The 41,985-nt window shown below is 40.7% G+C and carries 43 protein-coding genes (1 of these 43 only partly in view); 41 read left to right on the top strand and 2 right to left on the bottom strand.

The genetic code is table 11. The features are described 5' to 3' along the window. From DSY56_RS05290 to DSY56_RS05225, 13 genes are all read left to right on the top strand, one after another. On the top strand, window positions 1-1,148 hold a 1,148-nt coding region (locus tag DSY56_RS05290; RefSeq protein WP_160109912.1), incomplete at its 5' end, for an LPXTG cell wall anchor domain-containing protein. Window positions 1,149-1,311: 163 nt separating this feature from the next. Next, on the top strand, window positions 1,312-1,602 hold the full coding sequence (gene rpsF / locus DSY56_RS05285) for a 30S ribosomal protein S6 (RefSeq protein ID WP_001151778.1): 291 nt from the start codon (window positions 1,312-1,314) through the stop codon (window positions 1,600-1,602). Between the two features lie 11 nt (window positions 1,603-1,613). Then, window positions 1,614-2,084 carry a single-stranded DNA-binding protein SsbA gene (gene ssbA / locus DSY56_RS05280; protein ID WP_112444282.1) on the top strand — a complete coding sequence of 157 codons (471 nt, stop codon included), beginning with the start codon at window positions 1,614-1,616 and terminating at the stop codon, window positions 2,082-2,084. Window positions 2,085-2,115: 31 nt separating this feature from the next. Then, window positions 2,116-2,355, top strand: coding sequence for a 30S ribosomal protein S18 (gene rpsR / locus DSY56_RS05275; RefSeq protein WP_000068664.1), 240 nt, complete (start codon window positions 2,116-2,118; stop codon window positions 2,353-2,355). A 239-nt stretch (window positions 2,356-2,594) separates the two neighbouring features. After that, the gene (locus DSY56_RS05270) at window positions 2,595-3,995 is read left to right on the top strand and encodes a bifunctional Cof-type HAD-IIB family hydrolase/peptidylprolyl isomerase (protein ID WP_112444280.1); all 1,401 of its coding nucleotides are present in this window, start codon (window positions 2,595-2,597) and stop codon (window positions 3,993-3,995) included. A 1-nt stretch (window position 3,996) separates the two neighbouring features. Beyond that, on the top strand, window positions 3,997-4,356 hold the full coding sequence (locus DSY56_RS05265) for a S1 RNA-binding domain-containing protein (RefSeq protein WP_049525037.1): 360 nt from the start codon (window positions 3,997-3,999) through the stop codon (window positions 4,354-4,356). Between the two features lie 53 nt (window positions 4,357-4,409). Then, window positions 4,410-5,159, top strand: a complete 750-nt coding sequence (locus DSY56_RS05260; protein ID WP_112444278.1) for a tRNA1(Val) (adenine(37)-N6)-methyltransferase — start codon at window positions 4,410-4,412, stop codon at window positions 5,157-5,159. Then, window positions 5,149-5,433 carry a GIY-YIG nuclease family protein gene (locus DSY56_RS05255; protein ID WP_112444276.1) on the top strand — a complete coding sequence of 95 codons (285 nt, stop codon included), beginning with the start codon at window positions 5,149-5,151 and terminating at the stop codon, window positions 5,431-5,433. Before DSY56_RS05260 ends, DSY56_RS05255 begins: the two co-directional genes overlap by 11 nt. Continuing rightward, window positions 5,423-5,623, top strand: a complete 201-nt coding sequence (locus DSY56_RS12330; RefSeq protein WP_004257115.1) for a hypothetical protein — start codon at window positions 5,423-5,425, stop codon at window positions 5,621-5,623. The genes DSY56_RS05255 and DSY56_RS12330 overlap by 11 nt, the downstream gene beginning before the upstream one ends. A gap of 92 nt (window positions 5,624-5,715) precedes the next feature. Next, window positions 5,716-6,651 (top strand): manganese-dependent inorganic pyrophosphatase, encoded by a 936-nt coding sequence (locus DSY56_RS05240; RefSeq protein WP_101501341.1) that lies wholly within the window; start codon window positions 5,716-5,718, stop codon window positions 6,649-6,651. A gap of 86 nt (window positions 6,652-6,737) precedes the next feature. Further along, on the top strand, window positions 6,738-7,250 hold the full coding sequence (locus tag DSY56_RS05235) for a YiiX/YebB-like N1pC/P60 family cysteine hydrolase (protein WP_112444275.1): 513 nt from the start codon (window positions 6,738-6,740) through the stop codon (window positions 7,248-7,250). Next, a complete protein-coding gene (locus DSY56_RS05230; protein WP_112444274.1) occupies window positions 7,234-7,884 on the top strand; it encodes a DUF1803 domain-containing protein in 651 nt (216 codons plus the stop codon). Before DSY56_RS05235 ends, DSY56_RS05230 begins: the two co-directional genes overlap by 17 nt. Before the next feature lie 99 nt (window positions 7,885-7,983). Then, the gene (locus DSY56_RS05225) at window positions 7,984-8,175 is read left to right on the top strand and encodes a CsbD family protein (protein WP_000051193.1); all 192 of its coding nucleotides are present in this window, start codon (window positions 7,984-7,986) and stop codon (window positions 8,173-8,175) included. 48 nt (window positions 8,176-8,223) lie between these two features. On the opposite strand, the gene DSY56_RS05220 is transcribed toward DSY56_RS05225, so the two are convergent. Continuing rightward, window positions 8,224-9,669 carry a UDP-N-acetylmuramoyl-L-alanyl-D-glutamate--L-lysine ligase gene (locus tag DSY56_RS05220; protein ID WP_112444272.1) on the bottom strand — a complete coding sequence of 482 codons (1,446 nt, stop codon included), beginning with the start codon at window positions 9,667-9,669 and terminating at the stop codon, window positions 8,224-8,226. Between the two features lie 105 nt (window positions 9,670-9,774). Here DSY56_RS05220 and DSY56_RS05215 point away from each other — a divergent pair, with 105 nt between their 5' ends. The 22 genes from DSY56_RS05215 to DSY56_RS05105 all read left to right on the top strand — a co-directional run bounded on the left by DSY56_RS05215 (window position 9,775) and on the right by DSY56_RS05105 (window position 33,951). Continuing rightward, entirely contained in the window at window positions 9,775-11,400 is a 1,626-nt protein-coding gene (locus tag DSY56_RS05215; RefSeq protein ID WP_112444271.1) for a putative polysaccharide biosynthesis protein, read from the top strand. A 191-nt stretch (window positions 11,401-11,591) separates the two neighbouring features. Then, window positions 11,592-13,550 carry a peptide ABC transporter substrate-binding protein gene (locus DSY56_RS05210; RefSeq protein ID WP_112444270.1) on the top strand — a complete coding sequence of 653 codons (1,959 nt, stop codon included), beginning with the start codon at window positions 11,592-11,594 and terminating at the stop codon, window positions 13,548-13,550. A 301-nt stretch (window positions 13,551-13,851) separates the two neighbouring features. Next, window positions 13,852-14,307: a hypothetical protein gene (locus DSY56_RS05205; RefSeq protein ID WP_112444269.1), complete on the top strand. Its 456-nt coding sequence runs from the start codon at window positions 13,852-13,854 to the stop codon at window positions 14,305-14,307. A 164-nt stretch (window positions 14,308-14,471) separates the two neighbouring features. Then, a complete protein-coding gene (locus tag DSY56_RS05200; protein WP_112444267.1) occupies window positions 14,472-15,566 on the top strand; it encodes a cystathionine gamma-synthase in 1,095 nt (364 codons plus the stop codon). A gap of 7 nt (window positions 15,567-15,573) precedes the next feature. Further along, window positions 15,574-16,740 (top strand): PatB family C-S lyase, encoded by a 1,167-nt coding sequence (locus DSY56_RS05195; RefSeq protein WP_112444294.1) that lies wholly within the window; start codon window positions 15,574-15,576, stop codon window positions 16,738-16,740. A gap of 92 nt (window positions 16,741-16,832) precedes the next feature. After that, window positions 16,833-19,931: an SNF2 helicase associated domain-containing protein gene (locus DSY56_RS05190; protein WP_112444264.1), complete on the top strand. Its 3,099-nt coding sequence runs from the start codon at window positions 16,833-16,835 to the stop codon at window positions 19,929-19,931. 47 nt (window positions 19,932-19,978) lie between these two features. Next, complete coding sequence (locus DSY56_RS05185) at window positions 19,979-20,596, top strand: cystathionine gamma-synthase (RefSeq protein WP_112444262.1); 618 nt, start codon at window positions 19,979-19,981, stop codon at window positions 20,594-20,596. Window positions 20,597-20,606: 10 nt separating this feature from the next. Further along, a complete protein-coding gene (gene murC / locus DSY56_RS05180; protein ID WP_112444260.1) occupies window positions 20,607-21,941 on the top strand; it encodes a UDP-N-acetylmuramate--L-alanine ligase in 1,335 nt (444 codons plus the stop codon). Between the two features lie 9 nt (window positions 21,942-21,950). Further along, window positions 21,951-22,412: a GNAT family N-acetyltransferase gene (locus DSY56_RS05175; protein ID WP_112444258.1), complete on the top strand. Its 462-nt coding sequence runs from the start codon at window positions 21,951-21,953 to the stop codon at window positions 22,410-22,412. Next, entirely contained in the window at window positions 22,409-22,966 is a 558-nt protein-coding gene (locus DSY56_RS05170) for a GNAT family N-acetyltransferase (protein WP_112444257.1), read from the top strand. The genes DSY56_RS05175 and DSY56_RS05170 overlap by 4 nt, the downstream gene beginning before the upstream one ends. Before the next feature lie 123 nt (window positions 22,967-23,089). Continuing rightward, on the top strand, window positions 23,090-24,685 hold the full coding sequence (mltG, locus tag DSY56_RS05165) for an endolytic transglycosylase MltG (RefSeq protein ID WP_112444255.1): 1,596 nt from the start codon (window positions 23,090-23,092) through the stop codon (window positions 24,683-24,685). Window positions 24,686-24,746: 61 nt separating this feature from the next. Further along, window positions 24,747-25,229: a transcription elongation factor GreA gene (gene greA / locus DSY56_RS05160; protein ID WP_112444253.1), complete on the top strand. Its 483-nt coding sequence runs from the start codon at window positions 24,747-24,749 to the stop codon at window positions 25,227-25,229. A gap of 75 nt (window positions 25,230-25,304) precedes the next feature. Next, complete coding sequence (locus tag DSY56_RS05155) at window positions 25,305-26,669, top strand: amino acid permease (RefSeq protein ID WP_200832371.1); 1,365 nt, start codon at window positions 25,305-25,307, stop codon at window positions 26,667-26,669. Between the two features lie 101 nt (window positions 26,670-26,770). Next, the gene (locus tag DSY56_RS05150; protein ID WP_112444251.1) at window positions 26,771-27,181 is read left to right on the top strand and encodes a GNAT family N-acetyltransferase; all 411 of its coding nucleotides are present in this window, start codon (window positions 26,771-26,773) and stop codon (window positions 27,179-27,181) included. A 438-nt stretch (window positions 27,182-27,619) separates the two neighbouring features. Then, the gene (locus tag DSY56_RS05140) at window positions 27,620-27,820 is read left to right on the top strand and encodes a F0F1 ATP synthase subunit C (RefSeq protein ID WP_001054562.1); all 201 of its coding nucleotides are present in this window, start codon (window positions 27,620-27,622) and stop codon (window positions 27,818-27,820) included. Window positions 27,821-27,854: 34 nt separating this feature from the next. Further along, on the top strand, window positions 27,855-28,571 hold the full coding sequence (gene atpB / locus DSY56_RS05135) for a F0F1 ATP synthase subunit A (RefSeq protein WP_112444249.1): 717 nt from the start codon (window positions 27,855-27,857) through the stop codon (window positions 28,569-28,571). Window positions 28,572-28,584: 13 nt separating this feature from the next. Next, on the top strand, window positions 28,585-29,079 hold the full coding sequence (gene atpF / locus DSY56_RS05130) for a F0F1 ATP synthase subunit B (protein ID WP_112444247.1): 495 nt from the start codon (window positions 28,585-28,587) through the stop codon (window positions 29,077-29,079). Continuing rightward, window positions 29,079-29,615: a F0F1 ATP synthase subunit delta gene (locus DSY56_RS05125; RefSeq protein ID WP_112444245.1), complete on the top strand. Its 537-nt coding sequence runs from the start codon at window positions 29,079-29,081 to the stop codon at window positions 29,613-29,615. The genes atpF and DSY56_RS05125 overlap by 1 nt, the downstream gene beginning before the upstream one ends. A gap of 14 nt (window positions 29,616-29,629) precedes the next feature. Next, window positions 29,630-31,135 carry a F0F1 ATP synthase subunit alpha gene (gene atpA / locus DSY56_RS05120; protein WP_023942963.1) on the top strand — a complete coding sequence of 502 codons (1,506 nt, stop codon included), beginning with the start codon at window positions 29,630-29,632 and terminating at the stop codon, window positions 31,133-31,135. A gap of 15 nt (window positions 31,136-31,150) precedes the next feature. Beyond that, window positions 31,151-32,029: a F0F1 ATP synthase subunit gamma gene (locus DSY56_RS05115; protein WP_112444243.1), complete on the top strand. Its 879-nt coding sequence runs from the start codon at window positions 31,151-31,153 to the stop codon at window positions 32,027-32,029. An 85-nt stretch (window positions 32,030-32,114) separates the two neighbouring features. Continuing rightward, a complete protein-coding gene (atpD, locus tag DSY56_RS05110) occupies window positions 32,115-33,521 on the top strand; it encodes a F0F1 ATP synthase subunit beta (RefSeq protein WP_000094357.1) in 1,407 nt (468 codons plus the stop codon). A gap of 10 nt (window positions 33,522-33,531) precedes the next feature. Continuing rightward, window positions 33,532-33,951: a F0F1 ATP synthase subunit epsilon gene (locus DSY56_RS05105; protein ID WP_000068041.1), complete on the top strand. Its 420-nt coding sequence runs from the start codon at window positions 33,532-33,534 to the stop codon at window positions 33,949-33,951. Window positions 33,952-33,997: 46 nt separating this feature from the next. Here the strand turns inward: DSY56_RS05105 and DSY56_RS05100 are convergent, their stop codons facing one another. Further along, window positions 33,998-35,011: a lactonase family protein gene (locus DSY56_RS05100; protein WP_112444241.1), complete on the bottom strand. Its 1,014-nt coding sequence runs from the start codon at window positions 35,009-35,011 to the stop codon at window positions 33,998-34,000. Between the two features lie 196 nt (window positions 35,012-35,207). On the opposite strand from DSY56_RS05100, the gene DSY56_RS05095 reads away from it, so the two are divergent. The 6 genes from DSY56_RS05095 to DSY56_RS05065 form a co-directional block, all read left to right on the top strand. Further along, window positions 35,208-37,184, top strand: coding sequence for a peptide ABC transporter substrate-binding protein (locus tag DSY56_RS05095; RefSeq protein ID WP_112444239.1), 1,977 nt, complete (start codon window positions 35,208-35,210; stop codon window positions 37,182-37,184). A 222-nt stretch (window positions 37,185-37,406) separates the two neighbouring features. Further along, window positions 37,407-38,573: an AI-2E family transporter gene (locus tag DSY56_RS05085; protein ID WP_112444237.1), complete on the top strand. Its 1,167-nt coding sequence runs from the start codon at window positions 37,407-37,409 to the stop codon at window positions 38,571-38,573. After that, complete coding sequence (locus DSY56_RS05080; RefSeq protein ID WP_200832369.1) at window positions 38,563-39,792, top strand: tetratricopeptide repeat protein; 1,230 nt, start codon at window positions 38,563-38,565, stop codon at window positions 39,790-39,792. Before DSY56_RS05085 ends, DSY56_RS05080 begins: the two co-directional genes overlap by 11 nt. 145 nt (window positions 39,793-39,937) lie before the next feature. Continuing rightward, on the top strand, window positions 39,938-40,579 hold the full coding sequence (locus DSY56_RS05075; protein ID WP_112444235.1) for an amino acid ABC transporter permease: 642 nt from the start codon (window positions 39,938-39,940) through the stop codon (window positions 40,577-40,579). Window positions 40,580-40,588: 9 nt separating this feature from the next. After that, complete coding sequence (locus DSY56_RS05070) at window positions 40,589-41,218, top strand: amino acid ABC transporter ATP-binding protein (RefSeq protein ID WP_112444233.1); 630 nt, start codon at window positions 40,589-40,591, stop codon at window positions 41,216-41,218. A gap of 9 nt (window positions 41,219-41,227) precedes the next feature. Continuing rightward, window positions 41,228-41,985, top strand: partial view of an amino acid ABC transporter substrate-binding protein gene (locus tag DSY56_RS05065; RefSeq protein ID WP_112444231.1) — the 5' portion only. 82 nt of this gene lie beyond the right edge of the window; 758 of the gene's 840 nt are visible here — the first part of the coding sequence; it begins with the start codon at window positions 41,228-41,230; the stop codon falls past the right edge of the window.

Raw genomic sequence — 41,985 nt, 5'->3', positions numbered from 1 at the left:
ATACAACAGTAAACTTTAATAAAGGCGATGAAGAAGTTGAGCTTGATAAATCTACTCTGACATTAGTTGATAAAACTGGTAAAGAAGTGAAAGAAGTTGTAGTTCCAGGAGAAGGAACATATGTACTGAAGGATGGAGTCGTTGAATTTACACCAGAAAAAGATTTCGTAGGGAAAACTTCTGGAGTAACAGTTCAAGTGAAAGACGTCAATGGCAAAGTAGTTTCTGAAACTTATACTCCAACTGTTCGCCCAGATACTAGATATGTAGTTATTGAAAAAGATGGCAAAGAAACAGATTTACTTCCACCTAAAGATGGAACTAAACCTTCGGAACAAATTCCAGGATACAATGTTGTTAGAACTGAAATTGATGAAAAAGGAAATACAAAACACATCTACGAAAAAGTTACAACATCATTTGTAGATGAAAGTGGTAAACCAGTTTCACCAAGCGAAGAGGGTAACCAACCTAAGAAAGCTATCTCAGGATACGAGTTTGTTAAGACAACAACTGATAAAGATGGTAATGTAACTCACGTTTACCGTAAAGTAGTTAAGACAACAACATCATTTGTAGATGAAAGTGGTAAGCCAGTTTCACCAAGCGAAGAGGGTAGCCAACCTAAGAAAGACATTCCAGGTTACCGCTTCGTAGAAACTAAGAAACTTCCAAATGGAGATACTGTTCATGTTTATGAAAAAGTAACACCACCAGCTCCAACACCTTCACCTGTTCCTCAACCAAATCCAGGTAAGCAAAATACAACTACTTGGACTGATGAGAATGGAAATCCATTGAAACCAACTGAGCCAGGTTCTAAAGAACCGGGAACAATTCCAGGTTACGAATATGTGAAGACTGTGACAGATTCAAATGGAAATATCAGACATATCTTCCGCAAAGTTGAGATGCCAACTCCAACACCGGTTGAACCGACTCAACCAGCACAACCGGTAGAGCCAGCAACTCCAGCAATACCTGAACAGCCAGCTAAACCTCAAATGCCAGCAACACCTAAATACGTTGATGGTAAAAAAGAATTGCCTAACACAGGTACAGAAGCTAACGCTAGCCTCGCAGCGCTTGGACTTCTTGGAGCCCTAAGTGGATTTGGACTTCTTGCTCGCAAGAAAAAAGAGGACTAAAAACTCATAGTTTTTGAGAAGATGATTCGTCATCTTCTTTTTTTATTTCGGTGTTTTTACTTGCGTAAAAAAATTTTTTCTAGTATAATAGTTTATTGTGAGCGAACCTCACTTACCCCTTGCAAAGTCTTGGGGTCATTAGACCAAAAGGAGGAACATATCAATGGCTAAATACGAAATTCTTTATATCATTCGTCCAAACATTGAAGAAGAAGCTAAAAACGCTTTGGTAGCACGTTTTGACTCTATTTTGACTGACAACGGTGCAACTGTTGTTGAATCAAAATCTTGGGAAAAACGTCGTCTTGCATACGAAATCAAAGATTTCCGTGAAGGACTTTACCACATCGTTAACGTTGAAGCAAACGACGACGCAGCTCTTAAAGAGTTTGACCGTCTTTCAAAAATCAACGCTGACATTCTTCGTCACATGATCGTCAAAACTGACGCGTAAGAAGGTAAACTATGATTAACAATGTTGTACTTGTAGGGCGTATGACACGTGACGCTGAGTTGCGTTATACCCCATCAAATGTAGCAGTTGCGACTTTTACTCTTGCAGTAAACCGTACATTTAAGAGTCAAAATGGCGAACGTGAGGCTGATTTTATCAATGTCGTTATGTGGCGCCAACAGGCTGAAAACCTTGCTAACTGGGCTAAAAAAGGCTCACTTATCGGGGTGACAGGTCGTATCCAGACTCGTAGTTACGATAACCAGCAAGGACAACGTGTCTACGTGACAGAGGTCGTGGCTGAGAATTTCCAAATGTTGGAAAGCCGTAGTGTGCGTGAGGGTCACACAGGTGGAGCTTATTCTGCACCAACTGCAAACTATTCAGTGCCTACAAATTCAGTACCAGACTTTTCACGTGATGAAAATCCATTTGGAGCAACAAATCCATTGGATATTTCAGATGATGATTTACCATTCTAATGGACAACTAAAATTATAAAGGAGAAAAAACATGGCTCAACAACGTCGTGGCGGATTCAAACGCCGTAAAAAAGTTGATTACATCGCAGCAAACAAAATTGAATATGTTGATTACAAAGATACTGAGCTTCTTAGCCGTTTCGTTTCAGAACGTGGGAAAATCCTTCCTCGTCGTGTAACAGGAACTTCAGCTAAAAACCAACGTAAAGTAACAACAGCTATCAAACGCGCTCGCGTAATGGCTTTGATGCCTTTCGTAAACGAAGATTAAAGAAAAGACCCGGTTGGGTCTTTTTTTCAGGTCCGGGTGGACCTCTTTTTCAGATTCCAACGGGTCTTTTTTACGAGTTCTGGAATGAGAAGTCGAGTTGAATTTGGATGGATTTTTTTCATAAATATTGATTTTTTTCTCATCCAAGAACCTACAATAAAACTGAAAACTTTTTGAAAATAGGGGATTTCTCTACTTTATGGTATAATGGAAAGAGTTAGATTGAAAGAGGTAGTGAGATGGATGCCAAATTAAGATACAAGGCAAAAAAGATTAAGATTGTCTTTTTTGATATCGATGATACATTGCGGAATTCAAAGACAGGTTTTATTCCGGCTTCAATCCCAACGGTTTTTAAGCAATTACGTGAGAAAGGAATTTTGACAGGTATTGCTTCTGGACGGGGGATTTTTGGTGTCGTTCCAGAGATTCGTGAGCTCAAGCCTGACTTTTTTGTAACCTTAAATGGGGCCTACATTGAAGATAAAAAAGGTCAGGTCATTTATCAACATCAGATTGAGAAGTCAGATGTTGAGGAGTACATTTCTTGGACGAAGGAAGAGGGAATTGAGTATGGTTTAGTTGGAAGTCATGATGCCAAGTTGTCGACTCGCACCGATATGATTAGTGAAGCTATCAATCCAATTTATCCCGATTTAGATGTAGATCCTGATTTCCATGAAAAAGAAAATATCTATCAGATGTGGACTTTTGAAGATAAAGGAGATGACTTGCGTTTGCCTGATAGTCTCTCAGACAAACTTCGCATGGTTCGTTGGCATGAGCATTCGTCTGATATTGTGCCGATTTCAGGCTCCAAAGCGATGGGTGTGGAAAAGGTTGTGGAACACCTAGGCTTGAAACCAGAGAACGTCATGGTTTTTGGAGATGGGCTCAACGACTTGGAACTCTTTGATTATGCTGGAATCAGCGTTGCAATGGGAATTTCTCATGATAAGATCAAAGAAAAAGCAGATTATATTACAAAAACACTAGAAGAAGATGGCATTTTTGATGCCTTAGAAGGATTTGGTATGGTAGAAAAAGAATTGCATTTCCCACAAGTAGACATTGAAACAGTAGAAGGTCCTCTCGCGACTATTAAGACCAATCACGGGGACTTACGTATCAAGCTCTTCCCAGAGCATGCTCATAAAACAGTGGCTAACTTTGTTGCGCTTTCAAAAGATGGCTACTATGATGGGGTCATTTTCCACCGTATTATCAAGGACTTTATGATCCAAGGTGGAGACCCAACTGGAACTGGTATGGGTGGCGAGTCAATCTACGGCGAATCATTTGAGGATGAATTCTCAGAAGAACTTTACAATATCCGTGGTGCTCTTTCCATGGCCAATGCTGGTCCAAATACCAACGGTAGCCAGTTCTTTATCGTGCAAAACCAACACCTACCTTATTCTAAGAAAGAAATTGCTCGTGGTGGTTGGCCAGAACCGATTGCGGAAATCTATGCCAACCAAGGAGGAACTCCTCACCTAGACCGCCGTCACACGGTTTTTGGACAGTTAGCTGATGAAGCTTCTTACGTTGTCTTGGATGCCATTGCTGCTGTTGAGACGGGGGCGATGGACAAGCCAGTTGAAGATGTTGTGATTGAAACAATTGAAATCGAGGACTAAGATGAAAATCGGTGATAAGCTAAAGGGTCGTATTACAGGGATTCAGCCCTATGGTGCCTTTGTTGAGCTAGAGACGGGTGATACGGGGCTGATTCACATTTCAGAGATTCGGACAGGCTTTATTGAAAATATTCATGAAGCCTTGAAAGTCGATGAAGAGGTTCAGGTTCAGGTAGTGGATTTAGATGAATTTACAGGGAAAGCCAGTCTTTCTATCCGCACTTTGGAGGAAGAAAAGCACCAGTTTCCGAGACGGAGACGCTTTTCAAGCGACCGCTTTAACTACGGCTTTGCGCCCTTTCGACGAATGCTACCAATCTGGACTAGAGAAGCCCTGCACCATTTAAAAAAGAAGAAGTAGTTTAGAGTTTTATATTTTTTGTAATGTTAATATAAATCTGCTATAATAGAACCATGAAAGAAGAACAATTATTAAAATCAGGGGAGCGCATTAACCAGCTCTTCTCAACAGATATTAAAATCATTCAAAATAGAGAGGTTTTTAGCTATTCGGTGGATAGTGTTCTCTTGTCACGTTTTCCACGTTTTCCTAAAAAGGGCTTGATTGTGGATTTCTGCGCTGGGAATGGAGCAGTGGGGCTATTTGCTAGCACTCGTACTCAGGCACAGATTTTGGCTGTTGAGATTCAGGAGCGTTTGGCGGATATGGCTGAACGCTCTGTCCGTTTGAATGGTTTGGAAGAGCAGATGGAAGTCATCTGTGATGATTTGAAAAATATGCCTGCTTACATTCAGGGAAGTAAGGTGGATATGATTTTGTGTAATCCACCCTATTTCAAGGTGGATCCTCATTCCAACTTAAATGAGAGTGAACATTATCTCTTGGCGCGACATGAAATCACGACCAATTTGCAGGAAATCTGTCGTAGTGCCCAGAGTATTCTCAAATCTAATGGGCGTTTGGCCATGGTTCATCGTCCTGATCGACTTCTGGATATTTTGGATACGTTACAACGGCATAATCTAGCCCCTAAGCGCCTGCAGTTTGTTTATCCAAAGCGGGAAAAAGAAGCCAATATGCTCTTGATTGAGGCTATCAAGGATGGCTCGACAAGTGGCTTTAAGGTCTTGCCACCTCTCATTGTCCACAATGATGATGGCTCTTATACGCCGGAACTCGAAGAGATTTATTATGGATCATAAGGCTTTCATGTATGTAGTAGAATGTAGAGATGGCTCCTACTATACAGGCTATACGACTGATGTGAGAAGACGCCTCGCTGTGCACAATAGTGGTAAGGGAGCTAAGTATACTAGGGCTCGCTTACCAGTCAAACTTATCTATGCTCAAGGATTTGCCAGTAAGGAAGAAGCCATGTCGGCAGAAGCCCTTCTCAAGCGTAAGAAGAGGCCACAGAAGGAAAGATTTTTATCTGAAAATCAAGATAGAAATTTACTTATACTCAATGAAAATTAAAGAGCAAACTAGGAAGCTAGCCGTAGGTTGCTCAAAGCACTGCTTTGAGGTTGTAGATAAGACTGACGAAGTCAGCTCAAAACACTGTTTTGAGGTTGTGGATAGAACTGACGAGGTCAGTACCCATACCTACGGCAAGGCGAAGCTGACGTGGTTTGAAGAGATTTTCGAAGAGTATCAGTTATTTTGAAGAATCGTGAGGAGTCCTTTGACTCCTCTTACTTTTGTCAAAAAGCGAAAAAAATGCTACAATAAAGAGAATAAACAAAATGAGGTATTATCATGTCTAAGATTCTAGTATTTGGTCACCAAAATCCAGACTCAGATGCCATCGGGTCATCTGTAGCCTTTGCCTACCTTGCAAAAGAAGCTTACGGTTTGGATACGGAAGCTGTTGCCCTTGGAACTCCAAATGAAGAAACAGCCTTTGTCTTGAACTATTTTGGTGTAGAAGCACCGCGTGTTATCACTTCTGCTAAAGCAGAAGGAGCAGAGCAAGTTATCCTGACTGACCACAATGAATTCCAACAATCTGTATCAGATATCGCTGAAGTAGAAGTTTATGGTGTTGTGGACCACCACCGCGTGGCTAACTTTGAAACTGCAAGCCCACTCTACATGCGTTTGGAGCCAGTTGGTTCAGCGTCTTCAATCGTTTACCGTATGTTCAAAGAACATGGTGTAGCTGTTCCTAAAGAGATTGCTGGTTTGATGCTTTCAGGTTTGATTTCAGATACCCTTCTTTTGAAATCACCAACAACACACCCAACAGATACAGTCATTGCTCCTGAATTGGCTGAATTAGCTGGTGTCAACTTGGAAGAGTATGGTTTGGCTATGTTGAAAGCTGGTACAAACTTGGCCAGCAAATCTGCTGAAGAATTGATTGACATCGATGCTAAAACTTTTGAATTGAACGGAAATAATGTCCGTGTTGCCCAAGTAAACACAGTTGACATCGCTGAAGTTTTGGAACGTCAAGCAGAAATCGAAGCTGCAATGCAAGCCGCTAACGAAGCAAACGGTTATTCTGACTTTGTCTTGATGATTACAGATATCGTCAACTCAAACTCAGAAATCCTAGCACTTGGTGCCAATATGGGCAAGGTCGAAGCGGCTTTCAACTTCAAACTTGAAAATAACCATGCTTTCCTTGCTGGTGCTGTTTCACGTAAGAAACAAGTGGTACCTCAATTAACTGAAAGCTTTAATGCTTAAAATTTTGAGTATAAATTCAAATTAGGAAAGGCTAGTTTGCCTTATATCGAAAGGAGTTTCGGCTCCTTTTTTTCTAGGAGTGAAGCATGTTAGAAAATGGTGATTTGATTTTTGTGAGAGATGAGTCGGACATGGGAAAGGCCATCCAGACTTCTACGGGCAACTATAGTCATGTTGCCATTTATTTGGATGGGATGATTTACCATGCTAGTGGACAGGCGGGTGTTGTCTGTCAGAAACCATCAGACTTCTTTGAGCCAAATCACTTGTATGATATCTATGTCTACTCAGAAATGGATGTCCAGTCTGTGAAGGAAAGAGCTTGTAAACATCTTGGGGCTCCCTACAATGCTTCTTTCTATCCAGATGGAGCTGGTTTTTACTGTTCCCAGTATATAGCAGAAATCCTACCGATTTTTGAAACTATTCCTATGAAATTTGGGGATGGGGAGCAGGAGATTAGTGATTTTTGGAGGGAGTATTACAGAGAACTAGGTCTGCCTGTTCCTCTGAACCAAGCTGGGACCAATCCCAGTCAGTTGCCAACATCACCTCTGTTAGAATGTAAAGAAAGGAATCTTCATGATTCAGATTTTTAATCCATCTCGTTTGACGAGACAGCCATTTTTTGGAGAATTGATTCGTTATCTGGACCAGCATGATGATGTGATTTTACGGGAAATTAAGGCTCAATTTCCAGATGTAGCAGTTGACAAACTCATGGAAGAGTATATAAAGGCTGGCTTTATTCTACGGGAAAATAAGCGTTATTACCTTAATCTTCCTATGCTTGAATCACTCGATAGTCTCGAACTGGATCAAGAGATTTTTGTTAAAGAAGATAGTCCGACCTATCAAGCTTTGTTGCAGAAGAGTTTTGAGACGGAATTGCGCAATCAGACCAATGCAGCTATTTTAGTTGAAAAGACGGACTTTGCGAGATCAAAAATGACCCTGTCCAATTATTTCTACAAGGTCAAACATCAGTATCCTTTGACAGAAAAACAGCAGGAACTCTATGCCATTTTGGGGGATGTTAATCCTGAGTATGCTCTCAAATACATGACAACTTTTTTGCTAAAATTTCTCAAAAAAGATCAGCTTATGCAGAAACGCCGTGACATCTTTGTGGACAGTTTAGTTGTCCTAGGTTATATTGTCCAAAATGAAGATGGAAAGTATGAGTTGGCTATCGATTTTGATAAGGAAAAATTAACTTTCTATTTAGTGTGATTGCTTTTTCTGAGCACATTGTTTGACTTTATCTATCGATAAGTTTATACTAATGTAACCGATAACACATATCGGAATAAAACTAAAGGAGACAATCATATGTCACTTGAAAACAAATTGGAACAGGCAACAGGCGCTGTCAAAGAAGGTTTTGGTAAAGTTACTGGAGACAGCAAGACAGAACTTGAAGGAGCTGTTGAAAAAACAGTTGCTAAGGCAAAAGACGTTGTAGAAGATGCTAAAGGTGCTGTAGAAGGTGCCGTTGAAGGTTTGAAAAACGCTTTTAAATAAAGATAGAAAAAATCAAGGGTTTCGTTTCCCTTGATTTTTTTACGATCCTTATAAATAATTTTCTGCGACAGCTGCATCTCCTGGATAGGCTTCTTTTTTGCCTTGAACGATTTGGTAGCAATCGGCTCCCTTACCAGCAATAATAACTGCATCTAATTCGTGATTTGTGATAGCCATAGCTGCCTTGATGGCTTCTTGGCGATCCGCAATTTTTTCAACAGGATGATTGATGTAGCTACTAATTTCATCCGCAATGGTCATTGGGTCTTCATAGTTAGGGTCATCAGCAGTCAGAAAGACTTGAATCTCAGGATGTTGATTGAGGAGAAGTCCAAAGTCCTTGCGACGACTTTCTCCCTTATTTCCTGTCGAACCGAGAACCAGAGCAATCTTTCCAGTTTGATGAGTTTCAACCACATTGATGAGTTTTGTCAGACTATCCCCATTGTGGGCGTAGTCGATGAAGACCTTGGCTCCATTTTTCTGAGTGAGGACTTCCATACGACCAGGAACGCGGGTTGCAGCGATTCCTTTTTTGATGTCCTCAAGACTAGCTCCGAGACGGAGGCAAGCAAGTCCAGCAGCAACGGCATTTTCTTGGTTGAAGTGACCAATCAGTTGGATATCATAATCACCAGCCAGTTTACCCGTAGCTGAAAAGCTAAAGGCTTTGGAATTCTCGATTTGGTTATCAGACTGGCTACCATAGAAATCATGGTCTTGCTCTGCCACTTGTTCTTTCAAGACTGAGAAGTGGTCCATGTCGCTGTTAATGATGACTGCTCGGCTATTTTCCATCAAGAGACGCTTGTGGTAGAAGTAGTCTTCAAAGCTAGGGTGTTCAATAGGGCCGATATGATCTGGGCTGATATTGAGGAAAACTCCCACATCAAATGTTAGACCATAGACACGTTTGACCAGATAGGCCTGACTGGAGACCTCCATGATGAGGTGGGTGCGGTCATTTTGCACAGCTTGATTCATCATGTCAAATAGGTCAATGCTCTCAGGAGTTGTCAATGAAGACTTAAAGAAAGTCTTGCCATCTAAAGTTGTATTCATGGTCGAGAGCATAGCAGGGCGATGCCCTTGAGATAAGATGTTATAAGCGAAATAGGCTGCTGTTGTCTTACCCTTAGTACCAGTAAAGGCAAGGAGTTTGAGTTTGTCCTGTGGATTGCCATAAAATTCCATGGCAATCAAACTCATGGCTTTCTTGATATCGCTGACGATAATAGCAGGAATACCAACCTCATAGTCTTCTTCAGCCACATACCAACCGAGTCCTTGAGAGATTGCTGAAAGCAGAAATTCCTTCTTAAAGGCAGCACCCTTGACGAAAAAGAGACTCTTCTCCTTGGCCTTGCGACTGTCATAGCAGATGCTGTCAAATACGACATGGCTGTAGTTGTAGTGGTAGTATCCTTGGTCGATAATCTCGCGGAAGAGACCATCTTTCTTTAATATATCTAATACGGTTTCAATCTTAATCATACTTTCTATTGTAAACCGAAAGTCGTAAATTTACAAGTAACAAGGAAAAGTTTATAATGGAAGATAAGGAGTTTTTCCTAGTTATCAAAATTGAATGAGGAATCTATGTCGCACGAAAACAATCACCAGCAGGCCCAGATGTTACGGGGGACTGCTTGGTTAACGGCTAGTAACTTTATCAGTCGCCTGCTTGGGGCCATCTATATTATCCCTTGGTACATCTGGATGGGATCTTATGCGGCTACGGCCAATGGTCTCTTCACTATGGGCTATAATATCTATGCTTGGTTCTTGCTGGTTTCAACAGCAGGTATTCCGGTTGCAGTGGCCAAGCAAGTTGCCAAGTACAATACTATGCGAGAAGAAGAACATAGCTTTGCCCTGATTCGGAGCTTTTTAGGCTTTATGACAGGACTAGGCCTGGTTTTTGCTTTAGTCTTGTATGTCTTTGCTCCTTGGCTAGCAGACTTGTCTGGCGTGGGCAAAGACTTGATCCCAATCATGCAAAGCTTGGCTTGGGGAGTCTTGATTTTCCCATCTATGAGTGTTATCCGAGGATTTTTCCAAGGGATGAATAACCTCAAACCTTATGCCATGAGTCAAATTGCTGAGCAGGTCATTCGTGTTATCTGGATGCTTCTAGCAACCTTTATCATTATGAAACTTGGTTCAGGAGATTACCTAGTAGCGGTTACCCAATCAACCTTTGCGGCCTTTGTCGGCATGGTCGCCAGTTTTGCAGTTTTGATTTATTTCCTTGCCCAAGAAGGTTCACTCAAAAGAGTCTTTGAAACAGGAGATAAGATTAACAGCAAGCGTCTCTTGGTCGATACCATTAAGGAAGCTATTCCTTTTATCCTGACAGGGTCTGCCATCCAGCTCTTCCAGATTTTGGATCAGCTGACCTTTATCAATAGTATGAGTTGGTTTACCAACTATAGTAATGAAGACTTAATTGTCATGTTTTCTTATTTCTCTGCCAATCCAAATAAAATTACTATGATTTTGATTTCTGTAGGGGTTTCAATTGGGGGTGTCGGTTTACCACTTTTGACTGAAAACTATGTCAAGGGGGACTTGAAGGCAGCTTCTCGTCTCGTTCAGGACAGCATTACCATGCTTTTTATATTCCTACTGCCAGCAACGGTTGGAGTGGTCATGGTAGGAGAACCTCTGTATACGGTCTTCTATGGTAAGCCAGATAGTTTGGCTATGGGCTTATTTGTCTTTGCAGTTTTGCAGTCTATTATTTTAGGCTTGTACATGGTCTTGTCTCCAATGCTTCAGGCCATGTTCCGCAACCGCAAGGCCGTTCTCTATTTTATCTATGGTTCCATTGCCAAGCTAGTCTTGCAACTACCTACCATCGCTCTCTTCCACAGTTATGGTCCTTTGATTTCCACAACCATCGGTCTTATTATTCCTAACGTCTTGATGTATCGGGATATTTGTAAGGTAACTGGTGTTAAGCGCAAGGTGATTTTGAAACGAACCATTTTAACCAGTTTGTTGACCCTTGTTATGTTCATCGGTGTCGGTGCCATCCAGTGGATTTTAGGATTTGTATTCCAACCAAGTGGACGTTTGTGGAGCTTCCTTTATGTAGCTCTTGTCGGTGCCATGGGTGGAGGAGTATACGGAGTCATGAGTCTCCGTACTCGTTTATTGGATAAGGTGATTGGAAAAGCCCAAGCAGATCGCCTGCGAGTAAAATTTAGAATTTCTCAATAATTTTTTATAAATAAAAGGGATAATTTGAATATTTCTATCATGAAATGCTTGAATTATTCTCTTTTTTATTATTTTGTAGAATAATTTCTATAGTTTGTAGATGTAATGATTAATTTTTTTAAAAAACCCATTGACTAAATAAAATACGAGTTGTATAATAAAACAAATATTTAAATCAGGAGGTTCTGGAGATGAAAAAGTCTAAGGCCAAGTATGCAGCACTTGCAGGTGTCATGTTAAGTGCAGGTATTTTGTTAAGCGCCTGTGGAAATTCTAGCACTGCATCAAAAACCTATAATTATGTTTATTCAAGTGATCCATCTAGTTTGAACTATCTAGCAGAAAACCGTGCAACGACAAATGATATTGTGACCAATCTGGTAGATGGGCTCATGGAAAATGACCAATATGGAAATTATGTCCCATCCTTGGCAGAGGATTGGAGTGTTTCTAAGGACGGTTTGACCTATACCTACAAACTTCGTAAGGATGCTAAATGGTATACTGCAGATGGAGAGGAATATGCTCCTGTAACTGCCCAAGATTTTGTAACTGGTTTGAAATATGCGACTGATAAAAAATCAGAAGCCTTGTATCTAGTGCAGGACTCTGTTGCAGGTTTAGATGACTATATCACTGGGAAAACAAGCGACTTTTCAACTGTCGGAGTCAAGGCTCTTGATGACCAAACTGTTCAATATACCTTGACACGACCAGAATCTTATTGGAACTCAAAAACAACTTCAACCATTCTCTTCCCAGTCAATGCAGATTTCTTGAAATCAAAAGGGGATGATTTTGGGAAGGTAGACCCATCTAGTATTTTGTACAATGGACCTTTCTTGATGAAATCCTTTGTTTCAAAATCAGTTATCGAATTCAAGAAAAATCCTAACTACTGGGATGCTAAAAATGTCTTTGTAGATGATGTCAAATTGGCCTATTATGATGGTAGTGACCAAGATGCACTAGCTCGTAACTTTGTCGAGGGAGCCTATAGCTATGCCCGTCTCTATCCAAATAGTTCAAGTTTTGAAGGGATTAAAGAAAAATACAAAGATGATATCATCTACAGTATGCAAGATACCACTTCTTATTTCTTAAACTTTAACCTGGATAGAAAATCTTATAAATTCACTTCAAAAACAAGTGATGCTGAAAAGAAATCGACTCAGGAAGCAGTTCTAAATAAAAACTTCCGTCAAGCCATTAACTTTGCCTATGACCGTACGGCCTATGGAGCCCAATCTCAAGGAGAAGATGGTGCAACTAAGATTTTGCGTAACTTGGTTGTTCCTCCAAACTTCGTAAGTATCAAGGGAAAAGACTTTGGTGAAGTAGTAGCCTCTAAGATGGTGAATTATGGCAAGGAATGGCAAGGAATCAACTTTGCGGATGCCCAAGATCCATACTACAATCCAGAAAAAGCTAAGGCTAAATTTGCGGAAGCAAAGCAAGAGCTAGAAGCCAAGGGAGTAACCTTCCCTATCCACTTGGACATGACAGTTGACCAAGCTGTTAAAAAGGGTGTTCAAGAGGCAAATTCTATGAAGCAATCTATTGAAGCAGCCTTAGGTGCAGAAAATGTTGTAATTGATATTCAACAACTTTCTACTGAAGACTTTGATAATACGAGCTATTTGGCTCAGACTGCAGCTCAGAAAGATTACGATCTCTACAATGGTGGTTGGAGTGCGGACTATCTTGATCCATCTAGCTATCTTGATATCTTTAGTGTCAAGAATGGTGGGGTTCTACAAAGTCTTGGACTCGAGCCAGGTGAAGCCAATGACAAGGCCAAGGCTGTTGGATTGGATGTCTACACTCAAATGTTGGAAGAAGCTAATAAGGAACAAGATATTGCAAAACGCTATGAAAAGTATGCTGAAATCCAAGCTTGGTTAGTAGATAGCTCTCTAGCAATTCCAAATGTTTCACTTGGTGGAACACCAACATTGAGAAAAATCGTTCCTTTCTCAACACCATATTCATTAGCTGGTAATAAAGGGGTTGAATCCTATAAATACCTCAAATTACAAGATAAGACAGTCACAACAGACGAATATGCAAAAGCCAGAGAAAAATGGTTGAAAGAAAAAGAAGAATCTAATAAAAAAGCCCAAGAAGAATTGGCGAAACATGTCAAATAAGGATTTTTCAAGAAAAACGATGGTTTCGAAAGAAACTGTCGTTTTTATATAGAATGATGGAAAATTTGGAAGAAAAGTGCTTACATTTTCTCGTAGTTAATTGAATTTATGCTATAATAAATATAAGAAACTACGTTCGAAAATTTACCCAATGTTGATTGAAGTATGCACATGCTAGGGTAATGTTATAGGAGGGATGTCGTCTACTGGAAAAGTAAGATAAAATGCAACAAATGATAAGTTCTTCTTTATGTGAAGAGTTCTTATTTGCCTATTTACTAATCGTTATGGAGGTAACATCATGGGCGCTATTATGGAGTTTGCAACAGAAAAACAGATTGCATCATTTCTTTCAACTTGTCGCATTGAAGGGCAAAAGAATTTTCTGATGGCTTTCAAGAAAAAGACATGGTTGAAATCCTTTATTGATTTTTTCATTATAGGTGGTTCCTACTATGTTCAGTCGAGTGTGAAGCCTAAAATTCTGGCATTCACACCTAAGGGGATTTTCTTGATGGACATCAGTGATATAACTGAAAATCGTTCTAATCAAGTCGTAGAGATTCCTTGGAATCAAGTCAAAGATTTTACTTATCAGACAGTTTTGAATACAGTTAGGCTGAATTGGAACTATCAAAATGAAGCCTATATTTTTTCCGTGGATGTCGGTCAGATTAGTCAGCATGTGGGCCAATATCAATTTAACAAAGACCATTATAACTATTTAGCCCAACAGGATTTCTTTCGGTTAAAGTAAACCCTAGCAATCATTTTAACAAAAGAATCTGGAAGCTTTTCTGGATTCTTTTTAGTTTTACTTGATAAGTCTATAGTTTGAAACTATAACTAGCTCTTGAAAAGAAGAAAATGAGTTGATGAAAATAAGTGGTACAATAGTTACTATAGATTTGGAGGAATTGTATGAGCAAGGAATTACACATTAACACAATTTTGGCCCAGGCGGGTATCAAGTCAGATGAAGCGACAGGAGCTTTGGTGACACCGATTCATTTTTCGACGACTTATCAGCACCCAGAGTTTGGTCAGTCTACTGGATTTGACTATACGCGTACTAAAAATCCAACTCGTAGTAAGGCGGAAGAAGTCTTGGCGGCTATTGAGTCAGCAGACTATGCCCTAGCGACTAGCTCAGGAATGTCAGCAATTGTATTGGCCTTTAGCGTCTTTCCAGTAGGAAGTAAGGTCTTGGCTGTCCGTGACCTTTATGGAGGTTCTTTCCGCTGGTTCAACCAAGTGGAGCAGGAAGGCCGTTTCCATTTTACCTATGCCAATACAGAAGAAGAGCTGATTGCCGAGTTGGAGAAGGATGTGGATGTTCTCTATATTGAAACACCAACCAATCCCTTGATGTTGGAATTTGATATCGAAAAACTAGCAAAATTGGCTCATGCTAAGGGTGCTAAAGTGGTGGTGGACAATACCTTCTACAGCCCTATCTACCAACGTCCGATTGAAGATGGAGCAGATATCGTTCTTCATTCAGCAACCAAGTATCTAGCAGGCCACAATGATGTCTTGGCTGGAGTGGTTATGACCAATAGTTTAGAACTATACGAGAAGCTTTTTTATAATCTCAATACGACAGGGGCAGTCTTATCTCCATTTGATAGTTATCAATTGATTCGTGGTCTCAAGACCTTGTCTCTTCGTATGGAGCGCTCAACAGCTAACGCCCAAGAAGTGGTTGCCTTTTTGAAGGATTCTCCAGCAGTCAAGGAAGTTCTCTATACTGGTCGTGGAGGTATGATTTCCTTTAAAGTAGCCGATGAAAAACGCATTCCACATATCTTGAACAGCCTCAAGGTCTTCTCTTTTGCGGAAAGTTTAGGTGGGGTAGAAAGTCTCATTACTTATCCAACGACGCAAACTCACGCTGATATTCCAGCAGAAGTGCGCCATTCTTATGGTTTGACAGATGACCTTTTGCGCTTGTCAATTGGGATTGAGGATGCTAGAGATTTGATTGCAGATTTACGCCAAGCCTTGGAAGGATAAGACAAAGATGGGAAAATATGATTTTACAAACCTGCCCAATCGTTTAGGGCATCATACCTATAAATGGAAAGAGGCAGAAACGGATAGTGAAGTCCTACCAGCTTGGATAGCGGATATGGACTTTGTAGTCTTGCCTGAAATCCGCCAAGCCGTGCAAACTTATGCGGATCAATTGGTCTATGGCTATACCTATGCCAGTGAAGAGTTAATTAAGGAAGTTCAAAAGTGGGAGGCTACACAACACGGTTACCACTTTGACAAAGAGGCTCTTGTCTTTATCGAGGGTGTGGTACCAGCCATCTCAACAGCTATTCAAGCCTTTACAAAAGAAGGCGAGGCGGTTTTGATTAACACACCTGTCTATCCCCCCTTTGCTCGCAGTGTCAAGTTGAACAACCGTAGATTGATTACCAATTCTTTGGTGGAAAAGGATGGTCTGTTTGAGATTGACTTTGACCGACTTGAAAAGGATTTGGTGGAAGAGGATGTCAAACTTTATATTCTCTGCAACCCTCACAATCCTGGTGGACGTGTTTGGGAAAAAGAAGTCTTGGAGAAGATTGGTCAACTCTGCCAAAAACACGGTGTTTTCTTGGTTTCGGATGAGATTCACCAAGATTTGGCCCTCTTTGGTCACAAGCATCATTCCTTCAATACCATCAACCCTGACTTTAAAGAATTTGCTATCGTCTTGAGCAGTGCCACTAAAACCTTTAACATCGCTGGGACAAAAAATTCCTATGCCGTCATTGAAAATCCTAAGTTGAGAGTGGCTTATCAGAAACGCCAGTTGGCTAATAATCAGCATGAAATTTCAGGTTTGGGTTATTTGGCGACAGAAGCTGCCTATCGTTATGGGAAGGATTGGCTAGAGGAACTCAAGCAAGTCTTTGAAGACCATATTAATTATGTGGTGGATTTATTTGGAAAAGAGACTAAAATCAAGGTCATGAAACCGCAAGGAACCTACTTGATTTGGCTTGATTTTTCAGCTTATGACCTGACTGATGAAAGATTGCAAGAGCTTTTGAGAAATGAAGCCAAGGTTATTTTGAACCGTGGTTTGGATTTTGGGGAGGAAGGAAGTCTCCATGCCCGCCTCAATGTAGCTATGCCTAAATCTCTGTTGCAAGAAGTTTGTCAGCGAATTGTGACCACTTTTGCCAAATGTTAAAAATCCAGCCTTCTAGGAGAAAAGTCTTCCTAGGAGGCTATTTTCATAGGGGAAAATATGGTATAATAAAAAGATAAGGTAAAGGTGAAAATATGGCTAAATTGATTCCGGGAAAAGTCCGTATCGAAGGCGTTGCCCTTTATGAAACTGGTAAGGTTGATATCATCAAGGAAAAGAACAATCGGCTCTATGCTCGCGTTGCAGAAGAAGAACTGCGCTATAGTTTAGAGGATGATTTGGTTTTTTGTGCCTGCGATTTTTTCCAAAAGAGGGGCTACTGTGTGCATTTGGCGGCGCTGGAGCATTTTTTGAAAAATGATGAGCGTGGCCAAGAAATCTTGCAGGGTCTGGAAGAAGGTCATGAAGAAAAAGAGGCCGTTGAAACCAAGGTGACCTTGGGTGGCAAATTTTTGGACCGAATCTTGTCTCCAAAATCAGAAGATGCCTATGAATTATCAGCTGTGGGGCAAGTGGAAGCAGGAACCAACCGTATCTTGTGGACACTTAGAATCGGGCAAATCAATAGTCAAAAATACTATGTCATTCGGGATATTCCACTCTTTTTAAGAATTGTCGAGCAGAGAAAACCTTATATGATTGGCAAGACCTATGAGGAGTCTCTGTCTTTGGAAGCCTTTGATGAGGTCAGTCAAGAACTTCTGAATTTCTTGCGCGGATTAATAGAGGAAGGACTGGCTCCAGATCTCTTTTTCCAAAACCAAGGCCGACACCTCTTTTTCCCTCTGACCTTTTTTGAGCAGGGTGTGAATTTATTGATGACCTTGCCGCATTTTCAATTTGACCATCAAGTGGATAGCTATCAGGTTCTACTTTTTCAAGATATGCATGCTGATGCCAATCTATTTGCCTTTACAGTAACAGAATACTCGGACTATTTTGAAATGGAAATCAGTGAGAGTCCTAGGGTCAATGTTTTTTATCAGGGAGCAGTGCTTTTCCATAAAGGACAGGTTTATTTTCTAACAGATCAACAGATGCAACTTCTCAAGGAAATCAAAGTGTTGCCTGTGGATCAACATGGGAAAAAACACCTGCAATTTGATAGTAGTGACCGCGATAAGTTAGCTTCTTGTTTAACTCTTTTTAGCCAGATGGGTACCGTTTCAGCTCCAGAACGTCTACAAATCAAAACTTTTGCGCCCTCTTTTTACTTTGACAGGGAAGAAGATAATCGGATTCGTTTAGAAATTCAGTTTGATTATGGAGATAGGCAGGTATCAAGTCGACAAGAGTTAGAAGAATTACCATTTTCGAGTGATGCTGACTTAGAAGAAAGAGTTTTCCAAGTCTGTTTGGTAGCTGGCTTTGAAGCAGATTTCCAATCTTGGCGTCAGGCCTTAAAAGCCGAGTCTGTCTATCATTTCTTCCATGAAATCATTCCAGTCTTTGAAAAACTTGGGAATGTTGACCTATCAGACAAGCTAGCAGAACTTTATAGCCTAGCGAGTCCTCAAGTGCAGATTGCCTCCAAGGGAGGTCTCTTGGAAATCCAGTTTGATTTTCAAGATATTGCCCAAGAGGAAATTGACCAAGCCATGCAGGCCTTGGTTGCCAACAAGGATTTTTACATTGATTCGTCCAATCAAGTCTACTTTTTCGATGAAGAAACCAAGAAAATTCGCCAAAATCTACAGGAGCTGGGGCAGTTTGAACTAAAAGATGGCTCCTTACAGACTCGGAAATCCTTGGCCTACAGTTTAGCTCATCTTTTTGAAGGGCGTGACCGTGTTTCTTTTTCACAAGAATTTCAGAATCTGGCCCACGATTTGACGCATCCAGAGGATTTTCCTCGCCAGGCAACTCAGGTTAAGGCTGATTTACGAGATTATCAGGAAAAGGGAATCGGCTGGCTGCAAATGCTCCATCACTATGGTTTTGGTGGAATTTTGGCTGATGATATGGGACTTGGTAAAACCCTGCAGACTATTGCTTTTTTGACCAGTCAAGTGACAAAAGAAAGTCGAGTCTTGATTTTAGCTCCGTCAGGTTTGATTTACAACTGGGCAGATGAGTTTCAAAAATTTGCCCCACAGTTAGATGTGGCTGTTGTTCATGGTTTGAAAGCTAGTCGTGAGGAGATTCTTGCTGAGAACCATCAAATCTATGTGACCAGCTATGCCACTTTCCGTCAGGACAGTGAGCTTTATCAGGGGATGGCTTTTGACTTCCTTTTCTTAGATGAGGCTCAGGTTATGAAAAATGCCCAGACCAAGATTGCTCAGACCTTGAGACAATTTGTGGTGCCGTCCGTCTTTGCCTTGTCAGGAACTCCTATTGAAAATCACCTAGGTGAGTTGTGGTCTATTTTCCAAATCGTCATGCCAGGACTCCTGCCAAGTAAGAAAGAATTTATGAAATTGCCAGCCGAGCGTGTGGCTCAGTTTATCAAGCCTTTCGTCATGCGGCGCAAGAAAGAAGAAGTTCTGACCGAATTGCCAGACTTGATTGAAGTGGTTTATAAAAATGAACTGGAAGACCAGCAAAAGGCTATCTACCTAGCCCAGTTGCAACAGATGCGAGATCGTCTGGCTCAAGTGTCGGATCAGGAATTTCAGCGAAGTCGAGTGGAAATTTTATCTGGTTTGATGCGCTTGCGTCAAATTTGCGACACGCCTGCCCTCTTTATGGAGGATTATCAGGGAGCTAGTGGCAAACTGGATAGCCTTCGAGACCTGCTGGTACAGGTAGCAGATGGTGGACACCGTGTCTTGATTTTCTCGCAGTTCAAGGGAATGTTAGAGAAAATTGAACAAGAACTGCCAGACTTGGGCTTGACTTCCTTTAAAATTACGGGTTCAACCCCAGCCAAGGAAAGACAAGGTATGACCAAGGCCTTTAACCAAGGAGAAAGAGATGCTTTTCTGATTTCTCTTAAGGCTGGTGGTGTCGGTCTGAATCTGACAGGTGCTGATACGGTTATCTTGGTCGACCTTTGGTGGAATCCTGCGGTGGAAGCGCAAGCCATTGGCCGTGCCCATCGGATGGGTCAGGAAGAAACGGTTGAGGTCTATCGCTTGGTTACTAGGGGAACCATTGAAGAAAAAATTCAGGAACTCCAAGAACAAAAGAAACATCTGGTGTCACAAGTATTGGACGGAACAGAGTCACGTGGCAGTCTGACACTAGCAGAAATTCGAGAAATTTTGGGAATTTGTGAAGCCAGCACTTGAAAAATCAAGACAATACGCTATAATGAAGTGTTGAAAGGAAATAGAAAATGAAACAAGAACGATTTCCATTGGTGTCAGATGACGAGGTCATGTTGACTGAAATGCCAGTCATGAACTTGTACGATGAGTCTGATCTGATCAGTAATATCAAGGGTGAATATCGAGATAAAAATTATTTAGAATGGGCTCCTATTACTGAAGAAAAACCAGTCAAACCGATTGAAAAGCAAGTAGAGAAACCTAAAAAGGCTCCTTTAGGAGTTAAAAAAGAAGGAAAGAGCTATGCGGAGGTGGCGCGTGAAGAAGCGCGTGCAGACTTGAAAAAGAAACGCTCTGCTAACTATCTAACTCAGGATTTCAGCCGTGCGAGACGTCATTCTAAATCAGGCCTTCTTAGACAGGGTAACCAACCGACAGCTCCTTTCCAAAAGGAAAATCCTGGTGAATTTGTCAAATATAGCCAAAAATTGATCCAGTCTCAGTACATCTTGGCGGAAGAAGTTCATTCTATCCCTACCAAGAATGAAGAAGTGTCAGCACCTGCTCCAAAGAAAAACAACTATGATTTTCTAAAGAAGAGCCAAATCTACAATAAAAAAAGTAAACAAACAGAACAAGAACGTCGGGTTGCCCAAGAGTTGAATCTGACAAGAATTACAGAATAGGGGAGAAAACATGCCAAAGACATATCATTTTATCGGAATTAAGGGATCAGGGATGAGTGCCTTGGCCTTGATGTTGCACCAAATGGGGCATAAGGTACAGGGATCAGATGTTGAAAAATACTACTTTACCCAACGCGGTCTTGAGCAGGCAGGAATTACTATTCTTCCTTTTGATGAAAAGAATCTAGGCGGTGATATGGAAATTATCGCTGGAAATGCCTTTCGTCCAGATAACAACGTCGAAATTGCCTATGCGGACCAAAATGGTATCAGCTACAAACGTTATCATGAATTTCTAGGTAGCTTTATGCGTGACTTTGTTAGCATGGGAGTAGCAGGAGCGCATGGAAAAACTTCAACGACAGGTATGTTGTCTCATGTCTTGTCTCACATCACAGACACTAGCTTCTTGATTGGGGATGGGACAGGTCGTGGTTCGGCCAATGCCAAATATTTTGTCTTTGAATCTGACGAATATGAGCGCCACTTCATGCCTTACCATCCAGAATACTCTATTATCACCAACATTGACTTTGACCATCCAGACTATTTCACAAGTCTCGAGGATGTTTTCAATGCCTTTAACGACTATGCTAAACAAATCACCAAGGGTCTTTTTGTCTATGGTGAAGATGCAGAATTGCGTAAAATTACGTCTGATGCACCAATTTATTATTATGGTTTTGAAGCAGAAGGTAATGACTTTGTAGCTAGTGAACTTCTTCGTTCAACAACTGGTTCAACCTTCACCGTTCATTTCCGTGGACAAGAATTGGGTCAATTCCACATCCCAACCTTTGGTCGTCACAATATCATGAATGCGACAGCCGTTATTGGTCTTCTTTACACAGCAGGATTTGATTTGAACTTGGTGCGTGAGCACTTGAAAACATTTGCCGGTGTTAAGCGTCGTTTCACTGAGAAAATTGTCAATGACACAGTGATTATCGATGACTTTGCCCACCATCCAACAGAAATCATTGCGACCTTGGATGCGGCTCGTCAGAAATACCCAAGTAAGGAAATTGTAGCAGTCTTCCAACCGCATACTTTTACAAGAACCATTGCCTTGTTGGACGACTTTGCTCATGCTTTAAACCAAGCAGATGCTGTTTACCTAGCGCAAATTTATGGATCTGCTCGTGAGGTAGACCATGGAGATGTCAAGGTAGAAGACCTAGCCAATAAAATCAACAAGAAACACCAAGTCATTACTGTTGAAAATGTTTCTCCACTCCTTGACCATGACAATGCTGTCTATGTCTTTATGGGAGCAGGAGACATCCAAACCTATGAATACTCATTTGAGCGTCTCTTGTCAAACTTGACAAGCAATGTTCAATAGGTTATTCTCATGGAAATTCCAATTAAGATCATTCAGGCGAGTCAGTCTGATTTGGCTGAGGTAGTGGTACTTCAAACTTCATCTTTTCCAGCTGAAAAGCAGCTGACTTCCCATATTTTAGAAGAAAGTATCCGTAAGTGTGCGGATACCTTTCTTCTAGCTAGGGATGAAAATCAACATTTAGGCTATATTTTATCAAGTCCCCAGTCAGACAATCCGCAATGTCTAAAAGTGCATTCTTTAGTCATCGAGGCTGACCATCAGAGACAGGGCTTGGGAACACTTCTTCTTGCAGCCTTGAAAGAGGTGGCAGTTGAGCTGGATTACAAAGGGATTCGTTTGGAGAGTCCTTCTGAGCTGCTTTCCTATTTTGAAATGAACGGTTTTATTGATGAAGAAACTTCCCTTTATACAACTAGCCAGGGTTTTAGTATGATTTGGTTTAATCCCTTTTATCTGGAGGCACAATGAAAATCAGACAAGCAAGATTAGAAGATTTAGATCGTATCGTTGAGATTGAACTAGAGAATTTCTCGATTGAAGAAGCTATTCCTCGATCTGTCTTTGAGGCACATTTGCGAGAAATTCAGGCCTCTTTTCTGGTTGCAGAAAAAGAGGGTAAGATTATTGGTTATATCGAAGGGCCAGTTGGCCCCCATCGTCATCTGCAAGACCAGTCTTTTACAGAAGAGATAGAAGACCATAGCCATGGGCCGGGGGGCTATATCTCTGTGACCTGTCTGTCTATTGCCAAGGAGGCACAGGGACTCGGACTGGGTCAGAAATTGCTAACAGCCTTGAAAGAAGTTGCTCTTGAGGATAAGAGAGAAGGTATTAACCTAACCTGTCATGACTATCTCATCGCCTACTATGAAAAACACGGATTTGTCAATGAAGGCTTGTCCCAGTCAACCTTTGCAGGGGAAACTTGGTATGATATGGTCTGGGAAGCTAATACTCTTCGAAAATCAAATTCAAACCACGTCAGCGTCGCCTTACCGTACTCAAGTACAGCTTGCGGCTAGCTTCCTAGTTTGCTCTTTGATTTTCATTGAGTATAAAAAATAAGCTAGGAAAAGTATCATAGGTTGCTTTTCTTGGACTTTTAAGATATAATATTATGGATTGTCAACAAGGAGGAAAAACTTTTGAGTGAAAAGTCAAGAGAAGAAGAGAAATTAAGCTTTAAAGAGCAGATTCTGAGAGATTTAGAAAAAGTAAAAGGCTATGATGAAGTTCTGAAAGAAGATAAGGCAGTAGTTCGCACTCCTGCAAATGAACCTTCAGCTGAAGAACTCATGGCTGATTCCTTGTCAACGGTAGAGGAGATTATGAGAAAAGCTCCCGCTGCGCCTACTCACCCAAGCCAAGATGTACCAGCTTCTCCAGCGGAAGAAAGTGGTTCAAGACCAGGACCAGGTCCTATTAGACCTAAGAAACTTGAAAGAGAATACAATGAAACCCCAACAAGGGTAGCTGTTTCCTATAAGACGGCAGAGAAAAAAGCAGAACAAGCAGGTCCAGAAACACCTACGCCTGCTACAGAAACAGTGGATATCATCAGCGATACACCACGTCGTAGCCGTAGAGAAGGAGCAAAACCCGTTAAGCCTAAGAAAGAGAAGAAGTCACATGTGAAAGCCTTTGTGATTTCATTCCTTGTATTCCTTGCCTTGCTCTCAGCAGGTGGTTACTTTGGTTACCAGTACGTGCTAGATTCTTTGTTACCTATTGATGCTAATTCTAAGAAATATGTGACGGTTGGAATTCCAGAAGGTTCAAACGTTCAAGAAATCGGTACGACGCTTGAAAAAGCTGGTTTGGTAAAGCATGGTCTGATTTTTAGCTTTTATGCCAAGTATAAAAATTATACCGATTTGAAAGCAGGTTACTACAATTTGCAAAAGAGTATGAGTACAGAAGACTTACTCAAAGAGTTGCAAAAAGGTGGAACAGATGAACCACAAGAACCTGTCCTTGCGACTTTGACAATTCCAGAAGGTTATACTTTGGATCAGATTGCTCAAGCTGTGGGTCAATTGCAAGGTGACTTCAAAGAGCCTTTGACAGCGGATGCTTTCCTAGCAAAAGTTCAAGATGAGACGTTTATCAGTCAAGAAGTTGCCAAATATCCGAGTCTACTTGAAAGCTTGCCTACAAAGGAAAGTGGCGTTCGTTATCGTTTGGAAGGATACCTTTTCCCAGCTACATACTCTATCAAGGAAAGCACAACTGTTGAGAGCTTGATTGATGAGATGTTAGCTGCTATGGATAAGAACCTATCTCCTTACTATAGTACTATCAAATCTAAAAACTTGACTGTCAATGAGTTGTTGACCATTGCTTCCTTGGTCGAAAAAGAAGGTGCCAAGACAGAAGATCGTAAGCTCATTGCCGGTGTATTCTACAATCGTTTGAATCGTGATATGCCACTTCAAAGTAACATTGCAATCTTGTATGCCCAAGGAAAACTGGGGCAAAATATCAGTCTAGCTGAGGATGTTGCGATTGATACCAACATTGATTCACCTTATAATGTTTATAAAAATGTAGGTCTCATGCCTGGTCCAGTCGATAGTCCAAGTCTGGATGCGATTGAGTCAAGCATCAATCAAACTAAGAGCGATAACCTCTACTTTGTAGCAGATGTCACAGAAGGCAAGGTCTACTATGCTAACAATCAAGAAGACCACGACCGCAATGTCGCTGAACATGTCAACAGCAAATTAAACCAAACAAACTAAAATTATGTGATACTTCACATAATTTTCTTTCGAAAATATCATCAGAAGAAAGTTGAGAAAAATGGCAGAAAAAACATATCCTATGACCCTTGAGGAAAAGGAAAAACTTGAAAAAGAATTAGAAGAATTGAAATTAGTTCGTCGACCAGAAGTGGTAGAACGCATTAAGATTGCCCGTTCATACGGTGACCTTTCAGAAAACAGTGAGTACGAAGCAGCTAAGGATGAACAAGCCTTTGTTGAAGGACAAATCTCTAGCTTGGAAACAAAAATCCGCTATGCTGAAATCGTCAATAGCGACGCAGTTGCCCAAGACGAAGTAGCGATTGGTAAAACAGTCACCATCCAAGAAATTGGTGAGTACGAAGAAGAAGTTTATATTATTGTAGGTTCAGCGGGTGCGGATGCCTTTGCAGGTAAAGTTTCAAATGAAAGCCCAATTGGACAAGCCTTGATTGGCAAGAAAACAGGTGACACAGCAACCATTGAAACACCTGTTGGTAGCTATGATGTAAAAATCTTGAAGGTTGAAAAAACAGCCTAAAAACAGAAAAAAGGAGTGGGGAGGCTATGCGCTTCACTCACTCCTTTTTCCATTTTAAATTGAATTGGAGACGATATGAGTTCAAAGAAGAAAAAAAATAAGATGGAGCGTGGTCTAACCAATCGTCACGTGCAGGTTATGGCCATTGCGGGAACAATCGGAACAGGACTCTTTCTGGGAGCGGGTCGCTCTATCAGCCTAACAGGTCCTTCCATTGTACTGATTTATATGATTACTGGGGCTTTCATGTTCCTCATGATGCGTGCTGTTGGTGAAATGCTTTACCAAGACCCTGAGCAACATACCTTTATCAACTTTATCACACGCCATTTGGGTAAGGGCTGGGGCTATTTCTCGGTTTGGTCTTACTGGCTATCTGTTGTCTTTATCGGTATGGCGGAAATCACTGCTATCGCACATTATGTGCAATTTTGGTTCCCAACTTGGCCGAGTTGGATGATTGAGATTGGATTTTTGACCATTCTAGCCTTGGTCAACCTAATCGCGGTGAAGCTCTTTGGAGAAGTTGAGTTTTGGTTTGCTATGGTCAAGATTGTGGCTATTTTAGCTATGATTGCGACAGGAGTCTTTATGGTCTTGACAGGCTTTAAGACACCTCATGGAGTAGCAAGTTTAGCCAATATTGCTGACAATTTCTCCCTCTTCCCAAATGGAGGTGTCAACTTTGTTATGGCTTTCCAGATGGTTTTCTTTGCCTATCTCATGATTGAGTTTATCGGGGTAACGACTTCAGAAACAAAAAATCCACGCCAGGTCTTGCCAAAAGCCGTTAAGGAAATTCCTCTACGAATCGTCTTTTTCTATGGTGGAGCTCTTTTAGCCATTATGTCTATTATTCCATGGCGTGAACTTGCATCGGCTGATTCACCTTTTGTAACAGTATTTGAATTGGCCGGTGTCAAGTGGGCGGCAGCCTTGATTAACTTCGTCGTTTTGACCTCGGCAGCATCTGCTCTTAACTCAACCCTTTATTCAACAGGGCGCCATTTGTACCAGATTGCCCATGATTCGCCAAATCGCTTCCTAAAGGCTATTAAAGCAGATACTCTTTCTCGCCACAATGTACCACAAAATGCCATCATTGCCTCAGCGATTTTGATTGCCCTAGCAGCCTTTATCAACGTCTTGCCAGGAGTTTCGGATGCCTTTGCCTTGATTACGGCATCATCATCAGGTGTCTATATTGCCATTTATATCTTAATCATGGTGGCTCACCTTAAATACCGCAAGTCACAGGATTTTATGGCGGATGGCTATCTCATGCCCCATTATCGTTTCTTAAATCCTTTAACCATGCTCTTCTTTGCCTTTGTCTTTGTAACCCTCTTTTTACAAGAGTCTACATTTGTAGGAGCAATTGGATCAGCTATCTGGATTATCGGTTTTGGGATTTATAGCCAGTGGAAATTTAGAAAATAGATTTGAAACTCATCAACTCAGGTTGGTGGGTTTTTGCTAGTTTGACAGTCTTTTGAAATAAGACTATAATACAAGCTGTATCAGTTTTCAAGGAGGTTTGGATGTACTTTAGATTGGAAAATAAGGAATCCCAGAAAGCACAAGAAATTGGGAATTTGATTCGTGCTTATAATCGTTCAAAAAGAGAAGAGGCTGAAAGTGAGCCACTTAATCTTTATGTCGAAGATGAAAAGGGCAATCTCCTGGCAGGTTTGATAGCAGAGACTTTTGGAAATTGGCTAGAAATCGAGTATTTATTTGTAAAAGAGGAACTGCGAGGGCAAGGAATCGGTTCAAAACTATTGCAGCAAGCAGAAACTGAAGCTAAGAATCGAAACTGTCGTTTTGCTTTTGTCAATACCTACCAGTTTCAAGCTCCAGATTTTTATAAAAGGCATGGCTACAAGGAAGTCTTTGCTTTGCAAGACTATCCCTACACAGGAAAAAGATTTTATTACCAAAAAGATTTGTAAGGTGAATATGGAAGTGGACTGATGGATATGAGTAACTATCGATAAATACCAGTTAAATCCTACAAATTGTGTCTTTCTAGGTGATATTGAGGACAATACAATCGCAACTGAGAAATTGGGAATCAAGTCCTATCAGGTTAAGAAAAGAAGCGATGCCGTCGATATTTTGAAAAAATTGAATAAGCAGAAAACTCTCTATTTTTTTAAATTGACCTTAATCCGAGATTCCCCTCTCGGATTTTGTGTTGCTTTCATTAAATTTACAGGTAAGACTTGCTAGCTTCAGTAAATATACACAAGCTTTTCAGAATAGAGTGAAATACGAAAGAAAATGGAAGTAATTTTCATTAAACGCTTCCAATGTGCAAAAAAAGTTGACAAATTTAAATTTTAGGACTACACTAAGTAAGTAAATTTTATTTTAAAGGAGAATTCGTTATGAATTTAACATTTTTAGGCTTATGTATTGCCTGTATGGGCGTATCTGTCGGTGAAGGTTTATTGATGAATGGACTGTTTAAATCAGTAGCACGCCAACCAGATATGCTTTCTGAGTTTCGTAGTTTGATGTTTTTAGGTGTTGCCTTTATTGAAGGAACTTTCTTTGTAACTCTTGTCTTCTCATTTATTATCAAATAAATACATGGAACGAGAAGAAAAGGGAGGATTTTAGATGGAAGAAAGTATTAATCCAATCATCTCTATTGGTCCTGTTATCTTCAATCTGACTATGTTAGCCATGACCTTGTTGATTGTGGGAGTTATTTTTGTCTTTATTTATTGGGCAAGCCGCAATATGACCTTGAAACCCAAAGGAAAGCAAAATGTACTTGAGTATTTCTATGACTTTGTTATTGGATTTACAGAACCTAACATTGGTAAAAGCTACATGAAAGACTACTCGCTCTTTTTCCTTTGTTTATTTCTTTTCATGGTGATTGCCAATAACCTTGGCTTAATGACAAAGCTTCAAACGATCGATGGGACTAACTGGTGGAGTTCGCCAACCGCTAATTTACAGTATGACTTAACCTTATCTTTTCTTGTCATTTTGTTGACACATATAGAAAGCGTTCGTCGTCGTGGATTTAAAAAAAGTATAAAATCTTTTATGAGTCCTGTTTTTGTCATACCGATGAATATCTTGGAAGAATTTACAAACTTCTTATCTTTGGCTTTGCGGATTTTTGGGAATATCTTTGCAGGAGAGGTCATGACGAGTTTGTTACTTCTTCTTTCCCACCAAGCTATTTATTGGTATCCAGTAGCCTTTGGAGCTAATTTGGCTTGGACTGCATTTTCTGTCTTTATTTCCTGCATCCAAGCTTATGTCTTTACTCTTTTGACATCTGTGTATTTAGGGAATAAGATTAATATTGAAGAGGAATAGAAAGGAGTAACTGATGCACGTAACAGTAGGTGAATTGATTGGTAATTTTATTTTAATCACTGGCTCTTTTATTCTTTTGCTAGTCTTGATTAAAAAATTTGCATGGTCTAATATTACAGGCATTTTCGAAGAAAGAGCTGAAAAAATTGCTACTGATATTGACAGTGCTGAAGAAGCCCGTCAAAAAGCAGAAGTATTGGCTCAAAAACGCGAAGATGAATTGGCTGGTAGCCGTAAAGAAGCCAAGGCAATCATTGAGAATGCGAAAGCAACAGCTGAGAAAAGTAAGGCTAGTATTTTAGTAGATGCTAAACTAGAAGCAGGACGCTTAAAAGAAAAAGCAAACCAAGAAATTGCTCAAAACAAAGCTGAAGCTTTACAAAGCGTTAAGGGTGAGGTAGCAGATTTGACCATCAGCCTAGCTGGTAAAATCATCTCACAAAACCTTGACGGTCATGCCCATAAAGAACTCATTGATCAGTATATCGATCAGCTAGGAGAAGCTTAATGGACAAGAAAACAGTAAAGGTAATTGAAAAATACAGCATGCCTTTTGTCCAATTGGTACTTGAAAAAGGAGAAGAAGCCCGTATCTTTTCAGACTTGACTCAAATCAAGCAAGTTGCTGAAGAAACAGGTTTACCTTCTTTTTTAAAAAAAGTGACAGTAGATGAGTCTGACAAGAAAAAAACGATTGCTTTTTTCCAAGACTCTGTGTCACCTTTAATACAAAACTTTATCCAGGTTCTGGCCTACAATCACAGAGTAAATCTTTTTTATGATGTGCTTGTAGATTGCTTGAACCGACTTGAAAAAGAAACAAATCGATTTGAAGTGACGATTACTTCAGCTCATCCTTTAACAGATGAACAAAAGAGTCGCTTGCTCCCTTTGATTGAGAAAAAAATGTCTCTGAAAGTAAGGAGTGTAAAAGAAGAAATCGATGAAAGTCTCATTGGTGGTTTTGTCATTTTTGCCAATCACAAGACAATTGATGTGAGTATTAAACAACAACTTAAAGTTGTTAAAGAAAATTTGAAATAGAAAGTGGTGTTCTTTTGGCAATTAACGCACAAGAAATCAGCGCTTTAATTAAGCAACAAATTGAAAATTTCAAACCCAATTTTGATGTGACTGAAACAGGTGTTGTAACCTATATCGGGGATGGTATCGCGCGTGCTCATGGCCTTGAAAATGCCATGAGTGGAGAGTTGTTGATTTTTGAAAACGGCTCTTATGGTATGGCTCAAAACTTGGAGTCAACAGACGTTGGTATTATCATCCTAGGTGACTTTACAGATATCCGTGAAGGCGATACAATCCGCCGTACAGGTAAAATCATGGAAGTCCCAGTAGGTGAAAGTCTGATTGGTCGTGTTGTGGATCCGCTTGGTCGTCCGGTTGACGGTCTTGGAGAAATCCACACTGATAAAACTCGTCCAGTAGAAGCGCCAGCTCCTGGTGTTATGCAACGTAAGTCTGTATCAGAACCATTGCAAACTGGTTTGAAAGCTATTGACGCCCTTGTACCGATTGGTCGTGGTCAACGTGAGTTGATTATCGGTGACCGTCAGACAGGGAAAACAACCATTGCGATTGATACAATCTTGAACCAAAAAGGTCAAGATATGATCTGTATCTACGTAGCGATTGGACAAAAAGAATCAACAGTTCGTACGCAAGTAGAAACACTACGTCAGTACGGTGCCTTGGATTACACAATCGTTGTGACAGCCTCTGCTTCACAACCATCTCCATTGCTTTTCCTAGCTCCTTATGCTGGGGTTGCCATGGCGGAAGAATTTATGTATCAAGGTAAGCATGTTTTGATCGTTTATGATGATCTTTCAAAACAAGCGGTAGCTTATCGTGAACTGTCACTCTTGCTTCGTCGTCCTCCAGGTCGTGAAGCCTTCCCAGGGGATGTTTTCTACCTTCACAGCCGTTTGCTTGAGCGCTCAGCTAAAGTTTCTGATGAACTTGGTGGTGGATCAATTACAGCCCTACCGTTTATCGAGACACAAGCAGGAGATATCTCTGCCTATATCGCAACCAACGTGATTTCTATCACTGACGGACAAATCTTCCTTGGTGATGGTCTCTTCAATGCAGGTATTCGTCCAGCCATCGATGCGGGTTCATCTGTATCACGTGTAGGTGGTTCTGCACAAATCAAAGCTATGAAGAAGGTTGCTGGTACACTTCGTATCGACCTTGCTTCATACCGTGAGTTGGAAGCCTTCACTAAGTTTGGTTCTGACTTGGATGCGGCAACACAGGCTAAGTTGAACCGTGGACGTCGCACAGTTGAGGTCTTGAAACAACCTGTTCACAAACCATTGCCTGTTGAGAAACAAGTAACCATTCTCTATGCTTTGACACATGGTTTCTTGGACACTGTTCCAGTAGATGATATTGTTCGTTTCGAGGAAGAGTTCCATGCCTTCTTTGATGCTCAACATCCAGAGATTTTGGAAACCATTCGTGATACAAAAGACTTGCCAGAAGAAGCAGTCTTGGATGCTGCGATTACAGAGTTTCTCAATCAATCTAGCTTCCAATAAGAATAGAGGTGTCAGATGGCAGTATCTCTAAATGATATTAAAACAAAAATCGCCTCAACAAAAAATACGAGTCAAATCACTAATGCCATGCAAATGGTTTCGGCTGCTAAGCTAGGTCGCTCTGAAGAAGCTGCTCGCAACTTCCAAGTTTACGCTCAGAAAGTTCGCAAGCTCTTGACAGATATCCTTCATGGTAATGGATCTGGTGGTTCAACAAATCCGATGTTGATTAGTCGTCCAGTTAAAAAGACAGGCTATATCGTCATTACTTCAGACCGTGGTTTGGTCGGAGGGTATAATTCTTCTATTCTGAAAGCCGTTATGGAGTTGAAGGAAGAATACCATCCAGACGGTAAAGGTTTTGAAATGATCTGTATCGGTGGAATGGGAGCTGATTTCTTTAAGGCTCGTGGTATTCAACCACTTTATGAATTACGTGGCTTGGCGGATCAACCTAGCTTTGATGAAGTTCGTAAGATTATTTCAAAAACTGTTGAAATGTACCAAAATGAACTCTTTGATGAGCTTTATGTTTGCTACAACCACCATGTCAATACGCTAACCAGTCAAATGCGTGTGGAACAAATGCTTCCGATTGTTGACTTGGATCCAAATGAAGCGGATGAAGACTACAGCTTGACTTTTGAATTGGAAACCAGCCGAGAAGAAATTTTAGAGCAGTTGTTGCCTCAGTTTGCAGAAAGTATGATTTACGGGGCTATTATCGATGCCAAGACAGCTGAAAATGCTGCCGGTATGACAGCCATGCAAACAGCGACAGATAATGCTAAGAAAGTCATCAATGATTTGACAATTCAGTATAACCGTGCCAGACAGGCGGCGATTACACAAGAAATTACAGAAATCGTAGCAGGAGCTAGTGCCTTAGAATAGGCTCTAGTCCAGCTCGTATGAAAATGAACTTAGGACCTAGTTTAGCTAGGAACCGACAGTATCTTATATAGAATAGGAGAAGGAGATGAGTTCAGGTAAAATTGCTCAGGTTATCGGTCCCGTTGTAGACGTCTTGTTTGCAGCAGGGGAAAAACTTCCTGAGATTAACAATGCACTTGTCGTCTACAAAAATGACGAAAGAAAAACAAAAATCGTCCTTGAAGTAGCCTTGGAGTTGGGAGATGGTATGGTCCGTACTATCGCCATGGAATCAACAGATGGGTTGACTCGTGGAATGGAAGTATTGGACACAGGTCGTCCAATCTCTGTACCAGTAGGTAAAGAAACTTTGGGACGTGTCTTCAATGTTTTGGGAGATACCATTGACTTGGAAGCTCCTTTTACAGAAGACGCAGAGCGTCAGCCAATTCATAAAAAAGCTCCAACTTTTGATGAGTTGTCTACCTCTTCTGAAATCCTTGAAACAGGGATTAAGGTTATCGACCTTCTTGCCCCTTACCTTAAAGGTGGTAAAGTTGGACTTTTCGGTGGTGCCGGAGTTGGTAAAACTGTCTTGATCCAAGAATTGATTCACAACATTGCCCAAGAACACGGTGGTATTTCAGTATTTACTGGTGTTGGGGAACGTACTCGTGAGGGGAACGATCTTTACTGGGAAATGAAAGAATCAGGTGTTATCGAGAAAACAGCCATGGTATTTGGTCAGATGAATGAGCCACCAGGAGCACGTATGCGTGTTGCTCTTACTGGTTTGACAATCGCTGAATACTTCCGTGATGTAGAAGGCCAAGACGTGCTTCTCTTTATCGATAATATCTTCCGTTTCACTCAGGCTGGTTCAGAAGTATCTGCCCTTTTGGGTCGTATGCCATCAGCCGTTGGTTACCAACCAACACTTGCTACAGAAATGGGTCAATTGCAAGAACGTATTACATCAACTAAGAAGGGGTCTGTAACCTCTATCCAAGCTATCTATGTGCCAGCGGATGACTATACTGACCCAGCTCCAGCAACAGCCTTTGCTCACTTAGATTCAACAACGAACTTGGAACGTAAGTTGGTACAATTGGGTATCTACCCAGCCGTTGACCCACTTGCTTCAAGCTCACGTGCCTTGGCACCTGAAATCGTTGGAGAAGAGCACTATGCAGTTGCTGCAGAAGTAAAACGTGTCCTTCAACGTTACCATGAATTGCAAGATATCATTGCTATCCTCGGTATGGATGAGCTTTCTGATGAAGAAAAGACCTTGGTTGCACGTGCCCGTCGTATCCAGTTCTTCTTGTCACAAAACTTCAACGTTGCAGAACAATTTACTGGTCAGCCAGGTTCTTATGTTCCAGTTGCTGAAACTGTACGTGGCTTTAAGGAAATCCTTGATGGTAAACATGACCACTTGCCAGAAGATGCCTTCCGTGGTGTAGGTTCTATCGAAGATGTGATTGCAAAAGCTGAAAAAATGGGATTTTAAGAGGTGATCTATGGCTCAGTTAACTGTCCAGATCGTGACACCAGATGGCCTCGTCTATGATCACCATGCCAGCTATGTATCGGTTCGAACTCTGGATGGTGAGATGGGGATCTTGCCACGACATGAAAATATGATTGCGGTTTTAGCAGTTGATGAAGTAAAGGTGAAACGTATTGATGATGAAGATCACGTGAACTGGATTGCAGTAAACGGCGGTGTTATTGAAATTGCCAATGATATGATTACAATCGTCGCTGACTCTGCAGAACGTGCTCGTGATATCGATATCAGTCGTGCAGAACGTGCCAAACTTCGTGCAGAACGTGCAATTGAAGAAGCACAAGACAAACACTTGATTGACCAAGAACGTCGTGCTAAGATTGCACTGCAACGTGCCATTAACCGTATTAATGTCGGAAATAGACTATAAGAAAAAATGAACTTGAAAATTCCAAGTTCATTTTTTATATGTTTTATTAAGGAGCAAAACGGATGCAGACTGCTTCGGGAACATGGAAGTCGTTGGAGAGTTCTGCTAGACGACCATTGTCACAATTACGTTTAAAGACAGTTGCATTGTCAGAGTCTTGGTGGACAGCAATGAGAAATTTTTGGTCTGGTGTCAAATCAAAATCACGTGGGGTCTGACCATGTGTTGGAACGATTTCTAGCAACTCTAAGCTACCGTCCGTAAGGATGGTATATACTGCGATAGAATCATGACCACGGTTAGAAGCGTAGAGGTATTTACCATCTTTTGAGAGACGAATAGCAGCAGTTCCATTAAAGCCTTCGTAAGCTTCTGGTAAAGTTGAAATAACTTGCATGCGTTCAAATTCACCAACGCCATCGTAGATTAAAACCTCGATAGTACTATTGAGTTCACAAATGAGATAAGCGATTTTATAGTGGTTATGGAAAACGATATGACGAGAACCAGCTCCAGGAATACTATTGTAGGTATAGAGTTTAGATAATTTCCCTTCTTGATCAAGGTCATAGGTGATGACTTGGTCAGTTCCCAAGTCACAAGTCACTAGATAGTGGTCAGGTGTTAAATCTGTATAGTGAACATGAGGAGATGCTTGATTTTCATGTGGACCTTGGCCCCTGTGTTGATCTACATCACTAAGTAGAAGACGACCATCTTCCTGACGTTTATAAACAAGGACCTGTCCTTTGTGGTAGTTGGCTGCGTAAACCAAATCACGCTTTTCATCAACAGCAACATAACAGTGGGGGGCTCCCTCCTCAACAACATGATTTAACAAAGTCCCGTCAGTTTGATAGGCTGCAATTCCCCCCTTATCGTCTTGACTACCAACGGTGTATAAATGTTGGTGCTGGTCAAAGGCAAGGTAGGTTGGACTTGGCTCAGCTGCAAAAAGTTCTAGATTTGAAAGCTGACCAGTTTCTGTATCAAAGTCTGCCTTGTAAATCCCTTGGGAAGTACGACGTGTGTAAGTTCCAAAATAAACAGTTTCTTTCATAACGTTACCTCTATATAAAGATAAGACTATTATATCACAAAAACAAGCCAATTAAAGACATCCAATTAGATGTAAGCACTTTAAAAAATAATTGATTGGTTTTTTGAAAAATATAATAATATCGAGATTGTTTTCCTTACTTTTCTTCTTAAAAGTGCTATAATGAATTCATAAAATGTTTAAAGGAGTCCTTAATATGAAAAAACGAGTTTTTCTAGCAGCTGGTGTAGCTATACTCTCGGCGGCTATGCTAGCAGCGTGTTCAACAGGTGGTAAAGATGCTACTAAACCTGTTACCTATACCTATGTCTTCTCTACAGACCCTACGACTCTGGATTATACAGTTTCTGGTAACAAGAGTACAAAACAGGTCACAGGGAACGTTATTGACGGTCTACTTGAAAATGACCAATATGGGAATCTGATTCCATCAGTTGCAGAAGATTGGACTGTTTCAAAAGATGGTTTGACCTATACCTATAAAATCCGTCAGGGTGTCAAATGGTATACCAATGAAGGCGAAGAGTATGGTGAAGTCAAAGCTCAGGACTTTGTAACTGGTCTGAAGCACGCAGCTGATAAGAAATCACAGGCTCTTTATCTGGTTCAAGACTCAGTTCAAGGTTTGGACGATTATGTCAATGGGAAAACAACAGATTTCTCTACTGTTGGTGTAAAAGCGACAGATGATTATACGGTTGTTTACACTTTGAACCATCCAGAATCTTTCTGGAATTCCAAGACAACAATGGGCGTTCTTGCCCCAATTAGCGAGGACTTTTTGGCTTCTAAAGGAGATGACTTTGGGAAGGCGACTGATGTAACAAGCATTCTTTATAATGGTGCTTACCTCCTCAAGGGATTGACATCTAAATCTTCCATTGAGATGACCAAAAATCAAAACTATTGGGATAAGCAAAATGTCTTTATTGATGATATTAAATTGTCTTTCTTTGATGGTCAGGATGCCGATTCTCTTGGACGAGGTTTTGATGAGGGACATTATCCAGCTGCTCCACTCTTTAAAAACTCTGCCAACTATGAACGTCTAAAAGAAAAGTACAAGGATAATATTGTATATGGTCAACAAAGAGGTGGCGTATTCTATATGTCTACTAATATTGATCGTGTAGCTTATAACCATACTGCTAAAATAAGTGATGCGGAAAAATCATCCACTAAAAAGGCTTTGTTGAATAAAGATTTCCGTCAATCCTTGGCTTTCGCAGCAGATCGTACGGCTGCAGTATCTCAAGTATTTGGGGACGAAGTGGCACCTCGTAAATTACGTACAAGTTTTACCCCTCCAACATTTGTCCAAGTTGGAGAACAGTCGTTTGGGCAAGTAGCTAAGGCAGAACTGGATAAGTTAGATAACGCTTGGAAAGACGTGAGTTTTGATGATGCACAAGATTCACTTCATAATGTAGACAAGGCTAAAGCTAAATTTGAAGTTGCTAAGAAAACACTTCAAGCCGATGGAGTACAGTTCCCCGTTCATTTAGACCTTCCAGTTTCCTCTACTCAGACAGATTTTATTCGTCAAGCCCAATCTTATAAACAATCCATTGAGGAAGCCTTAGGCTCTGAAAATATAGTGATTGACATTCAACAAGTTTCTGATGATGAATTGGGAAATATGACAGTATTTGCAACATCAACTGACAATATTGATTGGGATATCAATGTAAATAGTGGTTGGAGTCCTGATTATGCAGATCCATCAACCTATTTAGATGTATTTGATCCAACATCTGGTCCAACTCTTCTAGGAGCACTTGGTGTAGCACCAGGTACAGATAATCCGGCAATCAAAGCTGTTGGTTTAGATAAGTTTAAAGAGTTAATTACGGATGCTAGTGGTGAGAAAACAGATCTGCAAAAACGTTATTCTAAATATGCTAAAGCTCAAGCTTGGTTAACAGATAGCGCCTTGGTTATTCCTGTATACTCAGATGGTGCCCAAATGCTAATAACGAAGAAAGTTCCAGGTAGCGGTGCAGATGGTTGGGTAGGTGATAAGACAAGTGAACACAGCTACAAGTACCAAAAATTACAAGACAAGATTGTAACGTCTAAAGAAATGGATGACTTCCGCAAGAAATTTGCTGATGAAAAAGCCAAATCAAATGCTGATTATCAGAAGAACTTAGATCGTCATATTCAAGACTAATCGAATCTCCTCTTTTGAGGGGATTTTTTATATCGCTGTCTCCATGTAATACTCAATGAAAATCAAAGAGCAAACTAGGAAGCTAGCCGCAGGCTGTACTTGAGTACGGCAAGGCGAAGCTGACGTGGTTTGAATTTGATTTTCGAAGAGTATAAGCACTTAAAAAAGAGTTATTTTACTTCAAAAATGGTATAATGAGAGAACGATAGAAAGGAAGTATTTATGGAGCAAAAAGAGAAACATTTTAGCCTATCTTGGTTTTTCAAGTGGTTTTTGGATAACAAGGCCATTACGGTATTTTTAGTAACCTTATTATTGGGACTCAATCTTTTTATTTTAAGTAAGATTAGTTTTCTATTTTCACCTGTTTTAGACTTTTTAGCAGTTGTGATGTTGCCAGTCATTCTGTCTGGCTTGTTATATTATTTGTTGAATCCTATTGTTGATTGGATGGAGAAGCATAAGGTTAATCGTGTTATAGCTATCACTATTGTCTTTGTCATCATCGCTCTCTTTATCATTTGGGGCTTGGCAGTCGCCATTCCAAATCTGCAACGCCAGGTTTTGACCTTTGCAAGAAACGTTCCTGTTTACTTAGAAGATATAGATAGGGTTGTTAATGGATTGGTAGCCCAGCATCTGCCAGATGATTTCAGACCTCAGTTAGAGCAGGTTTTGACAAACTTCTCTAGTCAGGCTACAGTTTGGGCGAGCAAGGTTTCTTCTCAGGCAGTCAACTGGGTGAGTGCCTTTATTAGTGGGGCATCTCAAGTGATTGTTGCCTTGATTATCGTTCCTTTCATGCTCTTTTATCTCTTACGTGATGGGAAAGGCCTGCGTCACTATTTGACCCAATTCATGCCAACGAAATTGAAAGAACCTGTTGGACAAGTTTTGTCAGATGTGAATCAACAGTTGTCCAACTATGTTCGAGGGCAAGTGACAGTGGCTATTATTGTTGCAGTAATGTTTATGATCTTCTTTAAGATCATTGGTCTCCGTTATGCGGTTACGCTGGGTGTTACTGCTGGTATTTTAAATCTGGTTCCTTATTTGGGTAGCTTCTTAGCTATGCTTCCTGCCCTAGTATTGGGCTTGATTGCTGGGCCAGTTATGCTTTTGAAAGTAGTGATCGTCTTTATCGTAGAACAAACTATTGAAGGCCGTTTTGTCTCTCCATTGATTTTGGGAAGTCAATTAAACATCCATCCCATTAATGTTCTCTTTGTCTTGTTAACTTCAGGTTCCATGTTTGGTATCTGGGGAGTCTTGCTCGGTATTCCGGTTTATGCTTCTGCTAAAGTTGTCATTTCAGCCATTTTCGAATGGTATAAGGTAGTCAGTGGCCTATATGAAGTAGAGGGCGAGGAAGTCAAAAGTGAACAATAGTCAACAGATGTTACAGGCTTTGGAGGAACAAGATTTAGCCAAGGCAGAGCATTATTTCGCCGAAGCTTTAGAAAATGATTCAAGTGACCTTTTGTATGAGTTAGCTACTTATCTTGAAGGGATTGGTTTTTATCCTCAGGCCAAGGAAATTTATCTGAAAATCGTAGAGGACTTTCCAGAGGTTCATCTTAATCTAGCAGCTATTGCTAGCGAGGATGGTCAAATCGAAGAAGCCTTTGCTTATCTTGAGGAAATCCAAGCTGACAGTGACTGGTATGTTTCGGCTTTGGCTTTGAAGGCAGATCTTTACCAGATGGAAGGTTTGACAGATGTGGCGCGTGAAAAATTGCTGGAGGCTTTGAGTTATTCAGATGATCCTCTCTTGATATTGGGCTTGGCAGAGTTGGATAGTGAGTTGGAAAATTATCAAGAGGCTATTCAAGGCTACGCTCAGTTAGATAATCGCTCGATTTATGAGCAAACAGGCATTTCCACCTATCAACGAATTGGCTTTGCCTATGCCCAGTTAGGGAAATTTGAAACGGCTACTGAGTTTTTAGAAAAAGCTCTGGAGTTAGAATACGATGACCTAACAGCTTTTGAGCTGGCCAGTCTTTACTTTGATCAAGAAGAATACCAAAAAGCCGTCCTCTACTTTAAGCAGATCGATACTATTTCTCCTGACTTTGAAGGCTATGAGTATGGCTATAGTCAGGCCTTGCATAAGGAACACCAAGTTCAAGAAGCTCTGCGTATCGCTAAGCAAGGCTTAGAGAAAAATCCCTTTGAAACTCGCCTCTTGCTAGCTGCTTCACAATTCTCTTATGAATTACATGATGCCAGTGGTGCAGAAAACTACCTCCTTACTGCAAAAGAAGATGCTGAGGATACGGAAGAAATCTTACTCCGTATAGCAACTATTTATCTGGAGCAGGAGCGTTATGAGGATATTCTAAACTTACAGAGCGAGGAGCCAGAAAATCTCTTGACCAAGTGGATGATTGCTCGTTCTTATCAAGAAATGGACGATTTGGATACTGCCTATGAGCATTACCAAGAGTTAGTAGGAGATTTGAAGGACAATCCAGAGTTTCTGGAACACTATATCTATCTCTTGCGTGAATTAGGCTATTTTGAAGAAGCCAAAGTCCATGCTCACGCTTACTTAAAACTGGTTCCAGATGATGTGCAAATGCAAGAACTGTTTGAGAGATTGTAAGAATGTTTAAACATATAGAACTGTAGTTTATCTCTTTTGATAGCTACGGTTTTTATTTGTATATGATAGAATTTTTTTGCAAAAATGGTTGGTTATTTTGTTTATTCATGCTATAATAGGAACAATTACTTTTAGGAGGTGCAGTATGTCTTATTTATTTGAGATATTACCGAGTTTACTGAATGGTGCGAGCACGACTGTACAGGTCTTTGCACTGGTCTTGCTATTTTCGATTCCTTTGGGCGTTCTGATTGCCTTTGCCTTGCAAGTCCATTGGAAGCCCCTCCATTATCTGATTAACATTTACATCTGGGTTATGCGGGGAACCCCCTTACTCTTGCAACTGATTTTTATTTATTATGTGCTCCCAAGTATTGGGATTCGTTTAGATCGCCTTCCTGCTGCTATTATTGCCTTTGTTCTCAACTATGCAGCTTACTTTGCAGAAATTTTCCGTGGAGGAATTGACACTATTCCAAGAGGACAGTATGAGGCTGCCAAGGTCTTGAAGTTTAGCCCTTTTGACACAGTGCGCTATATTATCTTGCCCCAAGTGATCAAGATCGTGCTTCCTAGTGTCTTTAACGAAGTTATGAGTTTGGTCAAGGATACTTCTCTGGTCTATGCTCTCGGAATTTCTGATCTTATCTTGGCTAGTCGAACAGCTGCCAATCGTGATGCTAGTCTGGTTCCTATGTTCTTGGCAGGAGCCATTTACTTGATTTTGATTGGGATTGTGACAATTATTTCCAAAAAAGTTGAGAAGAAGTATAGTTATTATAGATAGGAGGCTGCCATGTTAGAATTACGAAATATCAATAAGAAATTTGGAGACAAACAAATCCTGTCTAATTTCAGTCTAAGTATTCCTGAAAAGCAAATCCTGGCTATCGTTGGGCCTTCCGGTGGAGGTAAGACAACTCTCTTACGTATGCTTGCGGGTCTTGAAACCATTGATTCTGGGCAAATCTTTTATAATGGACAACCTTTAGAGCTGGATGAATTGCAGAAGCGAAACCTACTGGGATTTGTATTCCAAGATTTTCAACTGTTCCCTCATTTATCAGTTCTGGACAATTTGACTTTATCGCCTGTGAAGACCATGGGAATGAAGCAGGAGGAGGCTGAGAAGAAGGCGCGTGGTCTTTTGGAACAATTAGGACTGGCAGGACATGCAGATGCCTATCCATTCTCACTATCAGGTGGGCAAAAGCAGCGGGTGGCCTTGGCACGTGCTATGATGATTGACCCAGAAATCATAGGATACGATGAACCAACTTCTGCCCTAGATCCAGAATTGCGCTTGGAAGTGGAAAAACTAATCTTGCAAAATAGGGAACTTGGGATGACACAGATTGTGGTTACCCATGATTTGCAGTTCGCGGAAAATATTGCAGATCAGATTCTTAAGGTTGAGCCTAAGTAGGAGGTGTAGATGACTAATAAGAAAGTTGTTTTAGTATTGGTTTCTCTCCTGACTCTCTTTTTAACAGCTTGTACTCAGAAGGCGAGCGATCCAAAGCAAGATAACTGGAATAAGTATCAAGAGCAAGGCAGTATAACCATTGGTTTTGACAATACCTTTGTACCCATGGGTTTTGAAGAAAAGAATGGCCAATATACGGGCTTTGATATTGACTTAGCACAAGCAGTTTCTGAAAAATTAGGTTTTAAGGTGGAATTTCAGCCAATTGACTGGGATATGAAGGAGACGGAACTGCAAAATGGAACTATAGATGCCATCTGGAATGGCTATTCTGCCACTGATGAACGCCGAGAGAAGGTTGCCTTTAGCATTCCATATATGGAAAATCAGCAAGTTCTGGTTGCGAAGAAAAGCCAGAAAATTCATTCAGTAGAGGATATGAAGGATAAGATTTTGGGAGCCCAAGCCGGTTCCTCTGGTTATTTAGAGTTTGAAGCCCAGCCAGATTTACTGAAAAATCGTGTCAAAGACCAGAAGGCTAATCAGTACCAGAGTTTTAATGAGGCCTTGATTGATTTGAAAAATGACCGGATTGATGCTCTGTTAATTGACCGAGTGTATGCTAATTACTATCTCCAGTCTGAAGGTATATTAAATGACTACAATGTCTTTTCAGCAGGATTTGAAAGTGAATCTTTTGCAGTCGGAGTTAGACCAGCAGACAAGAGATTGCTGCAAGCTTTAAATCAAGCCTTTGTTCAACTTTA

Origin of the sequence: Streptococcus sp. 596553 (genome assembly GCF_900411395.1) — a bacterium.
In the GTDB taxonomy this organism is placed as follows: domain Bacteria; phylum Bacillota; class Bacilli; order Lactobacillales; family Streptococcaceae; genus Streptococcus; species Streptococcus mitis_BA.
This window is presented reverse-complemented; position numbering and strand designations above follow the sequence as displayed.

Coding starts and splice junctions, on each gene's coding strand:
- DSY56_RS05190 (WP_112444264.1), top strand. CDS start 16,833: ATGGCTAAATTGATTCCGGGAAAAGTCCGTATCGAAGGCGTTGCCCTT.
- greA (WP_112444253.1), top strand. CDS start 24,747: ATGGCAGAAAAAACATATCCTATGACCCTTGAGGAAAAGGAAAAACTT.
- DSY56_RS05255 (WP_112444276.1), top strand. CDS start 5,149: ATGGATCATAAGGCTTTCATGTATGTAGTAGAATGTAGAGATGGCTCC.
- DSY56_RS05205 (WP_112444269.1), top strand. CDS start 13,852: ATGGGCGCTATTATGGAGTTTGCAACAGAAAAACAGATTGCATCATTT.
- DSY56_RS05105 (WP_000068041.1), top strand. CDS start 33,532: ATGGCTCAGTTAACTGTCCAGATCGTGACACCAGATGGCCTCGTCTAT.
- rpsF (WP_001151778.1), top strand. CDS start 1,312: ATGGCTAAATACGAAATTCTTTATATCATTCGTCCAAACATTGAAGAA.
- DSY56_RS05230 (WP_112444274.1), top strand. CDS start 7,234: ATGATTCAGATTTTTAATCCATCTCGTTTGACGAGACAGCCATTTTTT.
- DSY56_RS05215 (WP_112444271.1), top strand. CDS start 9,775: ATGTCGCACGAAAACAATCACCAGCAGGCCCAGATGTTACGGGGGACT.
- DSY56_RS05235 (WP_112444275.1), top strand. CDS start 6,738: ATGTTAGAAAATGGTGATTTGATTTTTGTGAGAGATGAGTCGGACATG.
- DSY56_RS05220 (WP_112444272.1), bottom strand. CDS start 9,669: ATGATTAAGATTGAAACCGTATTAGATATATTAAAGAAAGATGGTCTC.
- ssbA (WP_112444282.1), top strand. CDS start 1,614: ATGATTAACAATGTTGTACTTGTAGGGCGTATGACACGTGACGCTGAG.
- DSY56_RS05240 (WP_101501341.1), top strand. CDS start 5,716: ATGTCTAAGATTCTAGTATTTGGTCACCAAAATCCAGACTCAGATGCC.
- DSY56_RS05260 (WP_112444278.1), top strand. CDS start 4,410: ATGAAAGAAGAACAATTATTAAAATCAGGGGAGCGCATTAACCAGCTC.
- DSY56_RS05265 (WP_049525037.1), top strand. CDS start 3,997: ATGAAAATCGGTGATAAGCTAAAGGGTCGTATTACAGGGATTCAGCCC.
- DSY56_RS05115 (WP_112444243.1), top strand. CDS start 31,151: ATGGCAGTATCTCTAAATGATATTAAAACAAAAATCGCCTCAACAAAA.
- DSY56_RS05200 (WP_112444267.1), top strand. CDS start 14,472: ATGAGCAAGGAATTACACATTAACACAATTTTGGCCCAGGCGGGTATC.
- DSY56_RS05155 (WP_200832371.1), top strand. CDS start 25,305: ATGAGTTCAAAGAAGAAAAAAAATAAGATGGAGCGTGGTCTAACCAAT.
- DSY56_RS05140 (WP_001054562.1), top strand. CDS start 27,620: ATGAATTTAACATTTTTAGGCTTATGTATTGCCTGTATGGGCGTATCT.
- DSY56_RS12330 (WP_004257115.1), top strand. CDS start 5,423: ATGAAAATTAAAGAGCAAACTAGGAAGCTAGCCGTAGGTTGCTCAAAG.
- rpsR (WP_000068664.1), top strand. CDS start 2,116: ATGGCTCAACAACGTCGTGGCGGATTCAAACGCCGTAAAAAAGTTGAT.
- DSY56_RS05075 (WP_112444235.1), top strand. CDS start 39,938: ATGTCTTATTTATTTGAGATATTACCGAGTTTACTGAATGGTGCGAGC.
- DSY56_RS05170 (WP_112444257.1), top strand. CDS start 22,409: ATGAAAATCAGACAAGCAAGATTAGAAGATTTAGATCGTATCGTTGAG.
- atpF (WP_112444247.1), top strand. CDS start 28,585: ATGCACGTAACAGTAGGTGAATTGATTGGTAATTTTATTTTAATCACT.
- murC (WP_112444260.1), top strand. CDS start 20,607: ATGCCAAAGACATATCATTTTATCGGAATTAAGGGATCAGGGATGAGT.
- DSY56_RS05225 (WP_000051193.1), top strand. CDS start 7,984: ATGTCACTTGAAAACAAATTGGAACAGGCAACAGGCGCTGTCAAAGAA.
- DSY56_RS05195 (WP_112444294.1), top strand. CDS start 15,574: ATGGGAAAATATGATTTTACAAACCTGCCCAATCGTTTAGGGCATCAT.
- DSY56_RS05085 (WP_112444237.1), top strand. CDS start 37,407: ATGGAGCAAAAAGAGAAACATTTTAGCCTATCTTGGTTTTTCAAGTGG.
- DSY56_RS05100 (WP_112444241.1), bottom strand. CDS start 35,011: ATGAAAGAAACTGTTTATTTTGGAACTTACACACGTCGTACTTCCCAA.
- DSY56_RS05125 (WP_112444245.1), top strand. CDS start 29,079: ATGGACAAGAAAACAGTAAAGGTAATTGAAAAATACAGCATGCCTTTT.
- DSY56_RS05210 (WP_112444270.1), top strand. CDS start 11,592: ATGAAAAAGTCTAAGGCCAAGTATGCAGCACTTGCAGGTGTCATGTTA.
- DSY56_RS05150 (WP_112444251.1), top strand. CDS start 26,771: ATGTACTTTAGATTGGAAAATAAGGAATCCCAGAAAGCACAAGAAATT.
- DSY56_RS05185 (WP_112444262.1), top strand. CDS start 19,979: ATGAAACAAGAACGATTTCCATTGGTGTCAGATGACGAGGTCATGTTG.
- atpB (WP_112444249.1), top strand. CDS start 27,855: ATGGAAGAAAGTATTAATCCAATCATCTCTATTGGTCCTGTTATCTTC.
- DSY56_RS05175 (WP_112444258.1), top strand. CDS start 21,951: ATGGAAATTCCAATTAAGATCATTCAGGCGAGTCAGTCTGATTTGGCT.
- DSY56_RS05095 (WP_112444239.1), top strand. CDS start 35,208: ATGAAAAAACGAGTTTTTCTAGCAGCTGGTGTAGCTATACTCTCGGCG.
- DSY56_RS05070 (WP_112444233.1), top strand. CDS start 40,589: ATGTTAGAATTACGAAATATCAATAAGAAATTTGGAGACAAACAAATC.
- DSY56_RS05270 (WP_112444280.1), top strand. CDS start 2,595: ATGGATGCCAAATTAAGATACAAGGCAAAAAAGATTAAGATTGTCTTT.
- atpD (WP_000094357.1), top strand. CDS start 32,115: ATGAGTTCAGGTAAAATTGCTCAGGTTATCGGTCCCGTTGTAGACGTC.